The 56704-nt window shown below is 71.3% G+C and carries 50 protein-coding genes and 1 pseudogene (2 of these 51 cut by a window edge); 28 read left to right on the forward strand and 23 right to left on the reverse strand.

Annotated features, from left to right (window positions below; translation table 11 throughout):
* From BEK98_RS18335 to BEK98_RS18350, 4 genes are all read left to right on the forward strand, one after another.
* Window positions 1-1130: the 3' portion of a sensor histidine kinase gene (locus BEK98_RS18335; RefSeq protein ID WP_094217631.1), read on the forward strand. Its footprint begins 79 nt before the window's first position; 1130 of the gene's 1209 nt are visible here — the last part of the coding sequence; its start codon lies beyond the left edge, outside the window; the stop codon is at window positions 1128-1130.
* Between the two features lie 83 nt (window positions 1131-1213).
* Window positions 1214-1786, forward strand: coding sequence for a DUF6817 domain-containing protein (locus tag BEK98_RS18340; protein ID WP_094217632.1), 573 nt, complete (start codon window positions 1214-1216; stop codon window positions 1784-1786).
* A gap of 43 nt (window positions 1787-1829) precedes the next feature.
* Window positions 1830-2588: an IclR family transcriptional regulator gene (locus tag BEK98_RS18345; protein ID WP_094217633.1), complete on the forward strand. Its 759-nt coding sequence runs from the start codon at window positions 1830-1832 to the stop codon at window positions 2586-2588.
* Between the two features lie 99 nt (window positions 2589-2687).
* On the forward strand, window positions 2688-3977 hold the full coding sequence (locus BEK98_RS18350; protein ID WP_244201889.1) for a PP2C family protein-serine/threonine phosphatase: 1290 nt from the start codon (window positions 2688-2690) through the stop codon (window positions 3975-3977).
* On the opposite strand, the gene BEK98_RS18355 is transcribed toward BEK98_RS18350, so the two are convergent.
* A complete protein-coding gene (locus BEK98_RS18355; protein ID WP_094217634.1) occupies window positions 3917-4342 on the reverse strand; it encodes an ATP-binding protein in 426 nt (141 codons plus the stop codon). The two genes, BEK98_RS18350 and BEK98_RS18355, sit on opposite strands and share 61 nt — an antisense overlap.
* A 199-nt stretch (window positions 4343-4541) precedes the next feature.
* On the opposite strand from BEK98_RS18355, the gene BEK98_RS18360 reads away from it, so the two are divergent.
* Together BEK98_RS18360 and glpK are read left to right on the forward strand one after the other, a co-directional pair.
* Window positions 4542-5309, forward strand: coding sequence for an IclR family transcriptional regulator (locus BEK98_RS18360; protein ID WP_094217635.1), 768 nt, complete (start codon window positions 4542-4544; stop codon window positions 5307-5309).
* Between the two features lie 45 nt (window positions 5310-5354).
* Window positions 5355-6869, forward strand: a complete 1515-nt coding sequence (gene glpK, locus BEK98_RS18365; protein WP_094217636.1) for a glycerol kinase GlpK — start codon at window positions 5355-5357, stop codon at window positions 6867-6869.
* Between the two features lie 50 nt (window positions 6870-6919).
* Here glpK and BEK98_RS18370 read toward each other — a convergent pair whose 3' ends face one another.
* Window positions 6920-8068, reverse strand: coding sequence for an FAD-dependent oxidoreductase (locus BEK98_RS18370; RefSeq protein ID WP_244201890.1), 1149 nt, complete (start codon window positions 8066-8068; stop codon window positions 6920-6922).
* A gap of 117 nt (window positions 8069-8185) precedes the next feature.
* Here BEK98_RS18370 and BEK98_RS18375 point away from each other — a divergent pair, with 117 nt between their 5' ends.
* The gene (locus BEK98_RS18375; protein WP_094217637.1) at window positions 8186-8761 is read left to right on the forward strand and encodes a TetR/AcrR family transcriptional regulator; all 576 of its coding nucleotides are present in this window, start codon (window positions 8186-8188) and stop codon (window positions 8759-8761) included.
* A 104-nt stretch (window positions 8762-8865) separates the two neighbouring features.
* On the opposite strand, the gene BEK98_RS18380 is transcribed toward BEK98_RS18375, so the two are convergent.
* From BEK98_RS18380 to BEK98_RS18430, 11 genes are all read right to left on the reverse strand, one after another.
* Window positions 8866-9342 (reverse strand): (2Fe-2S)-binding protein, encoded by a 477-nt coding sequence (locus tag BEK98_RS18380; RefSeq protein WP_094217638.1) that lies wholly within the window; start codon window positions 9340-9342, stop codon window positions 8866-8868.
* A gap of 14 nt (window positions 9343-9356) precedes the next feature.
* The gene (locus BEK98_RS18385; RefSeq protein WP_094217639.1) at window positions 9357-11663 is read right to left on the reverse strand and encodes a molybdopterin cofactor-binding domain-containing protein; all 2307 of its coding nucleotides are present in this window, start codon (window positions 11661-11663) and stop codon (window positions 9357-9359) included.
* A gap of 166 nt (window positions 11664-11829) precedes the next feature.
* Window positions 11830-13995 (reverse strand): ATP-binding SpoIIE family protein phosphatase, encoded by a 2166-nt coding sequence (locus BEK98_RS18390; RefSeq protein ID WP_094217640.1) that lies wholly within the window; start codon window positions 13993-13995, stop codon window positions 11830-11832.
* Window positions 13996-14081: 86 nt separating this feature from the next.
* Window positions 14082-14969 (reverse strand): formyltransferase family protein, encoded by an 888-nt coding sequence (locus BEK98_RS18395; RefSeq protein ID WP_094217641.1) that lies wholly within the window; start codon window positions 14967-14969, stop codon window positions 14082-14084.
* An 18-nt stretch (window positions 14970-14987) separates the two neighbouring features.
* Complete coding sequence (locus tag BEK98_RS18400; RefSeq protein WP_094217642.1) at window positions 14988-15515, reverse strand: flavin reductase family protein; 528 nt, start codon at window positions 15513-15515, stop codon at window positions 14988-14990.
* A 1-nt stretch (window position 15516) separates the two neighbouring features.
* Window positions 15517-15999, reverse strand: a complete 483-nt coding sequence (locus BEK98_RS18405; protein ID WP_094217643.1) for a type II toxin-antitoxin system RatA family toxin — start codon at window positions 15997-15999, stop codon at window positions 15517-15519.
* 3 nt (window positions 16000-16002) lie between these two features.
* Window positions 16003-17289, reverse strand: coding sequence for an aspartate aminotransferase family protein (locus tag BEK98_RS18410; protein WP_094217644.1), 1287 nt, complete (start codon window positions 17287-17289; stop codon window positions 16003-16005).
* The gene (locus BEK98_RS18415) at window positions 17286-18341 is read right to left on the reverse strand and encodes an SDR family oxidoreductase (RefSeq protein WP_094217645.1); all 1056 of its coding nucleotides are present in this window, start codon (window positions 18339-18341) and stop codon (window positions 17286-17288) included. Before BEK98_RS18415 ends, BEK98_RS18410 begins: the two co-directional genes overlap by 4 nt.
* 139 nt (window positions 18342-18480) lie before the next feature.
* Window positions 18481-19617 carry an acyl-CoA dehydrogenase family protein gene (locus tag BEK98_RS18420; RefSeq protein ID WP_094217646.1) on the reverse strand — a complete coding sequence of 379 codons (1137 nt, stop codon included), beginning with the start codon at window positions 19615-19617 and terminating at the stop codon, window positions 18481-18483.
* A 139-nt stretch (window positions 19618-19756) separates the two neighbouring features.
* A complete protein-coding gene (locus BEK98_RS18425) occupies window positions 19757-21163 on the reverse strand; it encodes a sensor histidine kinase (protein WP_143684129.1) in 1407 nt (468 codons plus the stop codon).
* Between the two features lie 34 nt (window positions 21164-21197).
* The gene (locus tag BEK98_RS18430; protein ID WP_244201891.1) at window positions 21198-21923 is read right to left on the reverse strand and encodes a response regulator transcription factor; all 726 of its coding nucleotides are present in this window, start codon (window positions 21921-21923) and stop codon (window positions 21198-21200) included.
* A gap of 218 nt (window positions 21924-22141) precedes the next feature.
* On the opposite strand from BEK98_RS18430, the gene BEK98_RS18435 reads away from it, so the two are divergent.
* The 4 genes and pseudogenes from BEK98_RS18435 to BEK98_RS51115 form a co-directional block, all read left to right on the forward strand.
* Entirely contained in the window at window positions 22142-24421 is a 2280-nt protein-coding gene (locus tag BEK98_RS18435) for an MMPL family transporter (protein WP_094217648.1), read from the forward strand.
* A gap of 79 nt (window positions 24422-24500) precedes the next feature.
* A complete protein-coding gene (locus BEK98_RS18440; protein WP_094217703.1) occupies window positions 24501-24986 on the forward strand; it encodes an SRPBCC family protein in 486 nt (161 codons plus the stop codon).
* Entirely contained in the window at window positions 24983-25390 is a 408-nt protein-coding gene (locus BEK98_RS18445; RefSeq protein ID WP_208643137.1) for a hypothetical protein, read from the forward strand. The genes BEK98_RS18440 and BEK98_RS18445 overlap by 4 nt, the downstream gene beginning before the upstream one ends.
* A 50-nt stretch (window positions 25391-25440) precedes the next feature.
* Window positions 25441-25650 (forward strand): annotated as a pseudogene (locus BEK98_RS51115) (alpha/beta fold hydrolase); the annotation flags it as partial.
* Window positions 25651-25779: 129 nt separating this feature from the next.
* On the opposite strand, the gene BEK98_RS18450 reads toward BEK98_RS51115, so the two are convergent.
* The 3 genes from BEK98_RS18450 to BEK98_RS18460 all read right to left on the reverse strand — a co-directional run bounded on the left by BEK98_RS18450 (window position 25780) and on the right by BEK98_RS18460 (window position 28117).
* Window positions 25780-26691, reverse strand: a complete 912-nt coding sequence (locus BEK98_RS18450) for a M56 family metallopeptidase (protein ID WP_094217649.1) — start codon at window positions 26689-26691, stop codon at window positions 25780-25782.
* Window positions 26688-27056: a BlaI/MecI/CopY family transcriptional regulator gene (locus BEK98_RS18455; protein WP_094217650.1), complete on the reverse strand. Its 369-nt coding sequence runs from the start codon at window positions 27054-27056 to the stop codon at window positions 26688-26690. Before BEK98_RS18455 ends, BEK98_RS18450 begins: the two co-directional genes overlap by 4 nt.
* 101 nt (window positions 27057-27157) lie before the next feature.
* Complete coding sequence (locus tag BEK98_RS18460) at window positions 27158-28117, reverse strand: LysR family transcriptional regulator (RefSeq protein WP_208643138.1); 960 nt, start codon at window positions 28115-28117, stop codon at window positions 27158-27160.
* Between the two features lie 113 nt (window positions 28118-28230).
* On the opposite strand from BEK98_RS18460, the gene BEK98_RS18465 reads away from it, so the two are divergent.
* From BEK98_RS18465 to BEK98_RS18490, 6 genes are read left to right on the forward strand one after another with little or no spacing between them, the layout of a single operon-like run.
* Window positions 28231-29103, forward strand: coding sequence for an FAD binding domain-containing protein (locus BEK98_RS18465; RefSeq protein WP_094217651.1), 873 nt, complete (start codon window positions 28231-28233; stop codon window positions 29101-29103).
* 1 nt (window position 29104) lies between these two features.
* Complete coding sequence (locus BEK98_RS18470) at window positions 29105-29626, forward strand: (2Fe-2S)-binding protein (RefSeq protein ID WP_094217652.1); 522 nt, start codon at window positions 29105-29107, stop codon at window positions 29624-29626.
* Window positions 29623-31995 carry an aerobic carbon-monoxide dehydrogenase large subunit gene (locus tag BEK98_RS18475; protein ID WP_094217653.1) on the forward strand — a complete coding sequence of 791 codons (2373 nt, stop codon included), beginning with the start codon at window positions 29623-29625 and terminating at the stop codon, window positions 31993-31995. The genes BEK98_RS18470 and BEK98_RS18475 overlap by 4 nt, the downstream gene beginning before the upstream one ends.
* 10 nt (window positions 31996-32005) lie before the next feature.
* Window positions 32006-32932, forward strand: coding sequence for an XdhC family protein (locus BEK98_RS18480; protein WP_094217654.1), 927 nt, complete (start codon window positions 32006-32008; stop codon window positions 32930-32932).
* Complete coding sequence (locus tag BEK98_RS18485; protein WP_094217655.1) at window positions 32925-33833, forward strand: AAA family ATPase; 909 nt, start codon at window positions 32925-32927, stop codon at window positions 33831-33833. Before BEK98_RS18480 ends, BEK98_RS18485 begins: the two co-directional genes overlap by 8 nt.
* Window positions 33826-34974, forward strand: coding sequence for a vWA domain-containing protein (locus tag BEK98_RS18490; protein WP_094217656.1), 1149 nt, complete (start codon window positions 33826-33828; stop codon window positions 34972-34974). The genes BEK98_RS18485 and BEK98_RS18490 overlap by 8 nt, the downstream gene beginning before the upstream one ends.
* 19 nt (window positions 34975-34993) lie before the next feature.
* Here the strand turns inward: BEK98_RS18490 and BEK98_RS18495 are convergent, their stop codons facing one another.
* Complete coding sequence (locus tag BEK98_RS18495; protein ID WP_094217657.1) at window positions 34994-36082, reverse strand: AraC family transcriptional regulator; 1089 nt, start codon at window positions 36080-36082, stop codon at window positions 34994-34996.
* Window positions 36083-36291: 209 nt separating this feature from the next.
* On the opposite strand from BEK98_RS18495, the gene BEK98_RS18500 reads away from it, so the two are divergent.
* The 6 genes from BEK98_RS18500 (at window position 36292) to BEK98_RS18525 (ending at window position 42892) form a co-directional block, all read left to right on the forward strand.
* Complete coding sequence (locus BEK98_RS18500) at window positions 36292-37512, forward strand: MFS transporter (protein ID WP_094217658.1); 1221 nt, start codon at window positions 36292-36294, stop codon at window positions 37510-37512.
* A gap of 94 nt (window positions 37513-37606) precedes the next feature.
* The gene (locus BEK98_RS18505; RefSeq protein ID WP_208643139.1) at window positions 37607-38953 is read left to right on the forward strand and encodes a flavin-containing monooxygenase; all 1347 of its coding nucleotides are present in this window, start codon (window positions 37607-37609) and stop codon (window positions 38951-38953) included.
* Entirely contained in the window at window positions 38950-39828 is an 879-nt protein-coding gene (locus tag BEK98_RS18510; RefSeq protein WP_094217660.1) for an SDR family NAD(P)-dependent oxidoreductase, read from the forward strand. Before BEK98_RS18505 ends, BEK98_RS18510 begins: the two co-directional genes overlap by 4 nt.
* Window positions 39825-41246 (forward strand): aldehyde dehydrogenase family protein, encoded by a 1422-nt coding sequence (locus BEK98_RS18515; RefSeq protein WP_094217661.1) that lies wholly within the window; start codon window positions 39825-39827, stop codon window positions 41244-41246. The genes BEK98_RS18510 and BEK98_RS18515 overlap by 4 nt, the downstream gene beginning before the upstream one ends.
* Window positions 41247-41343: 97 nt before the next feature.
* Window positions 41344-42057, forward strand: a complete 714-nt coding sequence (locus BEK98_RS18520; protein WP_094217706.1) for a FadR/GntR family transcriptional regulator — start codon at window positions 41344-41346, stop codon at window positions 42055-42057.
* A 1-nt stretch (window position 42058) separates the two neighbouring features.
* Window positions 42059-42892, forward strand: a complete 834-nt coding sequence (locus BEK98_RS18525; RefSeq protein WP_094217662.1) for a sterol desaturase family protein — start codon at window positions 42059-42061, stop codon at window positions 42890-42892.
* A 10-nt stretch (window positions 42893-42902) separates the two neighbouring features.
* On the opposite strand, the gene BEK98_RS18530 is transcribed toward BEK98_RS18525, so the two are convergent.
* From BEK98_RS18530 to BEK98_RS18540, 3 genes are all read right to left on the reverse strand, one after another.
* Window positions 42903-44444 (reverse strand): carboxylesterase/lipase family protein, encoded by a 1542-nt coding sequence (locus tag BEK98_RS18530; protein WP_094217663.1) that lies wholly within the window; start codon window positions 44442-44444, stop codon window positions 42903-42905.
* Between the two features lie 159 nt (window positions 44445-44603).
* Window positions 44604-45509 (reverse strand): 5'/3'-nucleotidase SurE, encoded by a 906-nt coding sequence (gene surE / locus BEK98_RS18535; protein ID WP_094217664.1) that lies wholly within the window; start codon window positions 45507-45509, stop codon window positions 44604-44606.
* Between the two features lie 99 nt (window positions 45510-45608).
* On the reverse strand, window positions 45609-46853 hold the full coding sequence (locus BEK98_RS18540) for an MFS transporter (protein WP_094217707.1): 1245 nt from the start codon (window positions 46851-46853) through the stop codon (window positions 45609-45611).
* A gap of 624 nt (window positions 46854-47477) precedes the next feature.
* Here BEK98_RS18540 and BEK98_RS18545 point away from each other — a divergent pair.
* From BEK98_RS18545 to BEK98_RS18555, 3 genes are all read left to right on the forward strand, one after another.
* Window positions 47478-48107, forward strand: coding sequence for a phosphatase PAP2 family protein (locus BEK98_RS18545; RefSeq protein WP_167444204.1), 630 nt, complete (start codon window positions 47478-47480; stop codon window positions 48105-48107).
* Window positions 48108-48279: 172 nt separating this feature from the next.
* Entirely contained in the window at window positions 48280-49827 is a 1548-nt protein-coding gene (locus BEK98_RS18550; RefSeq protein WP_094217666.1) for a carboxylesterase/lipase family protein, read from the forward strand.
* A gap of 174 nt (window positions 49828-50001) precedes the next feature.
* Window positions 50002-51876 carry a glycoside hydrolase family 3 protein gene (locus BEK98_RS18555; RefSeq protein ID WP_341868976.1) on the forward strand — a complete coding sequence of 625 codons (1875 nt, stop codon included), beginning with the start codon at window positions 50002-50004 and terminating at the stop codon, window positions 51874-51876.
* Between the two features lie 71 nt (window positions 51877-51947).
* Here the strand turns inward: BEK98_RS18555 and BEK98_RS18560 are convergent, their stop codons facing one another.
* A complete protein-coding gene (locus tag BEK98_RS18560; RefSeq protein WP_094217667.1) occupies window positions 51948-53303 on the reverse strand; it encodes a cytochrome P450 family protein in 1356 nt (451 codons plus the stop codon).
* A 114-nt stretch (window positions 53304-53417) separates the two neighbouring features.
* Between BEK98_RS18560 and BEK98_RS18565 the strand changes: the two genes are divergently transcribed.
* Window positions 53418-54428 (forward strand): LacI family DNA-binding transcriptional regulator, encoded by a 1011-nt coding sequence (locus BEK98_RS18565; RefSeq protein WP_094217668.1) that lies wholly within the window; start codon window positions 53418-53420, stop codon window positions 54426-54428.
* Here the strand turns inward: BEK98_RS18565 and BEK98_RS18570 are convergent.
* Both BEK98_RS18570 and BEK98_RS18575 read right to left on the reverse strand, forming a co-directional pair.
* Entirely contained in the window at window positions 54416-55162 is a 747-nt protein-coding gene (locus BEK98_RS18570; RefSeq protein ID WP_094217669.1) for a phosphatase PAP2 family protein, read from the reverse strand. The two genes, BEK98_RS18565 and BEK98_RS18570, sit on opposite strands and share 13 nt — an antisense overlap.
* 79 nt (window positions 55163-55241) lie before the next feature.
* Window positions 55242-56207 (reverse strand): alpha/beta hydrolase, encoded by a 966-nt coding sequence (locus BEK98_RS18575; RefSeq protein ID WP_094217670.1) that lies wholly within the window; start codon window positions 56205-56207, stop codon window positions 55242-55244.
* Window positions 56208-56382: 175 nt separating this feature from the next.
* On the opposite strand from BEK98_RS18575, the gene BEK98_RS18580 reads away from it, so the two are divergent.
* Window positions 56383-56704, forward strand: the 5' portion of a protein-coding gene (locus BEK98_RS18580; RefSeq protein WP_094217671.1) for an ATP-binding protein. The gene runs 119 nt beyond the window's last position; 322 of the gene's 441 nt are visible here — the first part of the coding sequence; its start codon is at window positions 56383-56385; its stop codon lies off the right edge, out of view.

The following is a 56704-nucleotide window of genomic DNA, read 5'->3' on the forward strand; positions in this document are numbered from 1 at the left end:
GCGCCCGCCGGCAGCAGGAGAACCCGGCCGGTCCCGGCACCCCCGTCGAACGGGCCACCTTCCACACCCTGCACACGGCCTCGCTCGCCGCCCCGCCCCTGCGCGCGGGCCTCACCGCGGACACGGCCCGCAAGGCGGCCCGGCGGCTGCGCCCCCTGCTCGGCACGGTCGCCCTCGCCCTCACCGACGAGGAGTCCGTGCTGGCCTGGGACGGCGTCGGCGACCACCACCGCGACGAGGCCGAAGCGCAACTCGCCCAGGCCCTGCGCACCGGCCGTACCCAGACCTTCGCGCTGTCCTGCGGCAACGACACCTGCCCCGTCCGCTGGGGGGTCGTGGCGCCGCTCACCGTCGACGGCCAACGGCCCGGCACGCTCGCCGCGTTCGGCGACCAGGAGTCCGCCGTGATCGTCCGGGCTGCTGAGGAAGTGGCCCGCTGGGTCTCCGTGCAGCTCGAACTCGTCGAGCTGGACCGGGCCCGCTCCGGCGTCATCGAGGCGGAGATCCGGGCTCTGCGCGCCCAGATCTCCCCGCACTTCATCTACAACTCCCTGGCGAGCATCGCCTCGTTCGTCCGTACCGACCCCGAGCGGGCCCGTGAACTCCTCCTGGAGTTCGCCGACTTCACCCGCTACTCCTTCCGCCGGGGTGGCGACTTCACCACCCTCGCGGAGGAGCTGCGCTCCATCGAGCAGTACCTCGAACTGGCCCGCGCCCGCTTCGGCAGACGCCTCGAGGTGACCCTGCGGATCGCCCCCGAGGTGCTGCCGGTCACCCTGCCCTTCCTCTGTCTGCAACCCCTCGTCGAGAACGCGCTCAAACACGGTCTGGAGGAGTCCGTGGACCGCGGCCGCATCACGATCATCGCGGAGGACGAGGGCACCGAGGCCCGGGTCGTCATCGAGGACAACGGCGTCGGCATGGACCCGCAGCGCCTGCGCGACATCCTGCGCGGCAGGGGCGGCCCGTCCGCCGGCATCGGCCTGAGCAACGTGGACACACGACTGCGCCAGGTGTACGGCGACGAACACGGCCTGGTCATCGAGACCGGCGTCGGCGCCGGCACGAAGATCACGGTACGCGTACCGAAGTTCCGCTCCGGCGTCCGTCCGGCACACCCGGCGACATGAATCCGGTGGCATGAACCCGACGACGTGAACCCGACGACGTGAATCTGATGACGTGAACCCGATGACATGGAAGCGTAAGTGGCATGGACACGAACGCCGAGCCCGCTTCCCCTGCCGCCGCCGACCAGGCCGTGGCCCTGCTGCGCGCGCTGGGGGCGGAAGACATGGCCCACCCGGGCGGCACCCTCCTCGCGCACCTGCGGCGCGTACAGGCTCGGCTCGCCGTGTGGCGGGCCCGCCCCGCCCTCCAGCTCGCCGGGCTCTGCCACGCGTTCTACGGCACCGACGGCTTTCCGACCGGACTGCTGCCCGTGGACCGCCGTACCGACCTCGCGGCGGTGATCGGCACCGAGGCCGAGGCGATCGTCTACCTGTACGCCTCCTGCGACCGGAAGGCCACCTACCCGGATCTCGCCCGGCCCGGTGCCCCCTTCCACGACCGCTTCACCGGCCGTTCCCTGGTTCCGGAGCCGCAGCCGCGCCGGGACTTCGCCGAGCTGTCGGCCGCGAACGAACTCGACCTCGCCCGCGTCGACCCCGCCTTCCGCGACCGGTGGGGCCCGGACCTCCTCGCCCTCTTCACCCGCTTCCAGGACCTGCTGAGCGCCGACGCGTGGCTCGACTGCCGTACGGTCCTCGGCGCGCCCGGGCGGTGATCCCTGCCTTGCCTGTGCCGATTGCCCGGCGCAGTCTGTTCGTATGGGCGTTCAGGACGGCCCCACGCTCATCTCGTCCGTGCAGCGGGCCTTCCGGCTGCTGGAGGCGGTGAGCGCGCACGCGAACGGCGCGCCGGCGAAGCAGCTGGCACGCGAGACCGGGCTGCCCCTGGCCACCGCCTATCACCTGCTGCGGACCCTGGTCCACGACGGCTACCTGAGCAAACTCGACGACGGCGGCTTCGTCCTGGGCGACAAGCTGAAGTCGCTGCACACGGCGGGCAGCGTGCAGACGCTGCTCAGCCGCGTCCGCCCGACGCTCGCCGCGCTGCGGGACGAGCTGGTGACCGCCACCTACCTCACGTTCTACGAGGACGGCGAGATCAGGGTCGCCGAGATCGTCGACGGTCCCCGGACACCCCGGGTGGACCTCTGGGTGGGGATGGAGGACGCCGGACACGCCACCGCGCTCGGCAAGTCCGTGCTGCGGGAACTGGACGACGACTCCCGCCGGGACTACCTGTCCAGGCACCACCTCGCCGACCTCACGCCACGGACCGTCACCAGCGCTCCGGAACTGATCCGCAGACTCGACCAGTCCCCGATGGCACCGGCCGTCACGGACCTGGAGGAGTACAGCCTGGGCACCGTGTGCGTCGCCGTTCCCGTCTACGCGGGGGACACGCTCGGCTCGCTCGGCGTCTCCCTGCCGGTGGAGCGGCATGCCAGACTCGAGGAGATCCGGGCCCGGCTGATCCCGACCGCGAACCGCGTGACCAGGAGCCTCTCTCTCACTATCTGAAAATCCGCGCCTTGTGGCCGCCCGCACCCAACCCGTTTCCTTATGTGAAACGGACATTCCGGGTGTATGCCCCGTACAGGTGAGGACTGCGGACGAGAGATGAGCCAGGCGCGACACCACTGGCCGATGCGGCTGACGAGCAACCGAGCGGGCCGGCCCCGGGCGGCTGCCCACCGGCGTGCCGCCGGGCAGCTCGCTGCCGGACTGCCCGTGCTGCCGGTGCTGATCGTAACCGTCATCGTGCTCGTCGACCTCACCGGAGGCGCGGGGATGATCTGCCTGCCGCTCCTGGTGGCCGCACCCGCGCTGGCCGCCACCACCAACGGGCCGCGCGGTGTGCTCTGCGTCGGTCTCCTGGCCACGGTGCTGGGCGCGCTGCTCGGCACCGAGGGCGGGGTTCCCGATCGCGAACTGGTGGCCGTCCTGTCCGCCCTGCTGGCCGTCACCGCGGCCAGTGCCCTGGCCAGCGCGCTGACCGGCCGTCGGGAACGGGTCCTCGCGGCCGTCCGCACGGTCGCCGAGGCCGCCCAGCACGCCCTCCTGCAGCCCGTCCCGGAGACCGTGGGCCCGTTCCAGGTCGCCGTCCGCTACAGCGCCGCAGCGGCGGAGGCCCGCATCGGCGGGGATCTCTACGCCCTGGTGTCCACCCCGCACGGGGTCCGGCTGATCGTCGGTGACGTGCGCGGCAAGGGGCTGCCCGCGGTGAGTACCGCCGCACTCGTGCTCGGTGTCTTCCGTGAGGCCGCCTATGACGAGCCCGACCTGCTCGCCGTCGTCGGCCGGATCGAGCGGAGCCTGGCGCGCAACCTCGGCGCCGACGACTTCGTCACCGCCGTGGTCGCCGGATACCCCGGGACGGGGGAGCAGCTGGAGGTGGTGAACTGCGGGCACGCGCCTCCGCTGCTGATCTCGGCGTCCGGAGAGGTCGTGGCGGTGGAGCCCTCCCATCCCGCTCCGCCGCTCGGGCTGCGCGCCCTGTCGGCTCAGGCCCCGCACCTGCAGCTGCTGCCCTTCGCCGACGGGGATCAGCTGCTGCTCTACACCGACGGGGTCACCGAGGCCCGCGATCACGCTCGCGAGTTCTACCCGCTGGCCGAAGGGGTGGCCCGGCACGCGTGCGACGAGCCGGCGCGTACGCTCACCGCGCTCCATGACGAGCTGCTCGCCCATGTGGGCGGCCGGCTGCACGACGACGCCGCGCTGCTCCTGCTGCGCAAGCGGACCATGGCCGAACCGGTGCCCGCGCAGTCCCGGTCAGAGGCCGGGTCGGAGGTCGGGACAGAGGTCGGGACAGAGGTCAGGACAGAGGTTGGGTCAGAGGTCGGGCTTCAGATCGCGACGAGGTCGGCCCACCGGGTGACCCCGCCCGAGTGGACGCGTATGCCGTGACGGCTCGCGAGGGCGTGGACGATCGCCTCGCCCCGGCCGTGCTCGTCCGGGTCGATCCCGACCCGGGGCTGTCCCACCGGAAACGCGGATCCGGTGTCGGTGACCTCGACGCGCAGGGTGCAGCGCTCGTCGACCCGCACCCACGACAGGCGCAGCCTGGCCGGGGGCAGGGCGTGCACGATCGCGTTGGTGACCAGCTCGGACACCATCAGCAGCGCGTCCTCGACGATCTCCGCGGACACCTGCCAGTCGGCGAGGACGGCCCGTACCCGGCGGCGTACGGCCGGGACGGCGCCGGCGACGGGAGGCAGCGGACACACGTGTTCGCATGCCTCCCGAAGCAGCGTATTCAGCTGAGCCGCCATGTTCTCTCCTCGGGTCTTCCTGCCGGTCGGGCGCCTGTCGTGCAGGCGCGTTTCCGGGCCTCGAAGAAAGGTATGGAGACAAACCGGGCGGGTCAATGAACAGCGGTCGGCATTATCGAACGCCCCGCGTCCCGCCCGAAGCCGGCACGGCCCGTCCGCCCGTGAAGCGAAGCGGCCGTGGCGGTAATACGCTCGCTTCATGGCCGGCCCAGTCCAGTCGATCGAACGGGCGGCGGCGATCCTGCGGCTGCTCGCCGCCGGGCCCCGCCGACTCGGGCTCGGCGAGGTGGCGGCCTCGCTCGGCCTGGCGAAGGGCACCGCCCACGGCATCCTGCGCACCCTCCAGCACGTGGACTTCGTGGAACAGGACGCGGCGACCGGGAAGTACCAGCTCGGGGCCGCCCTGCTGCACCTCGGCACCAGCTACCTGGACGTCAACGAGCTGCGGTCGCGCTCCCTCAACTGGGCCGACGCCCTCGCCGCCCGCAGCGGGGAGGCGGTCCGTCTGGGGACCCCGCTGGAGGGCATGGTGCTCGTCGTCCACCACGTGTTCCGCCCGGACGACACGTTCCAGACCCTGGACGTGGGCTCCCTGCTGCCCCTGCACGCCTCCTCGCTCGGCAAGGTACTGCTGGCCTACGGGGCCGCATCCCTCGACCCGGAGCAGGCGGCGCAGCTGGAGGCGTACACCCGGCACACCCTGGTCACCCCCGAGCAGCTGACCCGGGCGCTCGCCGAGGTCCGGGAACTCGGCTGGGCCGCCGAGATCCAGGAGATGAGCATGGGCGAGGCCGGGCTCGCCGCGCCGATCCGGGGCCACGGCGGCCTCGTCGTCGGCGCGATCGGGCTGTCCGGGCACGTCGAGCGGATCTGTGACAGCCAGGGCCGCCCCCGCCCGAGCCAGATCACCCTGATCCGCGAGGCCGCGCGGGCGATCTCCAGAGACCTGGGGGCCACTCGCTGGTAGACCCGGACCGGCCGCTCCCCGACCCGTCGGAAGGCAGACCCGATCATGGCTGAACGGTACGTAATGTCCATCGATCAGGGCACCAACTCCACCCGATGCATTCTGTTCGACCACCGTGGACGGCTGGTGTCGGTCGCACAGAGGGAGCACCAGCAGCACTTTCCCCGGCCCGGCTGGGTCGAGCACGACGCCGTCGAGATCTGGCACAACCTGCAGCGCGTCGTGCCCGAGGCACTGTCCGGCGCCGGCCTCGACGCGGGACAGGTCGCCGCCATCGGCCTGGCCAACCAGCGGGAGACCACCGTGCTCTGGAACCGGCACACGGGCGCCCCGCTGGGCCGGGCGATCGTCTGGCAGGACACCCGCACGGGGCCGCTCGTCGAGGAGTTCGGACAGCGCCCCGGAGAGGAGTTCTTCCTGGAGCGCTGCGGTCTGCCGCCCTCCACCTACTTCTCGGCGCTGCGGATCCGCTGGCTGTTCGACCACGTCAAGGGCCTGGAACAGCGTGCGAAGGACGGCGAGGTGCTGTTCGGAACGATCGAGAGCTGGCTGATCTGGAACCTCACCGGGGGCGCCGACGGCGGCCTGCACATCACCGACCCCACCAACGCCAGCCGCACGATGCTGATGAACATCCGCACCCTCACCTGGGACGAGGAGCTGCTCTCCTTCTTCGGTGTGCCCCGCTCGATGCTGCCCGAGATCCGATCGTCCGCCGAGCTGTACGACGACGCCCGCGCGCTGCTCCCGGGCGTCTCCATCACGGCAGCCCTCGGCGACCAGCAGGCCGCCCTCTTCGGCCAGACCTGCTTCTCCCCGGGCGAGGCGAAGTGCACCTACGGAACGGGCAGCTTCCTGCTGCTCAACACCGGCAACGACCTGGTGCGGTCCCGGAACGGACTCCTCACCACCGTCGCCTACAAGATCGGGGACCAGCAGCCGGTCTACGCCCTGGAAGGTTCGATCGCCGTCACCGGCGCACTGGTCCAGTGGTTCCGCGACCGCCTGGGACTGATCAGCAGCGCCCCGGAGATCGAGACCCTCGCGCGGACGGTCGAGGACAACGGCGGCTGCTACATCGTCCCCGCGTTCTCGGGCCTGTTCGCACCCCACTGGCGCAGCGACGCGCGCGGGGTCATCGTCGGCCTCACCTCGTACATCACCAAGGGACACCTGGCGCGTGCGGTCCTGGAGGCCACCGGCTGGCAGACCCGGGAGGTCGTCGACGCCATGAACGCCGACTCCTCCCTCGCCCTCACCCAGCTCAAGGTGGACGGCGGCATGACGGCGGACAACCTGCTCATGCAGTTCGTGGCCGACGTCCTCGACGTGCCCGTGGTACGGCCCATGGTCGCCGAGACGGTCTCCCTCGGCGCCGCCTACGCGGCCGGACTCGCCGCCGGCTACTGGCCCGACCTGGAGGTACTGCGCCGCAACTGGCACCGGGCCGGGCAGTGGCTCCCCGACATGGACCCCGAACGGCGCCAGTGGGAGTACGAGAACTGGCAGCGGGCCGTGGAGCGCTCCCTGGGGTGGGTCAGACCACCGCGACCTTCCTGAGCCGGGCTCTCCGTCAGACCTGCGGCGTTTGCGACAACTCGCGTGCTGGGTCAGTGGTGCTGGGTCATGTGGGCGAGGACCTGGGCGGCGCCGTCGGGGCTGAAGGCGTCGTCGATGGCCCCGGCTGCTGCTTCGGCGGCTTCGACGGAGCGCGGCAGCAGGATCTTCTCGTAGGCGGTGACGGCCTGGTCGATGGTGGCGTTGTCGATGAGGGCCTGGGCGAGGTCGGCGCCGTCGAGCATGGCGAGGTTGGCACCCATCCCGGAGAACGGGGACATGAGGTGGGCGGCGTCGCCCAGGAGGGTGAGGCCGGGCGTGTGCGTCCAGGTGTGTGGGACGGGCAGGGCGTACAGGGGGCGGTTGACGTAGCCCGTGTCGCTGTCGGTGATGAACCCGAGCAGGTGGTCGCTCCAGCCGGTGAACCGGCTCAGGAGGGTGTCACGCACGGCAGCGGTGTCGGTGAGGTCGAGCCCGGCCTGCTGGTGCCAGTCCTCGTCGGTTCGCATGGCGACGTAGACGCGGATGTGTCCGCCGCTGTTGCGCTGGGAGACGAAGCCCTGCTGGTTGTGGAGGGCCATCATGGTGCCGGCGGCAGTGAGTGCCGCGAGGCGGGGATGGCGGGTGTCGACGTCGTTGAATCCGGCCTCGACGAAGGTGACACCGGTGTAGCGGGGCGTCGCATCCGTCAGCAGGCGGCGGACCTTGGACCAGGCGCCGTCGGCGCCGATGACGAGCTCGGCGTCGGTGGTGGTGCCGTCGGCGAAGTGCAGACGGTGGATGCCGTCGCCGACGGGCTCGACGCGGGTGACTTTGTGGGCCCAGTGCACGGTGCCGGGCTTGAGAGAGTCCAGCAGGAGGCTGTGCAGCCGGCCGCGGTCGATCTCGGGGTTGCCCTCGGTGGTGTCGGCCTCGGGCGGGATGCCGTCGAACACGATCCGGCCGTCGGCGCCGACCAGGCGCATCTGCTGGCCCTCGGGGCGGGCCAAGGCGAGGAAGTCGTCCAGCAAGTCGGCCGCACGCAGAGCGTACTGGCCGGTGTCGGGGTGCATGTCCAGGGTGCCGCCCTGGTCGCGGGCGGCGGGAGAAGCGTCGAGATCGTAGACCGTGACGGGGATGTCGTGCCGCTGGAGGATGCGGGCGCACGTCAGTCCGCCGGGGCCGGCTCCGATGACCGCGATGCGGGGGGTGGTGGCGTTCACAGTGGCGCCTTCTCTCATGCTGATGCACTTGAACTTGCGCAACCACAAAAACACACTCACCCAAAAAGTGCAACGACCCAACTTTTTATGTCGGCGTCTTTTCTTTATGATGCAGGCATGACTGCAACCGTGGGGCGCCGCGAGCGCAAGAAGGCCGCCACCCGCCAGGCGCTGGCCGACACCGCCCTGAGCCTGTTCCTCGAACGCGGCTACGACAGCGTCACCATCCGCGACATCGCAGACGCCGTGGACGTCTCGACCACCACGCTGCTCAAGTACTTCCCCACCAAGGAAGCGCTCGTCTTCGACGAGGACACCGAGCAGGAGGCCGGCCTCGTCGCCGCCGTCCGCGACCGGCCGGAGGGCCAGGGCATCCCCCAGGCGCTGTGCGCGCACATCAAGCGGGTACGGACCAGTGCCGGGGACTGGGATGCACGGTTCGCCGCCTTCGCGCGCCTCGTCAATGACACGCCGGCCCTGAGCGAGTACGGGCACCGCATGTGGATGCGCCACCAGGACGCCCTCGCCCGTGCCATCGCCGAGGCCACCGGCAGTCGGCCCGACGACCACCGGTGCGCCGCACTTGCCCACTTCGCCCTGGAGACCTCGGCCTTCGCCCATCGCACCGACGACCCCGAACGCGCCATGGACGCCGCCTTCGCTCTCCTCCAAGACGGCTGGGGCGCCGCCTGACGGATCACGCGGCGAAGGCGGTCAACCGGCGCCCCTGCGGCCAACCGCTCGGCGAAGAGGTCTCGGCGTGCTCCTTGTCCGGACCGGGTCGTGAAGTGGACCGGTCACATGTTCGCGGCCCCGGACTTGATGGCCTCGCGGATACGGAAGTAGGTGCCGCAGCGACATATGTTGCGGATGCCGTCCAGGTCGGCGTCGGTGATCTCGCGGCCCTCCTCGGCGGCGCGGCGGACCAGCGCGACGGCGGCCATGATCTGGCCCGGCTGGCAGTAGCCGCACTGGGCCACGTCATGGTCGAGCCACGCCTGCTGCATCGGGTGCAGGTCCGCCCCCACCGTGGCCGGAAGTCCTTCGATGGTGGTGACTTCGTCGGTCGGCTTCAGGTTCCCGACCGGAATCGCACAGGGGTTGACCGCCTTGCCGTTGAGGTGGCTGGTGCACGCCTTGCAGACGTTGATGCCGCAGCCGTACTTGGGACCGGTGACGCCCAGAACGTCGCGCAGCACCCACAACAGCCGCAGGTCGTCGTCGACATCGACGGTGACCTGCTCGCCGTTGAGGCGGAAAGTGTGCTCGGGCACGGAGGCTCCTTGCGTCAGTAGGCGTGGTCCAGGCCGTCGGTCGGGGACGGAGGGATGGGCGGGACGGTCGGTTTGGGCGTGAAGGAGAGCGTGCCGTGGTTGATCGGAAAGCGCGTCGGCATGGTGCCCGTGGCGCGGCCGTAGGCACAGGCCACCGCGGCCATCGACGCGGCGACGCCGAGTTCCCCCGCACCGCCGGGCTCGCCCGTGGTGGTCGGCATGACGATGATCTCCAGCTCGGGCGGTGTGTTCCACTGCCGGGTGTAGAAGTAGTTGTCCCAGCTCGCCTCGAGGAAGTACCCGTCGCGCAGGTGCAGGCTGGAGGTGAGGGTCTGCGCGATGCCGTCCATGACGCCGCCCATCATCTGGGCTTCCAGACCGCGCGGGTTGACGGCGAGGCCGACGTCCACGGCGAAGACGGCCTTGGTGACGCGCGGTCCGGCCACACCGTCGCGGACGGGACGGTTGACGGTCTCCGGCCGGCAGTCGATCTCCACCAGCGCCGCGCTGACGGAGTGGTACTCGGAGTGGAAGGCGATGCCCTGTGCGGTGCCGGCCGGCATCGTCCGCCCCCAGTCACCGACTTCGGCGACCTTGTCCAGCACGGCCCGGGAGCGATCGTCGTGCAGGAACGCGCGCCGGAACCGGAAGGGGTCCTTGCCCGTCTTCGCCGCGAGCCGATCGACGACCAGCTCCCGGGCGCAGGTGACGTCGGGCGAGTAGACGTTGCGCATGCTCCCGGTGTTGAAGTCCTTGTTCGTCTCGCTGAGCAGCCGGCTGCTGACACCGAAGTCGTAGGGCATCGACTGGGAGAGCTGGAAGAACGTCTCGGAGAAACCGGCGTCGCCCACCGGCAGCCTCGCGGCCAGGGCGGTGAAGACCTCGCCGAGCCCATGGCTCAGGTCCGTGGCGACGCTGGTGTGGCGCTGCTGGTAGCCGAGCACGGTGTTGCCGAGGTAGGAGATGCGCACACGTGAGGTGGCCATGGGGTGGGCGCGCCCCTGACGGCAGTCGTCGGCCCGGTGCCACATGAGCTTGACCGGCTTGCCCATCTTCTGGGAGGTCTCCGCGGCTTCCAGCGCGGCGTCGAAGAACAGCTTCCGCCCGAAGGACCCGCCGCCTTGGGCGACGTGCACGGTGACCGCGTGGGCCGGAAGCCCGAGTCGGGCGGCGATGGTCTCCTGGGCGACGATCGGCGACTTGAGAGACGCCCACACATCGGCGCGGTCGTCCCGCACGTCGGCTATCGCGCAGTTGGGTTCCAGCGCGCTGTTCCCACGGAAGCTGAAGGTGAACTTCCCTTCCACGCTCGGGGTCAGCGGCGGGAGCCCGAGGGGCAGTTCGGCGGCTCGCAGGTCCTCCAGCACCGACTCGTCGGACTGTCCTTCCGCGGTTCCGGGTCGCCACACCACGCGCAGGGCGCGTACGGCGTCGATGCACTGGCCGAAGGTCTCCGCGCGCACCGCCACTCCGGTGGAGATCACGACGGCGTCGGTGACGCCCGGCATGGCGCGCACCTCGTCCAGGTTGGACACCGATCCGACCGTGCCGTTGATGGTCGGCGGACGGCACACCATCGTCGGCCTGGCGTCCGGGATGTCGAGATCCATCGTGAACTTCTTGCGCCCGGTGACCGCGGCGAGCGCGTCGATCCGGTTGCGCGGTGTGCCGATGACGGTGAAGTCCGCGCGGGGCTTGAGCTCCACGGCCACCTGCTGGGTCCGCACGCTCGCGGCCTTCTCGGCGAGTGCGCCGATGCCGATGCTCCGGCCCGCGAGATCGGTGACGACTCCGGCCTTCAGGGTGAGGTCGGTGACCACCGCGCCCAGCTCGACCGCCGCGGCCTGCAGCAGCCGGCCCCGGGCGACCGCGGCGGCGACCCGGATCGGACGGTAGGTCGATATGGTCGTGTTGGACGCGCCGGTGAGCTGGTTGAACAGCAGCTCCGGCCGCGCGTCGGCCAGGGTGACCCGCACCCGCTCCAGCGGTACGTCCATCTCCTCGGCGATCAGCATGGCCGTCGACGTGGTGATCCCCTGCCCCACCTCGGCCCGCGGCAGCGCGAACGAGACGGTGCCGTCCGTGTGGACCTCGACGGTGATCAGGTCCGAGGTCGGCAGAGCCGCCGCGGTCATCACGTCGTTGAGGTCGAGCAGTTCCGTGGGTTCCGGTGACGGAATGCCGGCCTCGGCCTCCGGCGCCGCACCCAGCTCGGCGGCGGCCACCAGGGTGGAGGCCGCGAGCACGTAGCCGAGGAACCGCCTGCGCCCGACGACGTGCGTTCCGGATTCCGGGTGCGTCGAACGATCGGCGCTGGTCATCGACGGGACCTCCGCTCTACGCCACCATGGCCACTTCCGCCGGCCGCGTGACTCTGTCACCACCCAACTCGGTGGTTCTATCACGCACTTCCGGGTGTACAGCAGGGGTCCCGCTCCGTCGGCGGTCCGGTTGCCGACGAACCACGGAGGCTCGGGGGACATGGCCTCAGGCAGGGATGGCCTGTTCCGCCCAGATGACCTTTCCGTCGCGGCTGTGCCGGGTGCCCCAGCGCTCGGTGAACTGGGCGACCAGGAGCAGACCGCGGCCGCCCTCGTCGAAGGTCCGCGCACGGCGCAGGTGTGGAGCGGTGCTGCCGGCGTCGAAGACCTCGCAGGTCAGCGTGGACTGGAGGATCATCCGCAGCTGGATGGGGCTCTTGCCGTAGCGGATCGCGTTCGTCACCAGTTCGCTGACCACCAGTTCCGTGGTGAAGCCCAGCTCTTCCAGGCCCCAGGCGGCCAGCCTGTCGGACGCGTAGGCGCGGGCCCCGGAGACGGCCGCCGGGTCGGACGGAAGGTCCAGCGTGGCGACGTGGTCGGGGTCGAGTGCCCGGGTCCGCGCCAGGAGCAGGGCGACGTCATCGGACGGGCGGCTCGGCAGGAGCGCGGCCAGCAGACCGTCGCAGGTCTCGTCCAGCGACTTCGGCGCCCGGGCGAGGATGTCGCTCAGCACCGTGCGTGCGGTGTCCACGTCACGCACACGGCTCTCGAGGAGGCCGTCGGTGTACAGCGCCAGAAGGCTGCCCTCCGGCAGTTCGAGCTGGGTGGTTTCGAAGGGGAGCCCGCCCAGGCCCAGGGGCGGTCCGATCGGCATCTCCGGGAAGGCGACGGCGTGGGACGCCGGGGCGTCGCCGTCGGCGGTCGGGGGAGTCGCCACGGCCGGCAGCACATGGCCGGCGCTGGCCAGGGAGCACAGGTGGGAGACGGGGTCGTAGACCGCGTACAGGCAGGTGGCGCTGATCTCGCCCTCGTCCCGCGCCTCCTCGCGCTGCAGGCGGATGACCACGTCGTCCAGATGCGTGAGCAGTTCGTCGGGCATCAGGTCGATGTCCGCGAAGGCGCGGACGGCCGTGCGCAGGCGGCCCATGGTGGCGGAGGCGTGCAGACCGCGGCCGACGACGTCACCCACGACGAGGGCGACGCGGGCTCCGGACAGCGGTATCACGTCGTACCAGTCACCGCCCACGCCCGCGCGGGATCCGGTGGGCAGGTAGCGGGAGGCCGTGTCGACGGCGGACTGCTCCACCGCGCGTTGCGGCAGCAGGCTGCGCTGCAGGGTGAGCGCGGTGGAGCGCTCGTGGGTGTACCGGCGGGCGTTGTCGATGGACACGGCCGCTCTGGCCACGATCTCCTGAGCCAGGAGGAGATCGTCGTCGTCGAAGAGGGCGGCGGTTCGATGGCGGGAGAACTGGGCGAGACCCAGGGTTTCTCCGCGGGCCCGCAGAGGCACCAGAAGCATCGAGTGGAAGCCAGGGCCTCGCAGGGTGCGTCCGCTGTCCGGAGCCGGTGCCCACCACGCGGGCAGGCCGGAGGCCGTGACGCGGTGCAGCAGGGCCTGTCCCGTGGCCAGTGCGCGAGCCGGCTCCGACCCCGCGGGATACGTGTGCGTGTGACCTGTGGCGACCGCGGAATCCGGGCAGCCGTCCAGGACGGACCGCTGGGCGATGCGGCACAGCACGGGTGTGTCCGTCGGCGGGTACGTGCCCTCCTCGTGCAGAACGGAGTCGAGGAGGTCGACCGTGACGAGGTCGGCGAAGTCCTCGGTGCCGAGGTCTGCCAGCTCCTGAGCGGTGCGGGCGGTGTCGAGGGTGGTCCCGATCCGCCTGCTCGCCTCGTTGGTCAGGATGAGGCGCCGCTGCAGCCGGCGGTCGCGCTCCTCCTGGTATGCGGCGACGACCTCTTCCGAGCCGCGGTCGACGTAGGCGAAAGCCGTCTCGACGAGTTTGACCGTCGCCTCGTTGACCAGCTTCGAGTCACTGGTGAGACGGGCGGCCTCGCGTTGCATCAGCTGGAGCAGGGTCATGTGGCCGAGCCGGTAGGAACGCAGGAGCGTACTGATCGGTATCCCGCCCTGAGCGAACCTGCGACCGACCTCCAAGGAGTCGGAAGGCGCCTTCACCTCGGTCACGTCGAGGCCGTGCTCGAGGACATCCAGAAAGGTGGTGACGTGTCCGGTCGTCTCCTGCGCCGACAGGGCGGCGAGATCCTTGTCCTGCAACAGCTCGGGAAACTCGCTGTGCAAGCGTTGCACCATCATGTCGACCGACTGGTTCACCTGCGGCCTGAACTGCCGAGCCAGACGACGAAGGAACGCATCGACCTCGGTCCCCATGATGAAAACGTACCGAAACGCCCGGACGCGCGCCCGTTCTAGCGCTGCTAGCCGCCGGGCGCGCGGGGCCGGTCAGCCGAAGGGCTTCACTGCCCGGTGCGGCCCGTGTCGGGCAGGTGCCCGTCGGCGTCGGTGGCCCCGGTGCCGCGGACGACGGCCAGGAAGTCCCGCAGCGTGACGAGCCGCAGGCCCTCCCTGCGCGCCTGGGCGATGTGGTGGCGCTCGGGGTAGGAGTGGTAGGAGCCTCCCTCCGGTTGTGGCCGTGCCTCGTCGAGGAGCCGGTCGAAGTCGGCCAGGACCTCGTCCAGCATGCCGACCCCCGCGCGATTGACCCAGGAGTCGTTGAACAGGACACTGCGGCCCGGGGGCGGGGAGGTGGTGCGCTGGGCGAGGACGGGGCCCGCGTCGATCTCCCGGTTCTCGATCAGATGAGCCGAGATGCCGAACGGCGTGCCCGGCTCCAGGGCGCTGAAGAGGGTGGGGAACAGGCCGCGGCAGTGCGGCAGGAAGGCGGCGTGCACGTTGATCACCGCGCGCCGGGGCGCGGAGATGACCCGTTCGCGGATGATCTGGTCGAACCAGTAGATGACGATGAAGTCGAGGTCGGCCCTCTCCAGTTGCGCGGCGACCTCGGGCGCGTTCACGTTGCCGGTCCGGATGTGCAGGATGCCGTAGGCCTCGCACAGTTCCGCGACCGAGCGGCGGGTGCGCCGGCCGCCACGCAGGGGGGCGAGCAGCCGGTCGACGTGGATCGCGGCGGGGTAGAGCATGAACGAGCAGGTCAGGTACGTCATGAAGGCGAGCCCGGAGCGGCGCACGTTGCGGTACGTCTGCTGGAGGAGGCCGCCGCGGCTGGTGGCGTACACGTCGCTGGTGACGACGACCGCGATCTCGTCGTGGTGCCGTTCGATGATCGTCTCCAGCGCGTCCCCGAGCTGGGCGCATTCGGTGCTGAACAGGGCGATGCGAGGCATGGTCACCTCCTGGGTGGCTCAGGCGAGTTGGCGGTAGCGGCCGGCGTGCCGGACGAGTGGCTGCCCGTCCCGGTGGCGGCAGTCGAGGGCGCGTCCGATGACGATGACGTGGTCGCCGCCCGGGTGGGTCCGTTCGACCGAGCACGCGACCCAGGCCAGCGCGTCGTCCAGGGCGGGCATGTTCGCGTACGTGTGCCAGGGCACCGCCGTGAAGCGGGCTTCGGGGGACGTGCCGGGCGCGGCGAAGGCCGAGGCCGTCGCCGAGGCGCCGACCGGCAGCACGTTGACCAGGAAGGTCCCGCGGGAGCGGATGCGTTCCAGGGTCTGCGACCGGGCTCCGATGCCCAGCAGGACGAGGGGCGGGTCGAGGGACAGCGAGCAGACGGCGCTGGCGGTGACGCCGGCGGGCCCGGCCGCCGTCGTGGTCGTGATGACGGTGACGCCTGTGGGGAGTTGGGAGAAGGCGGCGCGCAGCGCCGGTGCCAGGGGGACCCCGGTGGGGGCCGGTGGGGGCGGCACCGCAGGGGCCGAGGAGGTGGACGGCATCTCAGCCTCCGGTGGTCTGCAGGTCGTCGGCGTCCATCGCCGTGACGAAGACGAGCGTGTCGCCGAGCAGTCCGACGAGGATCGCGCTGATGTTCTCCCGCAGGGTCCGCTCGGCGATCGGGTCGATGATGCGTTCCAGGGAGGGCATGCCGAGGTCGAAGTCCGCGGCGAAGCGGACCGTCGTGTCGTCTCCCGTCCCCAGGACGGTCCAGGCGCCGTCGAAGCGCTCGAAGTCGCCGTCGACCTGCTCGAAGCGGAGGGCCAGGTTCTCGGTGTCCACCGTGTCCCGTTCGGACCAGCGGAGTTCGCCGTTGCGGAAGTTCACCGACCACTCCGACAGGAGGGTGCCGTCGGGTTCGGTGCGGACGGTGACCTCGCGTACGGCGTCGGTGTGCGCGGGATAGCGCTCGAAGTCCTTGAGTCGTTCGAAGACGGTCAGCGGATCCGAGCCGGGCAGCAGGGCCTCGATCGCTACGTGTCGCATGGTTCAGGCGGTCCTCTCGGCGAGCTGGGGCTGGGGTTCGGGGTGGCGGGCGGCGACCGCCGTGGCGGCGCGGTGGACGGCGTCCAGCAGAGCGATGGTGTCGTTGCGGCCGATGACCGCGGGCGGGGTGAGGCGCAGGACCCGGTGGGCGTTGAGCGAGTGGTTGACCAGGACCCCGCAGTCCATCAGCTCCATCACGAGATCTCCGGCGACCCCTTCGTCGACGAGTTCGACGGCGATGAGCAGCCCGGCTCCCCGCACCTCGCGGACGAGATGGGGGCAGACCTCGTGCAGCAGCGCGGACAGGTCGTCGCGCAGTCGGGTGCCGATGCGCGCCGCCCGCTCGACCAGCCCCTCGGCCGCGATGGTCTCGACGGCGGCCGCCGCGGCGGCGCACGCGACCGGGGAGCCCGCGAAGGTGGAGGTGTGGATGAAGGGGTCGCGGCTGAACGGCGCGTAGGCCTCCGCCGTGGCGACCATCGCCGCCACCGGGATCACGCCGCCGGACAGGTTCTTGCCGACCAGCAGGATGTCCGGGGTGATGCCTTCGCGGTCCGCGCCCCACCAGGTCCCCAGCCGCCCGAGGCCGGTCTGCACCTCGTCGAGCACCAGCAGCGCGCCATGGGTGCGGCAGGCCCGCTGGACCGCCGTCAGGTAGCCGGACGGCGGGATGACGACGCCGTTCTCGCCCTGCACGGGCTCCAGGACGACGCAGGCGTCGGGCGTGGCCGCCAGCGCCTGCTCCAGGGCATCGGCGTCGCCGTACGGCACGTGCTGGACGTCGGGGACCAGCGGTCGGAACGGTGCCTGGTACAGCTCCCGGGCGGTGAGGCTGAGCGCGCCCATGGTCTTGCCGTGGTAGCCGCCGGCGGTCGAGACGAGGTGGCGCTTGCCGTGCGCGCGGGCCAGTTTGATCGCCGCTTCCGTCGCCTCCGCGCCGGAGTTGACGAAGTGGACGTACTCCAGACCGGCCGGGGCGACGGCGGCCAGCGCCTCGGCCGCCCTGGCCGCCACGGGTTCGAGCAGGATCCGCGTGGCCAGGGCGTGCCTGCGCAGCTGCGTGCCGACTGCCTGGACGACCTTGGGATGCTGGTGGCCGAGAAGGAACACGCCGTAGCCGCCGCAGTCGATGTAGCGGCGCCCGTGCGCGTCCCAGACGTGGACGCCCTTGGAGGCGACCTCCACCAGGCCGCCGGTCACCTCCGCGAGCCGGGCCCGGCCGCGGCTGATGTGGCGCCGGTAGCCCTCGGCGACGGCGGCGGGGTCGACCTGGCGCTGCTCCGGGGTCACGCGGCCATCCCCTCGGGCGTACGGGTGCGGACCAGGTTCCTGGCGTGCGCGAGGTGGTCGATCGACGCGTTCACGGCGTCGCGGACCTCGTCGGCGGTGAGCGATCCCGGGCCGCCCGGGACGTCGCCGAGCGTGCACGGGAGCGGGGCGGCGGTGTCGAACAGCGCCGTCATCGCCAGCATGTCGTCGAACCGGCGGCGGGCGGCCGGCGGCAGCGGGTCGATGAAGACGGGACGGACCAGCCGGTCGACCATGTCCGGGTCGACCAGGCGCGGCCTGGGCATCGGGATGCCGAAGGCCTCGGCGCGGTCCTGACAGGCCTGGACGACCTCTCCCGCCGTCGGCGCCGCCTCGCCCACGGTCAGCCAGTGCTCGGCACCGGCGAACGGCAGGTCCACGAGCGCGGCGAGCGCCTGGGCGGCCGTGTCCCGCGGGATGACGTCGGCACGGGCGGAGGGATCGAGCGGGAGCAGCGGCACGGTGCCCTTGAGCAGCGCCGTCACGATGCCGTGCAGTCCCTGGAACCGGGGGATGAACCCGGTGGCCCGGTCGCCGATGACGACCGAGGGACGGGCGATGGTGTACGGCAGCCCTGAGGCGCGTACCCGTTGCTCGGCTGCCCGCTTGGAGTCCAGGTAGTGGTCGGGAACCGCGGTCGCCTCGCCCTGGGCGCGCCCGGCGGTCTGCCGGGTCAGGTCCGTTCGGGCCACGAAAGCCGTGCTGACGTAGAGGAGTTCGGCGCCGGCGCGGCCGGCGAACTCGATGACGCGCTCCGTGCCGCGCGTGTTCAGCTCGGCAGTGGCCTGGGCACCGGCTCCGAAGTCGGTGGTGGCGCCGCAGTGCACGACGGTGTCGACGATGTCCGTGAGCCACTGGTACGTGGCGTCGTCCACGCCCAGCCGGGGTGCGGCGAGATCGCCGCGGACCTGTTCGGCCGGGACATGGGAGGTGTGGATGAGGGCGATGACGCGATGGCGGCCCAGCAGGGGCAGCAGGGCGCTGCCGAGCACGCCGGACGCACCGGTGAGCAGGACGGTCTTGCGCTTGTTCAAGGGAGATCTCCTGGCGGGGCTCACGCGGGCGTGCCGCGGAGTCGAGGAAGAAGTGAGGTGTGGGGGAGGGGCGGTGAGGTGTACCGGGGTGGCGGCGGTCAGGCGTACCCGGGTGCCGGGCGGTGCAGGTGCGTCCGGCTCACGCCATGGTCAGCGCCGCACCCGCGAAGTAGTCGCGGAGGGCTCCGGCCATGCGGGACCGGGACGGCGGGTGGAAGGCGAGGGCCTGGGTGCAGCCGGCCAGGTAGGCGACCTGCGGATCGCTGATGAAGGCCATCCCGCCGAGCGACTCCACACAGCGCTGGACGGCGCGGGCGATGGAGTCCTGCGCGGCGTACCGGCACACCAGCGCCGCCGCCAGCGCCTCCTGACCGCCGAAGCCGGCGCCCAGCCGGTGGGCGATGCCCTCGACGGAGCCCATCACGGCCTCCAACTCGACCACCAGAGCGGCCTGTTCGGTGACCGGGACGCGGTCTGCGCGCAGGACGCGCTCGGCCAGGGCACTCGCGACACCCAGGTACGTGGCCGTCATGAGCAGCTCGAACCACAGGAACCCGGCGGTCTGCAGCGAGTCGAGCCCCCCGGCGGCCCCGGGGTCGATCCGCACCAGCAGGTCCTCGGGCACCGGGACGCGGTCCAGCACGACCGCCTCGCTCTCCGCGCCGGCCAGCAGGGGCGTGCGCCAGAACGGTTCCACCCGCAGGCCGTGCGAGTCCGCCGGGATCAGGGCCACGGCCATCTGCGTGCCCCCGCCGTCGGGGAGAGGCACGGTGACGGACGCGGTGAGCAGGTCCATCGACCGGGCGAGGCTGCACGGCCGCTTGCTGCCGGAGATCAGGATCTGTCCGTCCTGAGCCTGCTCGGCCCGCATGGTCGGGGACAGGATGTGCCGGCCGGGCTGCCCCTCGGCGAACCCGGAGGCCAGGAGGAGGCCGTCCCGTGCGACGCCCTCCAGGAGCATCCACTCCAGCCCCTGGGTGGCCCGATGGGTCTCGACGAGGCCGGCCACGGAGAAGTGGTGCATGGTCGTGGCCACGGCCAGCGACGGCGACCGGGAGGCCACGGCACGCTGGACGCGTACGGCCTGGACCGCGTCGGCGCCGGTGCCGGAGTGTTCGGAGGGCACCAGCAGAGCGGGCCCGCCCACCTTCCTGAACGCCTCGAAGGCCGGGCTCTCGGGCCGCTCCAGAACCTCCCACGGGTAGTCGGTCAACGTGTCGTCGAGTCCTGGCAGCAACTCGTCGAGCACGGCGCGTTCGTGGCGCAGAAATCGCATGCTTCCCCCTTGGTGCACGCGTTCGGTCTGGGACGTTCACGACGCTAGGGGTGTGCGGTGCAGGGTCTGTGCAGAGGAGTGGCAACTCCCCGTCAGGCGTTTCTGCACTTGGCCGGAAAGGGTTTGAACCGTCCTTGGGTCACGAAGAGTTCCGCGTGCGGGTGACCGCTGCCACCCCTGGCATGTCCCGCTTGAGGTCCACCTCGGCGATCAGGCCGTGCGGTTCGGCCGCGGACAACCGGAGCGCGCCGTCGCCGGCTTCGAGCAGTGTCGTGGCGATGGCCAGACCCAGTCCGGAGCCCCTGCGGTCGCCGTGCTGCTCGCCGCGCCAGAACCGGTCCGTCGCCCGCGCCAGGTTCTCGGGCGGCATGCCTGGTCCCTCGTCCTCGACCGTCACCCGCACCCGCGTGTCGTCGGCCCGGGTCCGTACGGTGACCCGCCCGCCGGGCGGCGAGAAGCCCAGTGCGTTGTCCAGGAGCACGTCCAGTACCTGGTCGAGGACACCGGGTTGGCAGGAGGCCACCGCCTTCTCGCCCTTGACCACGACGGTGACGTCGCCGGCCGACGCCTGGGCGCTCCAGGCGCGGGCGCGGGACTCGGCGACCGAGCGGACCTCCACCGGCACCGCCCCGTGCCCGGGCTCGGCGGCCCGGGCGACCACCAGCAGTTCGTCGAGGATCCGGCCGAGGCGCTCGGCCTCGTCGACGGCCACCGTCAGATGGGGCCGGCCGGCCTCGGTGACCGCGCTCTCCAGCACGTCGATGCGCAGCCGGAGCGCGGTGAGCGGATTGCGCAACTGGTGCGAGGCGTCCGCGACGAAGCTCCGCTGGGTTTCGATCAGCGCGACGAGCCGGTCCGTCATCGCGTTGACGGCCGCCGCGAGTTCGCGGATCTCCGCCGGACCGCTGTCCCCCGGCGCCCGCGTGTCGTACCGGCCCTGCGCGATCGCGCCGACCGCGCGGTGCAGCTGCCGCACGGGGCGCAGACTCCACCGGGACAACGGTACGGAGGCCACGCTGGCGGCCAGCAGTCCCAGCCCGGCGACGCCGAGCAGCACGGCGTTCTGCCCCATCGCCCGGGAGCGCAGGGACGTGGTGGGCGCGAGGGTGGCGACCGCCGCGATCGTCCGCCCGTGCTCGAAGACCGGGGAGGCGACGAACGACGGCTTGGCGGAGATGTTGAAGGGGTAGTTCAGCGGAAGGTTCGGCCGCCCGTCCAGCGCGCGCCGCACGATCAGCCGCCACTCCCGGCGGCCGACCCGCGTCCCCGGGCGCGTGGTGAAGGCCACCTCGCCCCTGTTGTCGAAGAGCAGCACGACGCTGTCCTTGCGTCTGCCGTACTCCGTGGCCTGCCCGGCCCAGGCGGTGTCGGACGCGGGAGCGGCCGTGCGGGCCGCCGAGGCCGCCAGCTTCTCGGTCTCGTTGACCTGGGCGATGGCCAGGTGGTGGTACTCGATCATGGAGAGGCTCAGGGCGAGTGGGATCCCCAGCGCCAGCAGCAGGATCGCGGTCAGTGACAGATAGGTGGTCAGCAGACGGCGGCGCACGGCCGGCACCTCCCCGCGGCTCCGGTCGGCGCGGTCACCGCTTTCCCGGTGAGCCGAGGCGGAAGCCGACGCCGCGCAGTGTCTCGACCCAGTCGTAGGACCCGAGTTTGTTGCGCAGACTTCCGACGTGCACGTCGAGGGTGCGGGTCGATCCGTACCAGTTCTCGTCCCACACCCGGGAGATGATCGCCTCCCTGGTGTGGACCGTCTCGGGTTCCTCCACCAGCATCACCAGGAGGTCGAACTCCTTGCGGGTGAGCTGCAGCCGCCTGCCCTCCAGCGTGGCCGACCGGCTGCGCAGATCCATCTCCAGGCCCTCGGCGGTCAGCAGCTCCCGCGCACCGCCGTGGCACGCGGGGTCGTGCCCCCGCTCGCCGAGACCACAGCGGCAGGAGCGCCGGGACACGGCCTCGATCCGCGCGTTCAGCTCGTGCACGCTGTACGGCTTGACGACGTAGTCGTCGGCACCCGCGAGCAGGCCCATCACCCGGTCGATCTCCTCGGCGCGTGCCGTCAGGGCGATGACCGGTACCGGGGACAGGGCCCGGATGCGCTTGCACACCTCGACCCCGTCCAGGTCCGGCAGCCCCAGATCCAGGAGCACGAACTCGCAGCCGTCCAGGCGCTCCAGCGCGTCGGCGCCGCTGTGTACGACGACGGTCTCGTGCCCGCGCATGCTCAGCGCCGCACTCAGGGCGTCCGCCACGCGCACGTCGTCCTCCACGACCAGGATGTTCATCGGTTCCCCCGTGTCGGTCATGGCTCGGCCCGGTCCTCTGGGCCGGCCCCGTGAGCTGTTCTACTAAGGAGTTTAGTGGTAACCGGCCGGAAGGGAATTGCAGTTCGTCTGAACTGCGCCTGTGACTCCGCTGTCCCTCACCTCCCTACCGTCGGTGACACCCGCTCCGCGGCGATCGGGCGGCAGCCCCCGCCGTCCGTGCCCCGTCGCCGCGGAGCCTTGCGCCCCTGGGAGCTGCTGTGAGCGACACATCCACCAGGACCACGCCCGAACACGAGGCGTCCCGCACCCCATCGCCGCCGGGCGGACGTTCCCGCCTGGCGGCGCTGGGCCGGGCCGTGGCCCGCCGACGGCTGCTCGTCCTGCTGCTGACCCTCGTGGTCGTGGCCATCGCGGCGGCCCTGGGCGGTGACGTCGCCCAGCGGCTGTCCAGCGGGGGATTCACCGATCCGAAGTCCGAGTCCAGCAAGGCGGAACGGTTTCTCGCCGACCGGTTCAAGTCCGGCGTTCCGAACCTGGTGCTGGTGGCCCGCGCGCCCGGCTCCGTGGACGCCCCCTCCGCGTCCGCCGCGGGCCGCGAACTGACCGAACGGGTCGCGAAAGCCCCGGGCGTGCTGTCCGCGGGCTCGTACTGGACGATGCCCGGCGCGGCCCCGCTGCGCTCCAGGGACGGACGGTCCGCCCTGGTGCTCGTCCGGCTCGGTGGCAGCGAGGACGACTTCCGCGCCACCGCCAAGCGCCTGGTCCCGAAGGTCGGGGGGAGACAGGGTGTCCTCGACGTGTCCGTCACCGGCTCCGCCCAGGTCTCCGTGGAGATCGAGAAGCGCAGCGAGGAGGACCTGGCCAAGGCCGAGGCCATCACCGCCCCGGCGACCCTGCTGATCCTGCTCGTGGTCTTCGGCAGCGCGGTGGCGGCGGCCCTGCCGCTCGCCGTGGGACTGCTGTCGGTCCTCGGCACGTTCCTCGTGCTGCGTCTGCTGTCGGCGGTGACGTCGGTGTCGGTGTTCTCCACCAACATCACCACGGCGCTCGGGCTCGGACTGGCCATCGACTACAGCCTGTTCGTCGTCACCCGCTACCGGGAGGAGCTGGCCTCGGGCCGGGACGTCACCGAGGCCATCGCGCAGACGGTGCGTACCGCCGGCCGTACCGTGCTGTTCTCCTCGGTGACCGTGGCCCTGTCCCTGGCCGGTCTGCTCGTCTTCCCGCTCTACTTCCTGCGCTCGTTCGCGTACGCCGGCATGGCGGTCGTAGCCCTGGCCGCGGTCGGCGCCGTGGTCGTCCTTCCCGCCCTGCTGGCGCTGCTCGGGCGCCGCATCGACGCCTGGAACATCAACCGTGCGCTGCGCCGACTGGTCCCGCACCGGCGCGAACGCGGGCCCGCGACCGAGGAGTCCGGTTTCTGGCACTGGCTGGCCACCGCCGTCATGCGCCGGCCCGTGCTCTTCGCCCTGGCGGTCGTCGCGGTGCTGGTCACCCTCGGACTGCCGTTCATCCGCGCCTCGTTCGGCATCACCGACGACCGGGAGCTGCCCGCCTCCGCCCCCGCCCATGTCGCCGCCCAGGCGCTGCGGGACGACTTCGACAGCGGTGAGTCCTCCGCACTCTCGGTCGTCCTGCCCGAAACCGACGCCGACGCGGGCCGGGTCGGCTCCTTCGCCGCCCGGATGTCCGCCCTGCCGGGCGTCTTCCGGGTGGACGCGGCGACCGGCTCGTACGTCAACGGCCGGCAGGTGGCGCAGCCCGGTCCGGCGGCCGTGCGTTTCCGGGCCCCGGGGGCCACCTGGATGTCCGTCGTCCCCTCGGTCGAGCCGTACTCCGACGCGGGCACCCGCCTGGTGCAGCGACTGCGCGGCGCGCCGGGCGCGCCGGGGACCGTCCTCGTGGGCGGCCAGGCGGCCCTGCTGGTGGACACCCGCGACGCGCTGGCGGCGGGGCTGCCGTGGACCGGGCTGATCATCGCCGGTACGACGCTGGTCCTGCTCTTCCTGTTCACCGGCAGTCTGCTCATCCCGCTCAAGGCGGTCGTCTTCAACCTGCTCAGCCTGAGCGCCACGTTCGGTGCCATGGTGTACGTCTTCCAGGACGGCCATCTGCAGTGGCTGGTGGGCGACTTCACCGTCACCGGTCTCCTGGACATCAGCATGCCGGTCCTGATGTTCTGCGTCGCCTTCGGCCTGTCCATGGACTACGAGGTCTTCCTGCTCTCCCGGATCAGGGAGGTCTACATGGAAACCGGGGACAACACCCGGGCCGTAGCCCTGGGTCTGGAGCGCACCGGCCGGCTGGTGAGCGCCGCCGCGCTGCTCTTCGCCACGGTCATGGCCGCCTTCGCCACCTCCGGGCTCACCCTCCTCAAGCTGCTCGGTGTGGGACTGGCCCTGGCCGTGATCATGGACGCCACGGTCGTCCGCGGTCTCCTCGTCCCGGCCGTGATGAGGCTGGCCGGACGCGCCAACTGGTGGGCTCCGAAGCCGCTGCGCCGCCTGCACGAGCGCCTTGGCCTGAAGGAGGCCTGACGCCCTGCGGACGGCTGTGCGTCAGGGGAGGGCCGTGCGCCGTCCGGAAACGGCGCCGAGCAGGAAGGGGTAGCGCGTGATGCACGAGCCGACCGCCGTCGGGAGCGTCCATGTCTCCGCCCGCCCCCGGACCGTCTACCGCCTCGTCACGGACCTGTCCCAGTGGAGGCGGTTCGTCGCCGAGTGCCGAGTGGCGCCGGGGGAGTTCACCGCGAGGGCGGGCGAGCGGTTCCGCGGCACCAACCACCACGGCCCGATGCTGTGGCGTACGACGGCGACCGTGACGCACGCCGCGCCCGAACGATGCTTCGCGTTCCGGGTCACCCTGTTCGGCCGCCCTGTCTCCTGCTGGCGCTACGACATCGTGCCGACCGCGCACGGCTGCCGGGTCACCGAGAGCACCCGCGACCAGCGCGGCCCTGTCCTGCGCGTGATCTCCGTGCTCACCACCGGAGTCCTCGACCGCGCCGCCCGCAACCGCCGCAACATCGAACACACCCTCGCCCGGCTCAAGTCCGCGGCGGAGGCCTTGGAGAACGACGGGAACGAAAGGACACGTTCATGAACCGCATCGTGCTCTCCGGACTGACGCAGATCGCCCTCGGAGCCGCCACCGGCTTCCCGTACGCCCTCGCCGTCACGGACGCCGACCGGCTGCGCCGCGCCGGGATCAAGGCTCCTCAGCGCATCCGGCAGTTCCATCTCGACTTGATCATCATGGGATCGCTGGTCGCCATGGCCGGCACCGCCGTCCCCGACATGCCCCGCTGGGTGGCCGCGCCCCTCGTCGTCGGCGGCTGGACGAACGCTCTGTCCTTCGTACCCCCCGCCCTCGCACCGGAGGCGGAGCAGCACCCGGTCTACCGCTCCGCCGTCGCAGCCTCCTTCGCGACGACGGCCTTCGCCTGGGTCGCCCTCGCGGCCGTGACCCGCCGTCGCCTGCGCGCCGCTTCGCGCCGGACCGCCTGAGCACGTGAACGCAGTCCATCGGCAGGAGGAGACGACCATGCCGGCTCTCCCTGACCTGCGCACCGTGGTGTACACGGACGACTACGCCAGGCCCGCCTCGCCCGGCCGGCGGCTACTCGCTCGACGGGTTCGCCGATGCCGCGGCGGCGCTCAGCCGTGAACTGCGGCTGCGGCGCGCGGTGTTCCTGGGGCACTCGCTGGGCGGGCCCGTGGCCGTCCGCTTCGCCGTGCGGCACCCGGAGCTGGTGCGGGCGATCGTCCCCATGGCGGGCGCGGACGCGTTCGCGGGGATCACGCGGGTGCTGCATCCGCAGGTGACCGCGCCCGGATGCCTTCACCGCCGAGGTCGGGTGCTTCCTGGACACGCTCGGAGACCGAGAAAGGACAGATCAGCCGAGCAGCGGCGGGCAGGCGACCAGGAGCGGCAGCAGCGGAACGGTCGCCACCAAGGCTGCCGCGCATCCCCGGAGTGCGGGATGAGGGCTCCTGCGCGGGCCGAGTACTCGCTTCAGGCGGATGAGGACGCCGAGGCCGCCTGCCGCGAACGCGCCCCGGGGAGTGCGCGCCGCGGCCATCTCGTAGAGGGCCGTGGCCAGCACCTCGCGGGAGTGGCTGCGCAGTGCGCGGTCGTCGGCGATCATCTCCAGCAGGAGTGCCGTCTGCTCACGGAAGTGGCGCGCCAGCGGAAGCCGCCGGAACACGGAGTGGAACGCCTCCGTGGCGGCCAGGGCCAGATGGTGACGGCCCCCGATATGGGCCTGCTCGTGGGCCAGTACGGCGCCGAGCTGTTCCGGCGTCAGCCGGCGCACGGCGGCCTCGCTGATCACGATCCGGGGGTGACGGCCGGGCAGGCAGTAGGCGGCGGGGGTCTCGTACGGCAGGACGGTGGCACACAGTCGTGCCGAGTGCCGGCCGACCAGGTCCACGGCTTCCCTGTGGCGGGCCCGCGCCCGGCGGGCCCGTACGACATGGCAGGCGAAGCCGGCGACCGGAGCGATCCCGACGGCGGCGGCCAGGGCGACCGCGAGCCGGTCCGCGGTGTCGGGTTCGGGCCGGCTCGAACCCGCACGCAGTCCGCAGGAGTGCAGCAGCCCCGCGAGGCCCGTGTGCAGGTGCTCGCCCGGCATCACCAGGTGGTACATGGCGAGCGCGGCCGCGATCGAGAAGGAGAGCGACAGGGCCTGCCACACCGCTGCCGCCAGTGCGGGAGCCCGATGGGGCCAGCTGCTGCGCACCAGCACCCGCGGGGCCAGGAAGCCCAGGGCCGCCGTGTAGCCGACCAGCGCCGGAGCCGCGTTCACGACTTCGCCTGTCGTCCCACGTTCCGCAGGGCCTCGTGCAGTGCCGCCAGTTCGTCCTCGGACATGTTCTCGACGAAGTGGACCAGTGCGGCGGGACGGTCCTTGCTGGCTTCCAGGCCGTCTTCCATCAGCGCGGCGGCGTACGCCTCACGGCTGCGGACGGGCGTGTACGTCCAGGCGCGTCCCTGCTTGCCACGGAGCAGCCAGCCCTTGGTGTACAGGATGTTGGCGACGGTCATCACCGTCGTGTACGCGATCTCACGGCTCCTGTTGATGTCGTCGACGACCTCCCGGACCGTCGCGGGACGGTTCCAAGTCCAGAGGCGATCCATGATCTCCGCCTCCAGGTCCCCCAGCCGTCGCATGGCCCGGACATCCTTTCGCCGCCGAGTACGCAGGGTCATAGTAGACGGGCGCCGAGTCGGGTAACCCCGCCTGCCGACCTCGCGCCCGCCGCACAGCTCTCTCACGCGCCCCACAGCGTGACGTACACCGGGGGCCGGAACCGGGAGGGCGGGACGCCCGCGCCGGGCGCGCCCATGATGCGGGTCGCCGTAGGCGTGTGCAGGAAGTGCAGGAACGCGTCGGTGGCCGGGGAACGATGCTCGGGCTGCAGGACGGTGGCGTGCCACGTGGCGTCCGACGGCGTGGCCGGGGTCTCCAGGACGCGCAGCTCGTCACGCCGGATGCGGGGCGACACCAGATGGGCGAGCGCCGGTGCCACCCCCGCGCCCTCGGCGGCGGCCGCCCAGGTCGCGGCCTGGTTGGGGAACACCCACACGTGTCCTTCGGCGACTCCGAGCCGACGCAGCAGCCGACCGGAGTCCGCGTCCGGATCGGTCCCGGAGGCGTCGACCAGCCACGACCACCGCGGCGGCGGACCGGGCGGCCGCGGCGCCCTGGCACCGGTCACCACGACCAGCTGGGTGCGGAACAGCGGCTCGCTGACCAGTTCTCCCCTGCGGGCGGCGCCGAGATACGGCCCGAGCGCGACGTCGGCCAGCCGGTTCTCCACCAGCACGCGTATCTCGTTGCCGGCGGCCACCCCGAACGAGGTCTCGGTCCTGCGCCCCGAGCGACAGGCGAAGGCCTCCACGAGCGACGGGAGCACGAACTCGGCCAGCGTGCTGGTGGCGACGACCCGCAGTTCGTCGGGGGCACCCCGTGCCGCCCGCACCGCGGCCTCGGCATCCGCGCTCAGCGCGACCATCCGCGACGCGACCGGCAGCAGCCGCGCCCCGGCGGGCGTCAGCCGCATCCCACCGCCGCCGGTGCGCCGGATGAGCGGATCGCCGAAGTGAGTGCGCAGCGCGGCGAGCGCCTGCGACACCGCGGACTCGCTCACGTCCAGGGTCCGCGCCGCGGCGCCCACCGAACCGAGCCGGGCAACCAGCACGAAGGTGCTGAGCTGCGTGACGGTCACCATCCGATTTTCTCGCGTTTGGGGCGATAAGTGAATGCTTATACGCCCATTGCATGGCCGGTGGGGAAGAGCGCAGCATCACTTCAGCAACGGGCACAGCGATCCAGGAGGGCCCGATGCAAGTTCCGGCTGCATTCCAGTACGAGCGGGCCACCAGCCTCGACCAGGCGATCGAGCTGCTCACGCGGTACGGCCCCGAGGCCCGGGTGGTGGCGGGCGGACACAGCCTGCTGCCGATGATGAAGCTGCGGCTGGCTCAGCCCGAAGCCCTGATCGACATCAACGGCCTCGGCGAGCTGGCGTTGATCCGGGTGGACGGGCACGACCTGGCCGTCGGAGCGATGGTCCGCCACGCGGAGCTGCTCGCCTCGCCGGTCGTCGGCGAACACTTCCCCATCCTGCGGGACGCGGAACGGGTCATCGCCGATCCGCTCGTGCGCAACCGCGGCACCGTGGGCGGCTCGCTGTGCCAGGCCGATCCGTCGGAGGACCTGTCCGCGGCGTTCTCGGCACTGCGGGCGACCCTGGTCGCCCAGGGCCCCGGCGGCAGGCGCACCATCGGGATCAGGGAGTTCTTCCTCGGACCGTACGAGACCGCGCTGAACGAAGCCGAGCTTCTGGTGGAGATCCGCGTGCCCATCCGTTCGCACGCCAGCGCCTACCGCAAGGTCGAGCGCCGGGTCGGCGACTGGGCGGTCGTCGCCGCGGGAGCGGTGCTGGAGATCTCCGCCGGGGTGATCACCGAGGCCGGAATCGGGTTGACCGCGGTGGGTGCCCCACGGTTCGTGGCCGAGCAGGCCGAGGACTTCCTGCGCGGTGGACGGCCGGACGACGAGGGCTTCGCCGAGGCGGGCCGGATCGCCGCGCAGGAGTGCAGGCCGACGGCCGACCAGCGGGGCCCGGTCGACTTCAAGCGGCATCTGGCCGGGGAGCTCACCACGCGGGCCCTGCGCGCCGCCGCCGCACGCGCCCAGGGGCAGGAGGCCTGACATGCGGATCACCGTGACCGTGAACGGCGAGCAGCACACGAGGGACGTGGAGCCCAGACTGCTGCTCGTGCACTTCCTGCGCGACGAACTCGGACTCACCGGCACCCACTGGGGCTGCGACACCTCCAACTGCGGGGTGTGCACCGTCTGGTTGGACGGGACGCCGGTCAAGTCCTGCACCGTGCTCGCGGTGATGGCCGACGGCCATGAGGTGCGGACCGTCGAGGGCTTGGCGCACGGGGCCGAACTCGACCCGGTGCAACAGGGGTTCATCGCCTGCCACGGGCTGCAGTGCGGCTTCTGCACGCCGGGGATGATGATGACCGCCCGCTGGCTGCTCGACCACAACGCGGATCCGTCCGAGGAGGACATCCGCGAGGCCATCTCCGGACAGGTGTGCCGCTGCACCGGTTACGAGAACATCGTGCGCGCCATCCGCTGGGCCGCCGAGCACGGCGGCGGTCGGGGGACCGCCGATGCGGGCACCGAGCCGGCGCCCGGCCGCGAGGAGGTGCGGGCATGACGACCACCGAGGAACGGCCGGTCGGTTTCGGACGGATGCCCCGCAAGGAGGACGCGCGGTTCGTCCGCGGTCACGGGACCTACGTCGACGACGTACGGCTGCCCGGCATGCTGCACGGCGCCATCCTGCGCAGCCCGCTGGCGCACGCCCGGATCGTGTCGATCGACACCAGCGCCGCCGAGGCGCACCCCAAGGTCAGGGCCGTGATCACCGGGGAGACCCTGGCCGGGCTCGGGCTCGCCTGGATGCCCACGATCTCGTACGACACCCAAGCGGTGCTCGCGACCGACAAGGTGCGCTTCCAGGGCCAGGAGGTCGCCTTCGTCGTCGCCGAGGACCACTACGCCGCCCGGGACGCCCTCGAACTGATCGACGTGGAGTACGAGCCGCTCCCGCCGGTCGTCGATGCCCGCCGGGCGCTCGACCCGGACGCGCCGGTGATCCGCGACGACAAGGAAGGGCAGACCGACAACCACGTCTTCGACTGGTCGGCGGGTGACAAGGAGCGCACGGACGAGGTCTTCGCGGCCGCCGACGTCGTGGTGGAGCAGGACATGCTCTACCCGCGGGTGCACCCGGCGCCGCTGGAGACCTGCGGCACCGTGGCGGACATGGACGCCATCACCGGGAAGCTGACGGTGTGGTCCACCACCCAGGCCCCGCACGCCCACCGCACGCTCTACGCGATGGTGGCCGGCATCCCGGAGCACAAGATCCGGATCATCTCCCCGGACATCGGGGGCGGCTTCGGCAACAAGGTCGGCATCTACCCCGGTTACGTGTGCGCGGTCGTCGGCTCGATCGTCACCGGCAAGCCGGTGAAGTGGGTGGAGGACCGCTCGGAGAACCTGATGAGCACCTCCTTCGCCCGCGACTACCACATGCACGGCGAGATCGCGGCGACGAAGGACGGGAAGATCCAGGGCCTGCGCGTCCATGTGATCGCCGATCACGGCGCGTTCAACGCCACCGCGCAGCCGACGCAGTTCCCGGCCGGCTTCTTCAGTGTCTTCACCGGCTCGTACGACCTGGCCGCCGCGCACTGCACCGTGACCGGCGTCTACACCGACAAGGCCCCGGGCGGCGTCGCCTACGCCTGCTCGTTCCGCGTCACCGAGGCCGTGTACCTGGTCGAGCGGATGGTCGACGTGCTCGCGGACAAGCTCGGCACGGACCCGGCCGAGCTGCGGATGCGCAACCTGCTGCGGCCCGGGCAGTTCCCGTACAGGACGCAGACGGGGTGGGAGTACGACTCCGGCGACTACCCGCGGGCCCTGCGGCTGGCGATGGACATCGCGCACTACGACGACCTGCGCCGGGAGCAGGCCGGAAAACGCGAACGCGGCGAGCTGATGGGCATCGGGGTCAGCTTCTTCACCGAGGCCGTCGGCGCGGGCCCGCGCAAGCACATGGACATCCTCGGTCTGGGCATGGCCGACGGCGCCGAACTGCGCGTCCACCCGACCGGCAAGGCGGTGTTGCGGATCTCCGTACAGACCCAGGGGCAGGGCCACGAGACGACGTTCGCGCAGATCGTCGCCGAGGAACTGGGCATCCCGCCCGAGGACGTCGAGGTGGTGCACGGCGACACCGACCAGACCCCGTTCGGGCTCGGCACCTACGGATCCCGCTCGACGCCGGTGTCCGGAGCGGCGGCCGCGATGGTCGCCCGCAAGGTGCGCGAACGCGCGAAGATCGTCGCCTCCGCGATGCTCGAAGTGAGCCCGGACGACCTGGAATGGGAGAAGGGCCGCTGGTACGTCACGGGCGACCCCGACCAGGGAAGGACCATGGCCGAGATCGCGCTCGCCGCACATTCCAACCTGGAGCTGCCCGAGGGGGTCGAGGGCCAGCTGGACGCGACCTGCGTCTACAACCCGCCGAACCTCACCTTCCCCTTCGGCGCGTACATCTGCGTCGCCGACGTGGACGCGGACACCGGCCAGGTGAAGATCCGCCGGTTCGTCGCCGTGGACGACTGCGGCAACCGGATCAACCCCATGATCGTCGAGGGTCAGGTGCACGGCGGACTCGCCGACGGCCTGGGCATGGCGCTCATGCAGGTGATCGCCTTCGACGAGGACGGCAACTGCCTCGGCGGGTCGTTCATGGACTATCTCCTGCCCACCTCGGTCGAGTGCCCCTCGTGGGAGCTGGGCGAGACCGTCACCCCCTCCCCGCACCACCCCATCGGTGCCAAGGGCGTCGGCGAGTCCGCCACGGTGGGCTCGCCCGCCGCGGTGGTCAACGCCGTGGTCGACGCGCTGAAGCCGCTCGGCGTACGCCATGTCGACATGCCGCTGACGCCCGCCGCGGTGTGGCGGGCCGCCCAGGGCCGGCCGCTGCGCACGGACCTGGCGATCACCTGAGGCGCCCGCGATGACGAACCCCGAACTGCTGACCCGGGCGGACGCGCTCCGGCACGGCCGGACCCCGTTCGTGCTGGCCACCGTCGTGCACGCGGAACGGCCCACGAGCGCCAAGCCCGGGGACAGCGCGCTGGTGCTGCCCGACGGGACCGTCGAGGGCTTCGTGGGCGGCACCTGCGCCGAGACGACGGTGCAACTGCAGGGCCTGAGGGTGCTGCAGACCGGCGAGTCGCTGCTGCTGAGGATCACGCCCGGCGTGGACACCGGCACCGAAGGCGCGCAGGAGCCCGGCGAAGGCCTGGTCACGGTGGCCAATCCCTGCCTGTCGGGCGGGACGCTCGACATCTTCCTGGAGGCCAACCTCCCCCCGGCGCTGGCGTACGTCTACGGACACGCCCCCATCGCCCGCGCCCTGCTCGACGTCGGACGTGTGCTCGGCCTGGACGCCCGGCCGGCCTCGCCCGGCGAGCCGCTGCCCCCCGATCTGGACGTCGTCGTCATCGCCACGCACGGCCGCGACGAGGAGCCCGCGCTGGTCGGGGCCGCACGGGCCGGAGTCCCGTACATCGGGCTGGTGGCCAGTCCGAAGCGCGGCGCGGCGGTGCTCGCCGGGCTGGACGTCACCGAGGAACAACGCACGCGCATCCACACCCCGGCCGGCCTGGACATCGGCGCGCGGACCCCGGGGGAGATCGCCCTGTCGGTGTACGCCGAGATCATCGCACTGCGGCCGAAGGCGGCCCGAGCCGTGCGCCCCACAGCCGACTCCGCCGCGCCGCGGGCCATGGCCGAGGCCGTGGATCCCGTGTGCGGCATGACCGTGGCCATCACCCCCGACACCCCGTCACTGGACCGGGCCGGCAGCACGGTCTACTTCTGTGGGCCGGGATGCCGGCACGCCTTCGCCGACGACCCCTCCCGTTACGCGCATGCCTGACCCCGACCCCCTCGTACCCGATGTCCCCGCCCTGCGCGCGCGTCTGGACGCGGTCGGCTACCTGGCCGACGACGCCCTGGCCACGGCGCTGCTGCTGGCCGTGCGCATGCGGCAGCCGATCCTGCTGGAGGGCGAGCCCGGCGTCGGCAAGACCGAGGCGGCCCGCGCGCTCGCCGCCGTGCTCGACACCCCACTGATCCGGCTCCAGTGCTACGAGGGACTGTCCTCGGCCGAGGCCCTCTACGAGTGGAACTATCCACGGCAACTCCTGGCCATCCGGCTCGCCGAGTCCCGCGGGGAGCCCCTGCGGGACGCCGACCTGTTCACCGAGGACTACCTGCTGCCACGTCCGCTGCTCGCCGCGATCTGCCACCCGGGACCGCGGCCGGCGGTGCTGCTCATCGACGAGGTGGACCGCGCCGACGACGAGTTCGAGGCGTTCCTGCTGGAACTGCTCGCGGATGCCGCGGTCACCATCCCCGAACTCGGCACCCGGACGGCTGTGGTGCCGCCGGTGGCCGTACTGACCTCCAACCGCACCCGGGATCTGCACGACGCGCTCAAACGCCGCTGCCTCTACCACTGGATCGACTACCCGGACACCGCACGAGTCGCCGCGATCATCCGCAGACGGGTGCCGGAGTCGGCCGAGTGGCTGGCCCCGCGCGTGGCGCACGGAGTGGCGCGTCTGCGTGCTCGGCAGGAACTCACCAAGCCGCCCGGCATCGCCGAGGCGATCGACTGGGCCGGCGCGCTGCACACCCTGGGCCTGTCCGTCCTCGACGCCGACGCCGCCGACCGCACCCTGGGAGCGGTCCTCAAGTACGCCGAGGACCTGGAGGCCGTACGCCGGGCCGGACTGGACGAGCTCATCGACGCGGAGGCAGGCACCGATGCCTGACCTGCCGGAACTGGCCGCCTCGTTCACCGCCGCCCTGCACGACGCGGGGATCGAGGTGGGCCCCGACCGTACCCGCGGTTTCGCCCGGGCGCTCACCCTGCTGGCACCGTCGACGCCCCGTGAACTGCGGCACTGCGCGCTCGCCACCCTGGTGTCCGACCCCGAGCAGATCGAGCCGTTCGACGCGGTCTTCCGGGAGGTCTTCGGCGCCCCGGCCGACCGCGACGTACAGCGCGGGCAGCCTGGTGACCCGGCGCGCTCGCTCCCGCGCACCCTTCCCGGCCGCGTCCCCGGCGCCCGCGAGGCCACCGCGGACGGACGCAGCCGGGAGGCCCGCGCACAGCCGCGGGAGGCTCCGGTCCCCCTCGCCGCCAGTCCGCTCGACCGTCTCGCGAGCCGCGACTTCGCGGACCTGTCCGCCGAGGAACTGGCGCTGCTCTCCGAAGTGATGCGCACCCTCGTGCTCCGCACCCCGACCCGCCCGTCACGCCGGCACCGCACCGCACACCACGGTGCGCGCATCGACGTGCGCCGCACCCTCTCCGACAGCCGCCGCACCGGCGGATACCCGCTGCGGCTACGCCGCTTCGTGCCCCGCACCCGCCCCCGCGACCTCGTCGTGCTCTGCGACATCTCCGGCTCGATGGAGCCCTATGCCCGCGCGATGCTGCAACTGCTCTACTGCGCCGCCCGAGCCACCCGCGCCGAGGTCTTCACCTTCGCCACCCGCCTCACCCGCCTCACGCCCGTCCTCCGGCGGGCCGGGCCGGACGACGCCCTGGCACGGGCCGGACGGGCGGCCCCGGACTGGTCCGGGGGCACCCGGATAGCGGAGTGCCTGGCGGAGTTCAACGAGCGGTTCGGACGGCGCGGCATGGCGTACGGCGCCGTGGTCGCCATCGTCTCCGACGGCTGGGACACCGGCCCGCCCGCCGACCTCGCCACCCAGATGGCGCGCCTGTCCCGGGTCGCCTACCGCGTCGTCTGGGTCAACCCGCGTACGGCGAGCCCGCGCTACCGTCCGCTCGTGGCCGGCATGGCCGCGGCACTGCCCTACTGCGACGCCGTCGTCAGCGCCCACAACCTCGCCTCCCTGGACGACTTCACCGCCGCTCTGTCCGCCCCCCGCCGCCGCAGGTGATCAGCGTGAGTTCACAGCGTCACGGGTGTGGCCGGCCGGTGGGCGCCTCCCGTTCCAGCAGTTCGCTGCGCAACGCGAGCGGGGTCACTCCGTGCCACCGGCGCACCGCCCGCCGGAGTGCGCTCATGTCGGCGAAGCCCGCCTGGCGTGTGATGTCACGGAGCGTCAGTTCCCGTCGTCGCAGCAGTTGTTCGACCTGCTCGCGGCGTACCCCGTCGACGATCGCCTCGTACGTGGTGCCGCACTCGGCCAGGCGACGGCGCAGGGTGCGTTCGCTGGACGCGTGCCTGCGGGCCTGCTCCGGGAACGAGGGGACGGCCGGAAGGCTCTGCGCGATGGAGATCTCCAGCACCTCGAGCAGGTCCTGCTGGTCGCGCCGTGACGCCATCTCCGTCTCCAGCACGTCGAGCACCGCGGCGTAGGTGATGGGGTCCCGCCCGGGCATGACCGCCCGGGCCCACCGGGTGGGGATCACCATGCGGTTGCCGGCGGCGTCGAAGCGCAGCGGGCAGCGGAACAGTTCGTCGAACGGGCGGGTGTCGCGCGGCGCGGGGAAGGCGAACTCGACCGCCTGCGGGGCGAATGCGGCGCCGACGCTCAGCCGGGTGAGGGTGACGACACTGGAGTACGCCTCCTCGATCAGGAAGACGGCGACCGTCGGATCCAGTGCGGGGTCCGGCAGATCGGCGCGCAACACATAGCCGACGTCCTCCCAGCCGGCCGACCACACCGTCATGGCCCCGGAGAGGTTCTGATAGCGCACGCCGGTCTCGATGGCGTCCTGATGCGTGTCGGCGGCCATCATGGCGAAGCCGAGCAGCCCCCACGCGGTCAGGTGCTGCGCCGCGCCCACGCGCAGCCCCAGGTGCTCGTCCCCGGTCAGCTCCACCGCCCGGCGGATGACGTCACTGCCCTGCCGGTAGGAGACCCGCAGCGCGGCGGAGCCCATCACCGTCGGGTCCAGCCCGACCCGGGTCAGCAGCGGCTGCAGGTCGACGCCGTACTTCCCGGCGACCCGGGCGAGGTAGCGGAGGATGTTCGGCGCGATGGTGGCCGAGGTGCTGCGACTCGTTCCCGGAGAAGTGACCGGGGCGGGAGCATCAGACATCGCGATCCCTCTCACCAGGGCGTTTCTCGCTTCACTGTAAGCAGCCGGGCTCCGCCTGTCGCGGGCGTGGCCGCCGGAGCCCCCCTTTCGGCCTCCGGCGCGCTGCACACCGCCTTTTCGCCCTCCCTACCTTGTGCGGAAACCCGCCCGCCCTGCCGTCCGTGACGCGGGGGACACCGGCGCGAGAGCGCAAGAGACGAAGGCTCACCATGACCGCACCTCTTCAGACCCCGGCTCGGCGACGATCCGTGCGCCGGACCCCGCTCGCGGCAGCCCGACGGGCCGTGGCGACGGTGTTCGCCGCCCAGGGAGCAGCGGTGGCCGCGGTGTCCACCACGGTGCCCGCCGTCAAGGAGCGTCTCTCGCTCTCTCCGCTGACGATGACCGTGCTCGTCGTGGCCGTCGCGCTGAGCGCCGGCGTCGGCAGCTTCGCCGGACTGGCCGTGATCCGACGTCTGGGGCTGGTCGCCGCCATGCGGGCCGCCGTCGTGGCGACCGCCGCTGCTCTGCTGCTGATCGGCTGGGCTCCCGATCAGGCCGTGGTCGCGGTGTCCTACGGGTTGTTCGGCATGGCGCTGGGCTGTATCGACGTGTCGGCGAACACCCGGGCCGCGGCCGTCGAACGCCACTACGGCCGGAGCGTCTTCGCCTCCTTCTACGCCGCCTGGAGCGCAGCCGGCGTCGCGGCCGCTCTGCTGACCGCGGGCACGGCTCACCTCGGATGGCCCGCCGAGTACACCCTGACCGCACAGGCCGGCCTCGTCCTGGCCCTCGCCCTGACCGTCCGCTCGCACGCGCTTCCCACCGGCTCACCCGTCGCCGTCTCCGACCATGGGGAGTCCCAGGGGGAGTCCGTCGGACTCGGCCGCGGACTGTGGGCCGAACTCGCCCCGTTCGGCCTTGTCCTCCTGGTCGCCTACGTCATCGACTCCACGGTCTCGTCGTGGTCGACGCTCTATCTCCACCAGACCCTGGACACCGCCTTGTCCCTGGCACCTCTGGCCTATGCGGCCTACCAGGTCGGCACCGTCACCGGGCGGGCCTGCGCCGACCGTCTCGTACGCACCCTCGGCCCGGCGGCCGTGATCCGTGCCGCCACCCTGCTCACCGCCACGGCCCTGGCCGGATTGGCAGCCGCCCCCGCCTGGCCGTACGCGGTCCTGGCCGCCGCGTGCACCGGGCTCGGGGTCTCCGCACTCGTCCCCCTGTGCCTCGCCTCCGCCGGACGCCTGCGACCGGGGGCGACCGAAGCGGTCCTGGCCCGGATGAACGTCTTCAACTACACAGGTGTGCTCGCGGGCGGGGCGGCCAGCGGAATCCTCGGGTCCACCGGCCACTTCCGACTCGCCTACGGGATACCCGCCGCACTCGTCCTCGCGCTCCTGGCGACCGCACGGTCTTTCGCATGGCCGCCCAGGCCCCCTCTTTGACCGCACCGATCATTTCCCGCTGAACGGCAGATGAATAAGTTCTCCTCAGCCCTTCGGGAATGGGACTGCGAACGTCTGAAAAAGGATCCGATTCATGGGAAATATTCAGTACGACACGTGCGTGATCGGAGCGGGACCTGCCGGGCTGGCGGTCGCCAGAGCCCTGACGGAGCGGAATCTGCCGTACACGCATCTCGAACGGCACACAGGGCCCGGCGGCATCTGGGACATCGACAACCCCGGCAGCCCGATGTACGAGTCGGCCCATTTCATTTCCAGCAGGACCCTCTCGGGCTTCGGAGGATTTCCCATGCCCGACGAATTCGCCGACTATCCCCCGCACCGGCAGATCCTCTCGTACCTGAGGTCCTTCGCCGACGCCTACGAGCTGACGGAGCGCATCCAGTTCGGCGTCGAGGTCGAAAGCGTCGAGAAGAACGCGGACGGCACCTGGGCGGTCACCCGGGCCGACGGACGACAGACCGTGCACAGCCAGGTCGTGGTGTGCACGGGTGCCCAGTGGCACCCCAACGTCCCGGAACTGCCCGGGAACTTCACCGGCGAGGTCCGCCACACGGTCGGCTACCGCAGCGCGGAGGAACTGCGCGGCAAGCGGGTCCTGGTCGTGGGAGCCGGGAACTCCGGCTGCGACATCGCCTGCGACGCCGCCCGTAGCGCGGACCACGCGGTGATCAGCATGCGCCGCGGCTACTGGTTCATCCCCAAGCACCTCTTCGGCCGGCCGGTGGACACCATCGCGGGCGGCGGGCCGCACCTGCCGATGTGGCTGGCGCAGCGGGTCTTCGGCACCCTCCTGCGGATCCTCAACGGCGACCCGGCGCGCCTGGGCCTCCCGAAGCCGGACCACAAGCTGTTCGAGACCCACCCCGCGATCAACTCGATGCTGATCCACCACCTCCAGCACGGCGACATCACCGCCAGACCGGGGATCGCCCGCACCGAGGGCAGGACGGTCCGCTTCACGGACGGCACCCGCGACGACTTCGACCTGATCCTGCTGGCCACCGGTTACGTCCACAAGGTGCCCGTCGCGCAGAAGTACTTCGGCGACGAGCAGCACCCCGACCTGTACCTGTCGTCGTTCTCCCGCGAGCACCAGGGCCTGTGCGGAGTCGGCTTCGTCGAGACCAACTCCGGTGCGTACCGGCTCTTCGACACCCAGGCCCAGCTGATCGCCGGGCACATCCACGACGCACGGCACCGACTGCCGAACGCGGAGCGATTCGCAGGCATGATCCGTACCGACCGCCCGGACCTGTCCGGCGGCATCAAGTTCGTCGACTCGCCCCGGCACACCGGCTACGTCGACAGCGCCGCCCTCGTGAAGCACCTCGCCAGGATCGCGGCCGAGATGGGCTGGCGCACCGAAGGCCGGCCGCCGCGCGTGCGGTCCCCGCGGGACGCGGAGGCGGTGTCATGAGCGGCTTCGACTTCCATGACAAGGTCATGCTGGTGACCGGCGGCGCCGGCGGGATCGGCAGCGCGATGTGCCGTCGCTTCGCCGCCGGGGGCGCCCGCTGCGTGGTCGTCGACATCGACGAGGCCCGCGCCGAGCAGGTCGCCGTCGCGCTTCCCGGCGCCGGCCACACCGCCATCGGCTGCGATCTGGTGGACCGGGCCCAGGTGGAGCACCTTTTCGATCAGGTCGCCGACGCGTACGGCCGCCTCGACGTGCTCGTCAACAACGTGGGAATGACCAGCGCCGAACGCTTCGACGTGCGCAGCGTCGAGAGCATCGAGAAGGAGATCACCCTCAACCTGACCTCGCCGCTGGTGGCCACCAGGCTCGCGATCCCGCTGCTGCAAGCCTCCCTGGACGCCCGCGTGGTCACCACCGTCTCCCTCGGCGGGATCTTCCCGCTGGGCGAGACCCCGATCTACACGGCCTCGAAGTTCGGGCTGCGCGGGGCGATGCTCGCCCTCGGGCTCGACCTGAGGAGCAAGGGCATCCTGGCCGGGTCGGTGCTGCCGTCGGCGACCGACACCCGGATGCTGCGCCAGGAAGCCGTGGACGGCGGGAACTCCATGCAGTTCCAGGATCCGCCGCAGCAGCCCGCCGACGTCGTGGCGGCCGTGGTGACCCTGCTCGACCGGCCTCGCCTGGAGGCGTACCCCCGGCCCGGCGAGTCCCGCCTGGTCCGGTTCGCGATGCTGGCGCCGAACCTGTTGCCGAAGGTGCTCCCGCTGTTCCGGCAGAGGGGGGAACGCGGCATGGCCCGCTATCTCGAGGAGTTGCGCCGCCGGGGACTGGCACGGCAGACCGAAGGACGTTGGGAACTGGTGGAGGAGAAATGACCGCAGTCGAGAGCCCCGCCACGCTGGGCGTCGTCAACCCGGCCACCGGGGAACTGATCACCAGCGTGCCCGCCACGAGCGCCGAAGAGGTCGCCAAGGCTGCTGAGCGGGCCCGGCAGGTCTTCGCGTCCGGCGTGTGGTCGCGGCTGCCGGTCCGGGAGCGCGGCGGCGTGCTGCTGCGACTCGCCGACCTGATGGAACGCGACGCCGGGATCCTGGCCCGGCTGGACAGCGAGGACGCGGGAAAGCCGATCACGGAGTGCCTCACCGGCGACGTACCCGGTGCTGTCGAGTCGATCCGCTGGTTCGCCGAAGCGGCCGACAAGGTGTTCGGCAGGATCGCCCCCGGCGGACAGGACGGCCTGGGCCTGATCAGCCGGGAACCGGTCGGGGTGGTGGCGGCGATCCTGCCCTGGAACTACCCGCTGGCCATGACCGCGTGGAAGGTCGGTCCCGCCCTCGCCGCGGGCAACTGCCTGCTGGTCAAGCCCGCCGAGGCAACCCCGCGCTCGGCCCTGCACCTGGCCGGACTCGCCGCCGAGGCAGGCCTCCCCGAGGGGGTCCTCACGGTCCTGACCGGCCACGGCTCCGTCACCGGTGCCGCCCTGGCCCGCAGCCCCGTCGTGGGTGCCCTCTCGTTCACCGGCTCCACCGGGACCGGGCGCCGCATCCTCAGGGACGCGGCCGACACCAACTTCAAACGCGTCTCGCTGGAGATGGGCGGCAAGAGCCCCCAGGTGCTGATGGCCGACGCGCTCGGCTACGGGGACGAGCTCATCGACCACATGATCGAGGCCGCATTCCTGACGATGGGGCAGAACTGCACGGCCGGTTCCCGCGTCCTGGTCCACGACAGCATCGCCGACGAGGTGCTGGAGCGGTTCACGGCCGCCGCGAAGCGCCTGGTCATCGGCGATCCCGCGGACCCACGCACGCAGCTGGGCCCACTGATCGACCGGGCGGCCTTCGACCGGGTCGCGGCGGCGGTGGAAGCCGCCCGGGCCGGTGGTGCCCGCATTCACACCGGAGGGCTGCCGCACGGCCTGCCGCACCGTGGGGCCTACTACCCGCCCACCGTGATCACCCACGCGCCCGAAGACAGCGACGTACTCACCAAGGAACTGTTCGGCCCCGTCGTCACCGTCCAGACCTTCACCTCCGAAGACGAGGCGATGCGTCTGGCGAACGCCACCGAATACGGGCTTGCCGCCTCGGTGTGGACCCGCGACCTCGACACCGCCCTCCGGTTGGCACGCGGCGTCCAGGCCGGCGTGGTCTCCGTCAACGCCTACAGCGAGGGCGACATCACGACACCCTTCGGCGGCTGGAAACAGTCCGGGTTCGGCGGCGTGGAGAAATCGACCAACGCCTTCGACCAGTGGACCCGGGAGAAGACCGTCTGGATCCACATCCGGTGATCCGACGTCAGGAAGGTCGGCAAAAGGTCAGGGCACGCCGCAGAAAAACTGGTCCAACCAGTTGACCAGTGAGCCGGTCGCGTTCACCCTGATCGCCATGAATGAGGGACTGATCCGGCGCGAGGCGGTCTCCGACCAGCTCTTCGCCCTGCTGCGCGACAGGATCCTCGGCGGGGAACTGCCGGCCGGTGCCGCGCTCACCGCCGAACGGGGTCTGGCCGCCGAGTTCGGGGTGAACCGGCACGCCGTCCGGGAGGCCGTCAAGCGGCTCCAGCAGGCACGGCTGGTCGAGGTGAGCCACGGCGGCCGCACGCTCGTCCTGGACTGGCGGCACACCGCCGGCCTCGACCTCGCCATGGGCATCGCGGCGGCCGACGCCGGGCCCACGGTGGAAGACCTCGCCCGCGACGCCCTGGAGATGCGGGCGTGCATCGGCGCCGACGCGGCCCGGCTGTGCACGATCAGGTGCTCCGAGGACACCGCCGGGGAGATCGTCGAGGCCGCGGGCCGGTACGCGCGCACCGGGCCCGATCTGACCGAGCTGGCCGATGCGGACGTCGCCTGGTGGCGGCTGATCGTGGAGGGTTCCGGGAACGTCGCCTACCTGCTGGCCTTCAACAGCCTGGTGGGCGGCACACTCCCGGTCGCCGACGTGCCGGACGACCTGCGGGCCGCGGAACTCCTCGACGTCGAAGCACATCAGCGGCTGGCGGCGCACATCGCGGCACGCGAGGCCGAGGCGGCCGAACGGCTGGCGCGCGAGCTGCTGTCCCGCAGCGTGCCCGCGACGCCGCGGAAGGCGGTGCGCTGACATGATCCCGGCCGTGGTCTACGCGATACCCGCGTTCGTGCTGCTGGTCGTCGTCGAGGCACTGTCCTACCGCTTCCTCCCGGACGACGACGAGCGCGGCTACGAGCTGCGCGACACCGCCACCAGCATGTCCATGGGCGCCGGCAGCCAGGTCGTCGCGATGCCCTGGAAGGCGGTGACGATCGTGCTGTACTCGGCTCTCTTCGCCGTCGCCCCCTGGCATCTGTCGCCGTCCTCCGGGTGGACGTGGGTGCTGCTGTTCTTCGGCGACGACCTGGCGTACTACGCCTTCCACCGCGCCCACCACCGGGTGCGGGTGCTGTGGGCGAGCCATGTGGTCCACCACTCCAGTCTCCGGTTCAACCTCTCGACCGCCCTGCGCCAGAGCTGGACGCCGATGACGGGCCTGCCCTTCTGGCTGCCGCTGGCACTGCTCGGCATTCCGCCGTGGATGATCCTGCTCCAGCAGGCCTTCAGCCTCGTCTACCAGTTCTTCCTGCACACCGAGCGGGTGGACAGGCTGTGGCGGCCCGTGGAGTGGTTCTTCAACACGCCCTCCCACCACCGCGTCCACCACGGCTCGAACAACGTCTACCTGGACCGCAACTACGGCGGCATCCTCATCGTCTGGGACCGGCTCTTCGGCACGTTCGAACCCGAGGGCGAGCGGGTGGTGTACGGCCTGACGAAGAACATCGGCACCTACAACCCGGTGCGGGTGGCCTTCCACGAGTTCGCGGCCGTCTGGCACGACGTCCGCACGGCGCGACGCTGGCGCGACCGTGCCGGGTATCTGGTCGGGCCACCCGGCTGGGCACCCAGGGCGGACGGCTGACATCCCGCCGCTACTGGCGCGCCACCGTACGGGTCCAGAAGTCACACTGGTGCTCGGTCGCGAAGCCGGTCGAGACATGGGTGTTCCCAGGTGTGAGCGTCAGGGTCGGGTAGCGGGCGCCGATGCGTGGCCACTGCGTCTCACCCGGGACGTCCGGGACTCCGGTGCGGGCGAACGCCGCCCAGCGGCGCTTCATGTCGTTGCCGAGCGTGGTCTGTTCCGCGGTGAGCGGTCGGTCCCCCATGGTGAAGTCATGCAGGTAGGCGAGTTCGGCGCTGTGCGCGTTCGCCATGTCGACACCCGGAACCTGGGCTCCGTACAGGGTGGGGGAGTGCGGGTCGTCGAACTCGTACACGTAGGTGGGCACTTGGTCGGCGAACGTGCGGGCGGTGCTGAGCGTGTGGCAGGCGAAGGTGGAGTCGGTGAGCACCGCCGACAGCGCGTCGTACGGGCTGGGGTAGGCGGCCACCGGATAGTGGGCCAGGACCTGCTGTGCCGCGTTTCCGTACGTGGCGTTGATCTGGTCGACGTACTCCCGCGCCGTCGGGTGCGGTTGGGTGAGCGCCACGAAGAACCGGCTCTCGGCCCGGTTGCTGCCGATGAGGACCGGAACCTTGTGCCACGCCCCGGAGGCGATGGCCGAGGACGGCTGGGCCGGCAGCAGACCGTCGCCGAACGCGGGTCCGGAAGTGGGGTGCGTACGGGCGGCGTTGATCAGGTCGGCGGCCGGCGCGGTACGGAGGCAGTCAGGGCGTGTACCGGGGTCGGGGCAGCCTGCCGCGGCGGCGAAGGCCCTCGCCTCGTCGGTGGCCTGGTCCTTGCCGGGAGCGCGCAGCAGGTCGCAGGGTCCGCTCTGCAGAATTGCCCGGGAGAACAGCCCGGCTGTTGTGGGGGAGGTGAGCATGGCGCAGACGGAGCCGCTGCCGGCGGACTGACCCCAGAGGGTGATGTCGTCCGGGTTGCCGCCGAACGCCGCGATGTTGTCGCGTGTCCACTTCAGGGCCGCGATCTGGTCCATCAGCCCGTACGATCCGGAGTTGAGCGCGTTGTCGCGCGTGAGTTCCGGCAGGGCCAGGTATCCCAGTTGCCCCAGCCGGTAGTTGATGCTCACGACCACGCTGCCGGTGAGGTCGGCCATGGTGCGGCCGCCGAACTGGGTTCCGGTGCCCTGGCTGTAGCCGCCGCCGTGGATCCAGAACAGCACAGGCAGGCGGTCACCGGGGTGCGCGTGGCGCGGCCGGTACACGTCCAGGTAGAGGCAGTCCTCGCTGACGTCGTCCGGGTCCCGGAGTCCGAAGGGCGAGAACTGCAGGCACGCGGGTGCCTGCCGGGTCGCCTCGCGTGTCCCGCTCCATCGTGCGGGCGGTAGCGGGGGACGGAACCGGAGACTGCCGACGGGGGGAGTGGCGTACGGTACGCCGAGGAACTCCTCGGCTTGGCCGTTGACCTGTCCGGCAAGCCTGCCCTGCCCGGTGGTCACGACCGGGCCGGAGCCCGCGGCCGCTGCTCGGGCCGCGACGGCGGTGGTCGGACGGGCGACGAACGATGCCATGGCGAGCGCCAAGGCCAGGACCGTTAATACTCGGGACGAGCGGGACCTTTCCACTGTTCCTCCCTGACGTGTGCGCGAACGTGACGGGGACGGGTGGTACGGGCACGCCGACTCCCCGGTGGCCCGGAACACCCGGGGAGGAGGCGGAGCCGTTGCTGGCTACGGGCGCAGGCCGGCGAGAAGCGCCGCGGCCTTCGCGAAGTCGACGGTGCCGGCGTTCCAGTCGGGCGAGATCGGCGTGATGGAGACCTTGTCGGCGCTGATGGCTTCGACGTCACCGCCGTTCTCGGCAGGCGCCGAGACCACGTTGACGTTCACCTTCCAGGTGCCGTCACCGGAGTCGCTGTAGTCGGCTTTGAGGATGGGCTGCGGATCCTGAGTCGTGACGGAGACTCCCGAGGCGGTCCCCTTGCCGTCCGGACCGACCACCGGGTGGTTGAGGTTCAGGCCCACGCCCTCGGGCAACAGGCGTCCGCTCCTGGACCGGCTCCGCAGGCGTTCGATCAGCTTGACGACGAAGTCGTCGGTGGGGCGCATGGCATTGAGGATCGGCTCCGGCACCGGGGCCGTCAGCCCTCCGGTACTCACCGCGATCGCGGGCACACCGCGTTCCAGTGCGGCCACCGCGCCGCCGACGGTCCCGGAGTGGGTGGCCAGGGCGGCGACGTTGGGACCGAAGTTCGTGCCGGAGATCACGAGGTCCGGCGCGTGGCCGGCGAACACCTCGGACAGTCCGAAGGACACCGAGTCACCTGGCGTGCCGTCCACGGCCCACACCCGGGGCTCGGGGTGCTTCACCGTGATGGTGGTGCCGCTCATCATCTTCGTCCCGGCGCCACTCTGGTTGGTGAGCGGGGCGACGATGGTGACGTCGTGGCCCGCGTCGGTGAGCCGCTGGTAGAGCATGCGAATGCCCGGGGCGTCGTAGCCGTCGTCGTTCGTCAGCAGGATGCGCAGCGGGCCGTCCTGTGCGGCCTTCGGCGCGGCGCTCGCCGGTTCGGTACCGACGAGAGCCGGTGTGCACAGCAGCAGAGCGGCCAGGGGCAGAACGCGCGTGCGTCTCACGGAGTGCTCCTTCGATGAGTGAGGAGATCGGGGGGAGGATGAGGACCGGCGGGCGCACGACCCCCTGCATGCGCCCGCCGGGGTTCCATGGCGCTGGGGTCAGCGCACTCCGCGGATCGGGAGGATGGCCAGCGCACCCAGCAGGGACAGGGCGCCGCCGATGAGGAACAGCGGTGTGTAGCCGCCCAGTGCGGTCACGACGGCGGACGCGACGAACGGGGCGATGATCTGCGGCCCGGCGTTGGCGATGTTGAGGACGCCCATGTCACGGGCGGCGTCCTCCGCGCGGGGCAGGACGAGCGTGACGACCGCGGTGTCCACTGCCATGAAGCATCCGAAGGCGAGCCCGTTCAGGGCGCTGAAGCAGAGCATTCCTGGCCAGGTCGGGCTGATGACGGGGATCGTCGTCACGATGCCGGCGAGCGCGGCCGACAGGCCGACGAAGACCTTGCGCCGGTTCCAGCGGTCGGACAGCAGCCCTCCGACCACCGTGGACACGGCCATCGCGCCCATCGACACCGGAGTGAGGATCGCCATCGCCTCCGTCGGGGCCAGGCCCTTCGGCAGTTCGATGTGGTCTTCGAGGATGTAGAGCTGGTATCCGACGACGGAGAAGTAGCCGAGCACCATCAGTGCCCGTCCGATGAAGGCCCACCGGAAGTCATGGTTGGCCAGCGCGGAGAGGAACGCCGCCAGGCGATCGCGTTTCGGGACGGACGGTAGTGGCTCACGACGCGGCACGTCGCGGCAGAGTCCGGTGAGCAGCAGCGCCGCGCCGGCCACCACCGCGCCGAAGACCAGGTAGCCCAGCTGAAGTCGGCCCGCGGTCTGCGAGGCGATCAGCACGCCGACCGTGCCGCCGATCGGCAACCCCAGGCCGACGAGGGCAGATGCGATGCCGCGACGAGCGGGAGGGATCCGGTCGGGTACGACCGCGGTGACGGCGGCCTGGTAGACGTTCATCGTCGCCTGTACCAGGCACCATCCGATGCCTACCAGCAGCACGGTCCGCACACTGCCCAGGAACGCCAGCCCGGCGAGTGAGGCCAGGGCGCCACCGAGGATCCACGGGTTGCGGCGTCCCGTGCGGTCCGACAGGGCGCCGGCGATCGGGTTGAACGCGGTCGCGAAGACTGAGCTCACACCGCCCACGATGCCCAGGATCGCGACCTTGTCGCCGGGGTCGATCTGGGCGATCTGAGTCGGCAGCAGCACCGCGCCGACACCCATGTACACGGCGAGCATGGAGGAGTTGGCGAGCAGGAGCAGCAGCATGAGGCCGCGCCGGCGGGGCTCATGCGCGACGTGCGTCGCCTTCGGCTGGATGAGTTCATCGGTGGACACGGTGACCACCCAGCGGGAGGGGTGCCGCACGATACGCGCGGCGCGGAATGGGGCAGGGCATGTCGACTCCTGGAGCGCGGAGCTGAGAGTGGGATGGGGTGTGAGGCGGCAAACGCCGGCTGACGCGTGCTGGGGGATGGCACCTGCGTACGGCGTGGGTTACACGTGTTGCCTCAGTGCGTACGCCTTGTGTAGCACCTGTGGCGCCCATTGAGTAGAGGTTGGCCCAAATTGACGGCGACCGTAAGTGTCGGGGTCGGGAGTGTGGGAGTTACTCGTGTAGCTACTCGCCGGTCGGTCTTGCCCCTGCCGTGACGGCTGGGTCAGGGTTGGCCGGGAAACGCCCTTCGCTTTGTCGTGCGCAGCGGTGCTGTCGCGCGACTGGCCGTGTCGTCGGCCGGTGGCGTCGACCGTCGCCCCGCTGTCGGTGGGCCGACACCGCGTGCATCGCACGCGTGGTGCGGAAGCCCCGTCCTCCGGCCCTGGTTTTTCGCGGGCCGGCGGCCGTGCCCCGGAGTCCCGGAAAGGTCAGTCATGAGCCGTCCACGAACTGTTGCCTCCTTGCGTCCGCCGTCCGGCGCGACCTCACACGGTCCGGTGCCGGCCGGCCCGCCTCGGGGGGCTTTGATTGCCGCCACCGTGCTGTTGACTGCGGTGTTGGCGACCGGTCTCGCCCTCCTCGGGAACGGGCGGCCGGCTTTCCAGAACCTGGATGATCGCTGGATGAATGCGATGCAGGGGGCGCCAGGAGGTGCGGCGACGAGCCTGGCCCGCGCGTTCGACGTGCTCGGTGGGCCCCTGGGGGTGATCCTGCCCCTCACGCTGACCGGTTGCCTCGGAATCTACGGGAGATGGAGATCCGGCCTGTTCGTCTTCGTGGCCGGAGTGGTTTCCAACATCGTCGTCGTGCTCCCCCTGAAGCAGCTCGTCGACCGCCCGCGCCCGCCGCACCCCTGGGTTCTGGTCGGTGAGGGCTCGTTTCCGTCCGGCCAGGTCTTCACGGTGACGACTCTCCTTCTGGCTGCCGGAGTGGTGCTCTTTCCGCCCCGCGCGCGGCGCTGGTGGTGGCTTGTCGCGGCAGCCCTGATCGCCCTGACCATGTGGAGCCGTACGTGGCTGCACGCCCAATGGCTCAGTGACACCGTGGCCGGTGCCGCCGCGGGCGTGGGTGTCGTACTGCTGCTGTGGTCGGCGTTCGCTCGCCTTCTGGGGGAGGAGGCCAGGCGTGCCGCGGCCGATCGCCTGTGGGACTAGTTCGATAGCAGCTGTTCCTGTGCTGATTAATTGACGACCGTCGGAATTGCGGAATACTCTCGCGGTCCGGCTCGGCGCGGGTCCTGTCACTCCCGTGCCTCCGCCTGCCACGCGGCCCGAGCGGCGGCGGCTCCGATATGCCTGGTGAACGGGTTCACCAAGGAGGACATACATGACTGACAGGCAAGGTCAGGCTCCCCCCGTCGTCCAGTTGCCGGCCGGCCGGCTGCGCGGAGGCATCGAGGGTGGTGTCGCGGTCTTCAAGGGCGTGCCGTACGCCGCACCACCGGTGGGTGACCTGCGCTGGCGTGACGCTCGGCCGCATCCCGGCTGGAGTGGTACACGGGAGGCGACCGCATACGGGCCGAGCTCACCGCAGATGTACATCGACGGTGGCGACCCGGTCCTGGGGGGCCACGGATCTCCGCCCTTCGACGACGACTGTCTGACGCTGAACGTGTGGACACCGGCCGTCGATGACGCTCGCCGACCGGTGCTGGTCTGGATCCACGGCGGTGGATTCGTCTCCGGCTCCGGATCGTTGCCCATCTACTCCGGCGAGACCTTCGCGCGCGACGGCGACCTGGTGGTCGTCACCCTGAACTACCGTCTCGGTCCCCTCGGTTACCTGTCGTTCGACGACGGGACCGCAGCAGAGGCACAGTCGGCCAACCTCTGGCTCACCGACCAGCTGACCGCGTTGCGCTGGGTGCGCGACAACATCGCCCACTTCGGTGGGGACCCCGACACCGTCACTGTTGCCGGCCAGTCGGGTGGTGCCCTGTCCACGGCCGCCCTCGCCGGGCACCCCGAAGCCCAGAAGATGTTCCGTCGGGCCATCCTCCAGAGCCCGCCCTTCGGTCTGCACATCCCCACCCGCGACGAGTACCGGGAACGGATCGACGCCTACCTCGAGTCCGCCGGGGTGAAGGACGTCGACGAACTCCGGCACCTGCCGTGGCCGCGGCTCCTCGAGGCCGCCGGAGGGCTCTACGCGCGCACGGTGCGCTGGGGGTTCTGGCCCACTCCCTTCCTCCCCGTGCAGGACGACGTCACACTCTTCCGCCACCCGGCGGAGACCCTCCTGCACGGCGCGGCAGCCGAGGTCGACGTTCTCATCGGCTGGACCCGCGAAGAGGCCAACTTCAACTTCGCCCTGGATCCGGCGTACGCGAAGTCCACCCGCGCCCAGGTGGTGGGCCGTATCGCGGAGCGCTTCGGCGACCGTACGGCAGCCGATGTGTACGACGAGTACGCGCGGACCCGGCCCGGCGCCCGACCCGTCGACGTGCTCATGGATCTGATCTCGGACGAGCTGTTCCGGGTTCCGTGCGTGCAACTGGCGGAAGCCAGGGCGGCATCGGGTCGTCCCGTCTGGGCGTTCCAGTTCGACTTTCCGACGCCGGCGCATGGCGGGAGGCTCGCCGCCGCTCACTGCCTGGAACTTCCGTTCGTCTTCGACAACTTCGACAGCTGGTCGCATGCTCCACTCGTCGAGGGGATCGATCCGGTCGTGGGGGACGGCCTGGCGAAGAGCATGCATCAAGCGTGGATCGCCTTCGCCCGCACCGGCGACCCGAACCACCCCGGGATGCCGACGTGGGGGCGGTACCTGGAGGGAGATCGCACGACCATGCGTTTCGACTCTGTCACCCTCCCGGTGAACGATCTGGCCGGGCACGCCCGTCGCCTGCACGGTCGACGGGTGTCGGCCTCGTAGCCGGCGGATTCATCGAAAAGTCCCTCGCCGGCCTCTACACCAGTCAGTTACACGTGTAACGTGATCGGAGGTCGCGTGGAGGGGAGCAGCGGCCGAGCCGGTCCCGAGCGCCTGACCCAGCTCGGGACCGGCTTCACACAGGCACTCGCACGCGCGAAACGGAAGAAGACACCCATGGCCCACGCAGCGACGGCCCGGCCGCGCATCCTCACCGCTCCCGACGGCACCGCTTTCCGCGATCTGAACGGCAACGGGGTGATGGAGCCCTACGAGAATCCGCGTCTGCCGGTGGACGCACGTGTCACCGACCTCCTCGGCCGCATGACCCTGGAGGAGAAGGCGGGCCTCATGTTCCAGACCATGATCGCGATCAATCCGGACGGATCACTGGTGGAGCCGGAGCCGGGAGCACCCGACGACGATCCGATGCGTGCCTCCACCTCCGCCATGGTGACCGGCAAGCTCATGAACCACTTCAACCTCTTCGGTGCCGCGGCTCCGCGCCGGATGGCCGAGTGGAACAACCGTCTCCAGGACCTGGCCGCGACGACCCGTCTGGGCATCCCCGTGACCGTCTCGACCGACCCGCGCCACGGCTTCGTCGACAACCCCGCGGCCGGCGCGCACACCGACGGGTTCTCCCTGTGGCCGGAGCCGCCGGGCCTGGCGGCGATCGGGGACGAGGAACTGGTACGGCAGCACGCCGACATCGTCCGCCGTGAGTACCTCGCCGTCGGTATCCGCCTGGCCCTGCATCCCACGGCCGATCTCGCCAGCGAGCCCCGGTGGGCTCGCATCATGGGTACGTTCGGCTCCGACGCCCACGTGGCCGCCCGCATGGTCGCCGCGTACATCCGCGGACTTCAGGGCGACGCCCTCGGCCCGCACAGCGTGGCCGCCATGACCAAGCACTTCCCCGGGGCCGGACCGCAGAAGGACGGAGAGGACGCCCACTTCCCGTACGGCCGCGAACAGGTCTACCCCGGCGGCAACTTCGACCACCACCTGATCCCCTTCGAGGCCGCGTTCGCCGCGGGAACGTCCCAGATCATGCCCTACTACGCCATGCCGGTCGGAACCCCGTACGAAGAAGTGGGCTTCGGTTTCAACAAGGGTGTCATCACCGGGTTGCTGCGCGAGAAGTACGGCTTCGACGGCATCGTGTGCACCGACTGGGGGCTGGTCACCGACAGCCGGATCCTCGGCTCCCCCTTCCCCGCCCGCGCCTGGGGCGTGGAACACCTGGACAGGCCGGCCCGCGTGGAAAAGATCCTCGACGCGGGTGCCGACCAGCTCGGTGGCGAAGCCGCACCCGAACTCGTCGTCGAACTGGTCCACGCGGGCCGAGTCGGCATGGACCGCATCGACGCCTCCGTCGCACGCCTCCTGCGCGAGAAGTTCCTCCTGGGCCTCTTCGACGACCCGTACGTCGACCCGGACGCCGCCGAGCGGATCTGTGGCAGCGACGAGTTCACCGCGGCGGGCCTGGCCGCCCAGAGCCGCTCGATCACGATTCTCAAGGACCGCCCGAGCGCGGCGGCGGATCCGATCCTGCCGTTGCAGGCCGGCGTCCGCATGCACGTCCAGGGCGTCGATCCCGAGGTTGCCGAGCGCTACGCCACCGTGGTGGACAGCCTGGAAGAAGCCCACGTCGCACTGGTACGGATCAGCGCTCCGTACGACGAACGGACGGAGGGCTTCGAGAAGTTCTTCCGCGCGGGCCGGCTCGATTTCACCGTGGAGGAACTGCAGCCGCTGCTGGCGACAGCCGCGGCCGTGCCGACCGTCTTCGACGTCTTCCTCGACCGTCCCGCGGTGCTCCCCGAGATCGCGGAGAAGGCGGCAGCCCTCGTGGCCGACTACGGTGCCTCGGACACCGCTCTGCTGGACGTCCTCTTCGGTCGCACGAAGGCGGAGGGGCGGCTTCCCTTCGAGCTTCCCCGCAGCATGGAAGCCGTCGATGCCGGTCACGAGGACGTGCCCGACGATTCCCCGGACCCGCTCTTCCCGTACGGCCACGGGCTGGACGTGCAGCCGCCCACGGAGTGAACGCGAAGCGCTGAAGGGGGTGTTGCCGGACCGGACAACGGTGTCCGGCAACACCCCCTTCGTGAAACTGCCTACCAGCCGCCGAAGGAGTTCCACCAACCCCAGCGCTGTGGCGGCGCCTCGTGCGGAGCACGGTCGGCGCGCCGCTCGGCGGGCGCCTCCATGACGGTCTGGGGGGATGCGGCCGTGCCCCGACGGGTGTCGGAGTGGGCCGCGGCGAAGGTCACCGGCAGTACGGCCGGGGCCCCGCACCACAGGGACGGGTGCCGCAGAGCACGGTCCGGGAGGGCGGGGCGGAGGTCGGCGAGTCGGTCCAGGAGCACCTCGAGCGCCGTCTCCGAGATCAGGCGAGCCGCTTCCTTGGCGGGGCAGCCGTGGGATCCGGTACCCCAGGCCAGGTGTGCCCGCGTACGGGAGGCCGTGGCGCCCTCGAGCTCCGGGTCGGTGTTGGCGGCCGCAAGACAGGGGATCACCAGGTCACCTTGCCGAATACGGTGCCCTGCCAGGATCGTGTCCCCGGTCGCCCACCGGCCGGGGATGTTGGGCATCGGCGCCCCTGCGTGGAGTGCTCGCTCCATGAGGCGGGCCACTGAATCTCCGGTCCCGGTCACCAGGGCCGGACCTCGATGTGCCAGCAGAAGGCGCACGCTGTTGCCGATCCAGCCGATGGTGCTCTCGCCACCGATCAAGGCGAGAGCGAGCAGGTTGTGGGCAACCTCGTCGTCGGACAACGCTGTGTCCTGAACCAGCCACGACGCAAGGTCGGGTGCCGGTGTGACGCTCCGCTCGTCCACCACCCGACGGAAGGCGTCGAGCAGCTTCGCATCTGCCTGCACGGCATCGGGGAAGCCGTTCACGACGGTCTGGCTCAGGACGTCGAGCGTGGCGATCGAATCGTCGGACAGGCCCAGCAGATGGGCGAACACCTCCCACACGAAAGGCCGGGCGTATCCGGCCATCAGGTCGGCGGTGCCCCGTACCGACCAGCTGTCCACCAGTGCGTTCGCCCGGTGGTGGACCAGTCGGCTCAGTTGCCTCGGATCGAGATGGCTGAGGGCCTCCGTCAGCGCACGGCGGTGCCGAAGGTGCTCTTCCCCGTCGAGCCGGAAGACGGCGGGGTGAGGACCGAGCAGCGGTAGCACGGGTGTGTCCTCCGGCAGCCTTCCATGAGCGGCGGCATCCCACCGCCGCGGGTCGCTGGAGTAGTGATCCGCTCTCCAGATGACCTCCAGCACCTCCCGGTGGGTGAGCACCAGCCAGGCCGCGACGCCGGGGGCGATCTCGACCGGAACGACCGGTCCGCTGTGCCGGCGCAGGGAGGCGTAGAAGGCGGCGAGGTCCTGATCCATCGCCCGGCCGTGCAGCGGGGTGAGGCCCGCGCGGTACGGGCACGCGGGCATGGGGCCGGAGCGGCTCGTCGGTTCCATCGGACTCCTTCGGTGGGTGCGGGCCGGCCCGAAGGCGCCTGTCGCGCCTGTCGGTAACGCGTGTAACCTGGAGGGGGCCGGTCAGAGGACCGGGAGGAACGGGTTAAGGGCGTCATGGGCAAGGAGCCGACAGCGGCGGCAGCCGTCACGAGTGCCGACGTGGCGCGTCTGGCGGGGGTGTCGAGGGCGACCGTGTCCTTCGTCCTCAACAACACGCAGGCGCACCGGGTCAGTGCCACTACGCGTGCCCGGGTGCTGGCGGCGGCACAGCAGCTCGGCTATGTGCCGCACGCTGCCGCCCGGTCGCTGCGGGCGGGGCGGAGCAACCTCGTGCTCATGCCGGCGTCCGTCTCGGCGGTCGGAAGCCTGGTCAGCGCCTGGATCGACGACCTGCAGAGCGAGTTGGAACAGCACGGGTACGTCACCGTGCTCCACGCCGGGCGTTTCTCCGACCCCGTGAGCGCTGCCCGGGCCTGGGCCGAACTGCGCCCGGCGGCGGTGCTGGCCCTCGACGGTGACAGCCTGACCGACCAGGCCGCCGACGTGCTGGGCAGGGCCGGGGTGCGGGGTGTGCTGGCGTTCGCCTCCCATGACGTGAAGGGCGTCCACACCATCGGCTTCGACCACGCACGCGTCGGAGCACTGGCCGCCGAGCACCTCGTTTCCCGCGGCCGGCGGAACATCGGCGTGATCATGCCGCGGGAGCGCGGCCTGGCCACCTTCGCCCGGCCACGCCTGGCCGGGGCGCAGCAGGTCGCCGCCCGCAGCACGGCGGCGGCCGTCACCGCGGTCGAGATGTCCTACACCCACGAGTCCGCCGCCGAACTGGCCGGGCATTGGCGCGAGTCGGGTCTGGACGGGGTGTTCGCCTACAACGACGACTACGCGGCGCTGCTGCTGCATGCGCTGCGCAACAAAGGGGTGACCGTCCCGGGGGATGTCGCTGTGGTCGGAGCGGACGACCTGGTGTTGGCGGCTCTGCAGCAGCCGCCGTTGACGACGGTGCGGCTGGACCTGCCCACGCCCGCTCAGGTCGCCGACGCCCTGCACGAACTGGTCGACCGGGGTGTGCCGCCCGAGGTTCCGGGCATGGAGCCGGTCCTTGTCCACCGTCAGTCCTCGTGACCGGCCGGCCGGCCGACGGTGCCACGGACGGGTGACGCATCCGCTTCCCGGCTCAGGAATGGTGTGAACAGCCACCACAGCACAAGGGCGGTGCCCGCGCCCGTGGTGGCGCCGGCCACCGTGTCGCTGAGCCAGTGGGCGTGCAGCCATGTGCGGCTCCACATCATCGCGACCGTGACGGCGATACCGAAGGCCCACCAGCCTCGTCGGCGGGCCGCGGGGACGAAGAGGACGCCTACGACGACCACGAGGAGCGCCGTCCCGGCCGAGTGGCCGGAGGGGAATGAACCGTGGTCCACCCGGACCAGAGGGTGGGCCGGGCGCGGCCGGTCCACCCAGAACTTGAGGATGTGGACGACGGCCATGTCGCCCACCCCGTAGGTGGTGAGCAGAAACAGCAGGGACCACCAGCGTCTGCCTATCGCGAGGACGAGCAGCAGGCCCACGGGTATCACCGCCCCCAGCGGGCCACCCAGCCAGTTCAGTACGGAGGCCACGGCCGCGCAGGGGCCGCCGTGCGGGCCTCCCATCCAGCGCGACCAGGCGTCGTCGACGCTCTGGAAGACCGGACGTGCCGGGCGGGTGAGCACCGCGGCGGCGCATGCGGTGGTGACGAGCAGGAAGAACACCCCGAGCTTGAGCGTGCCGGACCGTGCGGGAGGTGCGGAGAGGCGGTGGTGCCCCGGGGGGATCGGTGCGGGAGCGGCGAGTTCAGCCGCCGGAGTCGTGGTCATCAGGTACCTCTTGCGGCGCCGGACCGTCCGGCCGGCGCCACACGTGCTGGTCAGCGGCGACGGGTTGTACGGCCCGGGCTCATGCGGTCAGGTGGCGGGCGAGGAAGGCGACGCTTTCGGAGACGATCGGCGTCACGTCCGGGGTGCCGAGGAAGATGTGGTCGGCGCCTACCACCGGGCGCACGGTGACCTGGCCGCCGGCGCGCTGCAGGGCCTCGGCGAGCACCTCGCTCTGGCTGTAGGGCACGAGACCGTCGGCCGTTCCGTGGATCAGCAGGAAGGGGGGCGGGGTGGCCGGACCGGCGTAGGTGACCGGGCTGGCGACGCGGGCGAGCTCCGGCAGCTCTTCGGCCGTGCCCCCCAGCAGCGCGGTGAACGGGTTGGGATATTCAGGGCCGGACGGCGAGGGCGGAAGGGTGTGCGACAGCAGCGCGCCCAGGTCCGATACCCCGTACCAGTCGACGACGGCCCGGACAGCGCTGTCCTCGTCGCGTGCGCCCTCGGCGCCCTCCAGTACCGTGGCCGCTTCGGTGCCGTCGGCGCGGACGAGGCCCGCGAGCGCGGCCAGATGACCGCCCGCCGATTCGCCCCAGACGCCGATCCGGTCCTTGTCGATGCCGAGGTCGGCGGCGAAGCGACGCACGTAGCGGATGGCGGCCTTCACATCGTGCAGCTGTGCCGGGAACGGCGCCTCCAGACTGTGCCGGTAGTCGATGCTCACCACCGCGAGACCGGCTCCCAGGATCGTGCCGTACAGCAGCTCGACGGGCACGGTCGGCGGCGGGAAGCGCCGGTCGCCGTCGAGCCATCCGCCCCCGTGGATCCACACCACGGCCGGCACCGGCTGCTCGGACGCCGGCACGTGCGCATCGAGCAGACGCGGCCGGTACCCGGGCGTGCGCGCGTACGTCACCCCGTCGAAGCGGCGCACACCGTCCCGGCCGACCAGCGGGGGAGCGGGAGCGAGAAACGGTGGCGGAGGCCATTCCATGTCGCTGGTCGGGGCCGGCTGTGCGGTCGGGTCTGTCGGAGGTGATGAGGTCATGTCCGCCTCTCTCTGTGGGCGTGTGTCCGGTGAGGGATTTTCCCGATGAATGTCCGGATTGCCCTTGTGTTCATGTAGGGCTCGCCCTAGCGTGTTACACGTGTAACACGGGGGGTGGCTGGCAGGTTACACGAGAAATCGCGTGCGTGTCGCACCTTCTTGCCGGGGAGTTCGCATGCTCGACCCCACCTTGTTCGCGCCTGGTCCGCCTTCGCGACGCCGTCTCTTCCACTGGGCGACCGAGGCTGCCGCGGCGGCGGTCCCTGGCGGGCGAACGTCTCTGCGTTGCGTTCTCGAGTACTGGCGTATCGCGCCGGAACTGGGTGAGGCGCTTCTGCTCGCGGGGACGGAGCTCCTGTCCAACGCGATCCGGCATGCGGGCGACGTGACGGGCTCGCTGCGCGTCACGGTCACCCTCGCGGAGGGTTGGCTGCAGCTCGACGTCGCTGATGGCGACCCCTGTATGCCGTGCTTCGGCCTCGATGCCGACGGCGAGG

The sequence above is a fragment of the Streptomyces diastatochromogenes genome (assembly GCF_002242805.1).
In the GTDB taxonomy this organism is placed as follows: domain Bacteria; phylum Actinomycetota; class Actinomycetes; order Streptomycetales; family Streptomycetaceae; genus Streptomyces; species Streptomyces diastatochromogenes.

Coding starts and splice junctions, on each gene's coding strand:
- BEK98_RS18340 (WP_094217632.1), top strand. CDS start 1,214: ATGGACACGAACGCCGAGCCCGCTTCCCCTGCCGCCGCCGACCAGGCC.
- BEK98_RS18345 (WP_094217633.1), top strand. CDS start 1,830: ATGGGCGTTCAGGACGGCCCCACGCTCATCTCGTCCGTGCAGCGGGCC.
- BEK98_RS18350 (WP_244201889.1), top strand. CDS start 2,688: ATGAGCCAGGCGCGACACCACTGGCCGATGCGGCTGACGAGCAACCGA.
- BEK98_RS18355 (WP_094217634.1), bottom strand. CDS start 4,342: ATGGCGGCTCAGCTGAATACGCTGCTTCGGGAGGCATGCGAACACGTG.
- BEK98_RS18360 (WP_094217635.1), top strand. CDS start 4,542: ATGGCCGGCCCAGTCCAGTCGATCGAACGGGCGGCGGCGATCCTGCGG.
- glpK (WP_094217636.1), top strand. CDS start 5,355: ATGGCTGAACGGTACGTAATGTCCATCGATCAGGGCACCAACTCCACC.
- BEK98_RS18375 (WP_094217637.1), top strand. CDS start 8,186: ATGACTGCAACCGTGGGGCGCCGCGAGCGCAAGAAGGCCGCCACCCGC.
- BEK98_RS18385 (WP_094217639.1), bottom strand. CDS start 11,663: ATGACCAGCGCCGATCGTTCGACGCACCCGGAATCCGGAACGCACGTC.
- BEK98_RS18390 (WP_094217640.1), bottom strand. CDS start 13,995: ATGGGGACCGAGGTCGATGCGTTCCTTCGTCGTCTGGCTCGGCAGTTC.
- BEK98_RS18395 (WP_094217641.1), bottom strand. CDS start 14,969: ATGCCTCGCATCGCCCTGTTCAGCACCGAATGCGCCCAGCTCGGGGAC.
- BEK98_RS18400 (WP_094217642.1), bottom strand. CDS start 15,515: ATGCCGTCCACCTCCTCGGCCCCTGCGGTGCCGCCCCCACCGGCCCCC.
- BEK98_RS18405 (WP_094217643.1), bottom strand. CDS start 15,999: ATGCGACACGTAGCGATCGAGGCCCTGCTGCCCGGCTCGGATCCGCTG.
- BEK98_RS18420 (WP_094217646.1), bottom strand. CDS start 19,617: ATGCGATTTCTGCGCCACGAACGCGCCGTGCTCGACGAGTTGCTGCCA.
- BEK98_RS18430 (WP_244201891.1), bottom strand. CDS start 21,923: ATGACCGACACGGGGGAACCGATGAACATCCTGGTCGTGGAGGACGAC.
- BEK98_RS18440 (WP_094217703.1), top strand. CDS start 24,501: ATGCACGAGCCGACCGCCGTCGGGAGCGTCCATGTCTCCGCCCGCCCC.
- BEK98_RS18445 (WP_208643137.1), top strand. CDS start 24,983: ATGAACCGCATCGTGCTCTCCGGACTGACGCAGATCGCCCTCGGAGCC.
- BEK98_RS18455 (WP_094217650.1), bottom strand. CDS start 27,056: ATGCGACGGCTGGGGGACCTGGAGGCGGAGATCATGGATCGCCTCTGG.
- BEK98_RS18460 (WP_208643138.1), bottom strand. CDS start 28,117: ATGGTGACCGTCACGCAGCTCAGCACCTTCGTGCTGGTTGCCCGGCTC.
- BEK98_RS18465 (WP_094217651.1), top strand. CDS start 28,231: ATGCAAGTTCCGGCTGCATTCCAGTACGAGCGGGCCACCAGCCTCGAC.
- BEK98_RS18470 (WP_094217652.1), top strand. CDS start 29,105: ATGCGGATCACCGTGACCGTGAACGGCGAGCAGCACACGAGGGACGTG.
- BEK98_RS18475 (WP_094217653.1), top strand. CDS start 29,623: ATGACGACCACCGAGGAACGGCCGGTCGGTTTCGGACGGATGCCCCGC.
- BEK98_RS18480 (WP_094217654.1), top strand. CDS start 32,006: ATGACGAACCCCGAACTGCTGACCCGGGCGGACGCGCTCCGGCACGGC.
- BEK98_RS18485 (WP_094217655.1), top strand. CDS start 32,925: ATGCCTGACCCCGACCCCCTCGTACCCGATGTCCCCGCCCTGCGCGCG.
- BEK98_RS18490 (WP_094217656.1), top strand. CDS start 33,826: ATGCCTGACCTGCCGGAACTGGCCGCCTCGTTCACCGCCGCCCTGCAC.
- BEK98_RS18495 (WP_094217657.1), bottom strand. CDS start 36,082: ATGTCTGATGCTCCCGCCCCGGTCACTTCTCCGGGAACGAGTCGCAGC.
- BEK98_RS18500 (WP_094217658.1), top strand. CDS start 36,292: ATGACCGCACCTCTTCAGACCCCGGCTCGGCGACGATCCGTGCGCCGG.
- BEK98_RS18505 (WP_208643139.1), top strand. CDS start 37,607: ATGGGAAATATTCAGTACGACACGTGCGTGATCGGAGCGGGACCTGCC.
- BEK98_RS18510 (WP_094217660.1), top strand. CDS start 38,950: ATGAGCGGCTTCGACTTCCATGACAAGGTCATGCTGGTGACCGGCGGC.
- BEK98_RS18515 (WP_094217661.1), top strand. CDS start 39,825: ATGACCGCAGTCGAGAGCCCCGCCACGCTGGGCGTCGTCAACCCGGCC.
- BEK98_RS18520 (WP_094217706.1), top strand. CDS start 41,344: ATGAATGAGGGACTGATCCGGCGCGAGGCGGTCTCCGACCAGCTCTTC.
- BEK98_RS18525 (WP_094217662.1), top strand. CDS start 42,059: ATGATCCCGGCCGTGGTCTACGCGATACCCGCGTTCGTGCTGCTGGTC.
- BEK98_RS18530 (WP_094217663.1), bottom strand. CDS start 44,444: ATGGCATCGTTCGTCGCCCGTCCGACCACCGCCGTCGCGGCCCGAGCA.
- BEK98_RS18550 (WP_094217666.1), top strand. CDS start 48,280: ATGACTGACAGGCAAGGTCAGGCTCCCCCCGTCGTCCAGTTGCCGGCC.
- BEK98_RS18555 (WP_341868976.1), top strand. CDS start 50,002: ATGGCCCACGCAGCGACGGCCCGGCCGCGCATCCTCACCGCTCCCGAC.
- BEK98_RS18560 (WP_094217667.1), bottom strand. CDS start 53,303: ATGGAACCGACGAGCCGCTCCGGCCCCATGCCCGCGTGCCCGTACCGC.
- BEK98_RS18565 (WP_094217668.1), top strand. CDS start 53,418: ATGGGCAAGGAGCCGACAGCGGCGGCAGCCGTCACGAGTGCCGACGTG.
- BEK98_RS18570 (WP_094217669.1), bottom strand. CDS start 55,162: ATGACCACGACTCCGGCGGCTGAACTCGCCGCTCCCGCACCGATCCCC.
- BEK98_RS18575 (WP_094217670.1), bottom strand. CDS start 56,207: ATGACCTCATCACCTCCGACAGACCCGACCGCACAGCCGGCCCCGACC.